This is a genomic window from Streptomyces sp. NPDC045967 (genome assembly GCF_056430495.1).
This window is the reverse complement of record NZ_JBWKLE010000002.1, coordinates 55,129-111,826: the sequence shown is the minus strand read 5'-3', so window position 1 is coordinate 111,826 and position 56,698 is coordinate 55,129. Positions and strand designations below refer to the sequence as shown.

48 protein-coding genes, 1 pseudogene and 1 riboswitch (1 of these 50 cut by a window edge) are annotated in these 56,698 nt (G+C 74.0%); of the genes and pseudogenes, 28 read left to right on the top strand and 21 right to left on the bottom strand.

Going from position 1 to position 56,698, the window contains the following annotated elements:
- Positions 1–2: 2 nt before the first annotated feature.
- The 5 genes from AC07FY_RS04380 to AC07FY_RS04360 all read left to right on the top strand — a co-directional run bounded on the left by AC07FY_RS04380 (position 3) and on the right by AC07FY_RS04360 (position 6,213).
- The gene (locus tag AC07FY_RS04380) at positions 3–1,277 is read left to right on the top strand and encodes an ABC transporter substrate-binding protein (protein WP_479000202.1); all 1,275 of its coding nucleotides are present in this window, start codon (positions 3–5) and stop codon (positions 1,275–1,277) included.
- An 8-nt stretch (positions 1,278–1,285) separates the two neighbouring features.
- On the top strand, positions 1,286–4,045 hold the full coding sequence (locus AC07FY_RS04375) for an ABC transporter permease subunit (protein WP_479000199.1): 2,760 nt from the start codon (positions 1,286–1,288) through the stop codon (positions 4,043–4,045).
- Positions 4,042–4,812 carry an ABC transporter ATP-binding protein gene (locus AC07FY_RS04370; protein WP_479000196.1) on the top strand — a complete coding sequence of 257 codons (771 nt, stop codon included), beginning with the start codon at positions 4,042–4,044 and terminating at the stop codon, positions 4,810–4,812. Before AC07FY_RS04375 ends, AC07FY_RS04370 begins: the two co-directional genes overlap by 4 nt.
- Before the next feature lie 88 nt (positions 4,813–4,900).
- Positions 4,901–5,749, top strand: a complete 849-nt coding sequence (locus tag AC07FY_RS04365) for an aldo/keto reductase (protein WP_479000193.1) — start codon at positions 4,901–4,903, stop codon at positions 5,747–5,749.
- Between the two features lie 11 nt (positions 5,750–5,760).
- A complete protein-coding gene (locus AC07FY_RS04360) occupies positions 5,761–6,213 on the top strand; it encodes an RICIN domain-containing protein (RefSeq protein WP_479000190.1) in 453 nt (150 codons plus the stop codon).
- Positions 6,214–6,365: 152 nt separating this feature from the next.
- Here AC07FY_RS04360 and AC07FY_RS04355 read toward each other — a convergent pair whose 3' ends face one another.
- The gene (locus AC07FY_RS04355; RefSeq protein WP_479000188.1) at positions 6,366–6,671 is read right to left on the bottom strand and encodes a 4a-hydroxytetrahydrobiopterin dehydratase; all 306 of its coding nucleotides are present in this window, start codon (positions 6,669–6,671) and stop codon (positions 6,366–6,368) included.
- Between the two features lie 184 nt (positions 6,672–6,855).
- Between AC07FY_RS04355 and AC07FY_RS04350 the strand changes: the two genes are divergently transcribed.
- Together AC07FY_RS04350 and AC07FY_RS04345 are read left to right on the top strand one after the other, a co-directional pair.
- Positions 6,856–8,670, top strand: coding sequence for a hydroxysqualene dehydroxylase (locus AC07FY_RS04350; protein ID WP_479000185.1), 1,815 nt, complete (start codon positions 6,856–6,858; stop codon positions 8,668–8,670).
- A gap of 37 nt (positions 8,671–8,707) precedes the next feature.
- Entirely contained in the window at positions 8,708–9,505 is a 798-nt protein-coding gene (locus AC07FY_RS04345; RefSeq protein WP_479000182.1) for a helix-turn-helix domain-containing protein, read from the top strand.
- Here AC07FY_RS04345 and AC07FY_RS04340 read toward each other — a convergent pair.
- On the bottom strand, positions 9,491–9,907 hold the full coding sequence (locus AC07FY_RS04340) for a hypothetical protein (protein WP_479000179.1): 417 nt from the start codon (positions 9,905–9,907) through the stop codon (positions 9,491–9,493). The two genes, AC07FY_RS04345 and AC07FY_RS04340, sit on opposite strands and share 15 nt — an antisense overlap.
- Positions 9,908–10,250: 343 nt before the next feature.
- On the opposite strand from AC07FY_RS04340, the gene AC07FY_RS04335 reads away from it, so the two are divergent.
- The 3 genes from AC07FY_RS04335 to AC07FY_RS04325 all read left to right on the top strand — a co-directional run bounded on the left by AC07FY_RS04335 (position 10,251) and on the right by AC07FY_RS04325 (position 13,211).
- Positions 10,251–11,249, top strand: coding sequence for a hypothetical protein (locus tag AC07FY_RS04335; RefSeq protein WP_479000176.1), 999 nt, complete (start codon positions 10,251–10,253; stop codon positions 11,247–11,249).
- Positions 11,246–11,662 (top strand): hypothetical protein, encoded by a 417-nt coding sequence (locus AC07FY_RS04330; protein ID WP_479000173.1) that lies wholly within the window; start codon positions 11,246–11,248, stop codon positions 11,660–11,662. Before AC07FY_RS04335 ends, AC07FY_RS04330 begins: the two co-directional genes overlap by 4 nt.
- Positions 11,663–11,732: 70 nt before the next feature.
- Positions 11,733–13,211, top strand: coding sequence for an NAD(P)/FAD-dependent oxidoreductase (locus AC07FY_RS04325; protein ID WP_479000170.1), 1,479 nt, complete (start codon positions 11,733–11,735; stop codon positions 13,209–13,211).
- A 90-nt stretch (positions 13,212–13,301) separates the two neighbouring features.
- Here AC07FY_RS04325 and AC07FY_RS04320 read toward each other — a convergent pair whose 3' ends face one another.
- Positions 13,302–14,147: a bifunctional 5,10-methylenetetrahydrofolate dehydrogenase/5,10-methenyltetrahydrofolate cyclohydrolase gene (locus tag AC07FY_RS04320; protein WP_479001534.1), complete on the bottom strand. Its 846-nt coding sequence runs from the start codon at positions 14,145–14,147 to the stop codon at positions 13,302–13,304.
- Positions 14,148–14,231: 84 nt separating this feature from the next.
- Positions 14,232–14,325, bottom strand: a riboswitch (ZMP/ZTP riboswitch).
- 28 nt (positions 14,326–14,353) lie between these two features.
- Between AC07FY_RS04320 and AC07FY_RS04315 the strand changes: the two are divergent.
- Both AC07FY_RS04315 and AC07FY_RS04310 read left to right on the top strand, forming a co-directional pair.
- A pseudogene (locus tag AC07FY_RS04315) lies at positions 14,354–14,976 on the top strand (SAM-dependent methyltransferase).
- Between the two features lie 217 nt (positions 14,977–15,193).
- Complete coding sequence (locus AC07FY_RS04310; protein WP_479000167.1) at positions 15,194–16,786, top strand: RNA polymerase sigma factor; 1,593 nt, start codon at positions 15,194–15,196, stop codon at positions 16,784–16,786.
- A 117-nt stretch (positions 16,787–16,903) separates the two neighbouring features.
- On the opposite strand, the gene AC07FY_RS04305 is transcribed toward AC07FY_RS04310, so the two are convergent.
- From AC07FY_RS04305 to AC07FY_RS04295, 3 genes are all read right to left on the bottom strand, one after another.
- Entirely contained in the window at positions 16,904–18,286 is a 1,383-nt protein-coding gene (locus AC07FY_RS04305) for an amino acid permease (RefSeq protein ID WP_479000164.1), read from the bottom strand.
- A gap of 75 nt (positions 18,287–18,361) precedes the next feature.
- Complete coding sequence (locus AC07FY_RS04300; RefSeq protein WP_479000162.1) at positions 18,362–20,491, bottom strand: phage holin family protein; 2,130 nt, start codon at positions 20,489–20,491, stop codon at positions 18,362–18,364.
- A gap of 208 nt (positions 20,492–20,699) precedes the next feature.
- Positions 20,700–21,104, bottom strand: coding sequence for a hypothetical protein (locus AC07FY_RS04295; protein ID WP_479000159.1), 405 nt, complete (start codon positions 21,102–21,104; stop codon positions 20,700–20,702).
- A gap of 120 nt (positions 21,105–21,224) precedes the next feature.
- Here AC07FY_RS04295 and AC07FY_RS04290 point away from each other — a divergent pair, with 120 nt between their 5' ends.
- On the top strand, positions 21,225–22,001 hold the full coding sequence (locus AC07FY_RS04290; RefSeq protein WP_479000156.1) for an MBL fold metallo-hydrolase: 777 nt from the start codon (positions 21,225–21,227) through the stop codon (positions 21,999–22,001).
- Positions 21,998–22,654, top strand: coding sequence for a DedA family protein (locus AC07FY_RS04285; protein WP_479000153.1), 657 nt, complete (start codon positions 21,998–22,000; stop codon positions 22,652–22,654). Before AC07FY_RS04290 ends, AC07FY_RS04285 begins: the two co-directional genes overlap by 4 nt.
- On the opposite strand, the gene AC07FY_RS04280 is transcribed toward AC07FY_RS04285, so the two are convergent.
- The 5 genes from AC07FY_RS04280 to AC07FY_RS04260 all read right to left on the bottom strand — a co-directional run bounded on the left by AC07FY_RS04280 (position 22,651) and on the right by AC07FY_RS04260 (position 28,175).
- Positions 22,651–23,787, bottom strand: a complete 1,137-nt coding sequence (locus AC07FY_RS04280) for an MBL fold metallo-hydrolase (RefSeq protein ID WP_479000150.1) — start codon at positions 23,785–23,787, stop codon at positions 22,651–22,653. The genes AC07FY_RS04285 and AC07FY_RS04280 overlap by 4 nt on opposite strands.
- Positions 23,788–23,815: 28 nt before the next feature.
- Entirely contained in the window at positions 23,816–25,054 is a 1,239-nt protein-coding gene (locus tag AC07FY_RS04275; RefSeq protein WP_479000147.1) for an aminotransferase class I/II-fold pyridoxal phosphate-dependent enzyme, read from the bottom strand.
- 191 nt (positions 25,055–25,245) lie between these two features.
- The gene (locus tag AC07FY_RS04270) at positions 25,246–25,614 is read right to left on the bottom strand and encodes a maleylpyruvate isomerase N-terminal domain-containing protein (protein WP_479000144.1); all 369 of its coding nucleotides are present in this window, start codon (positions 25,612–25,614) and stop codon (positions 25,246–25,248) included.
- Positions 25,548–27,515, bottom strand: coding sequence for a DUF5107 domain-containing protein (locus AC07FY_RS04265; protein WP_479000141.1), 1,968 nt, complete (start codon positions 27,513–27,515; stop codon positions 25,548–25,550). Before AC07FY_RS04265 ends, AC07FY_RS04270 begins: the two co-directional genes overlap by 67 nt.
- A 48-nt stretch (positions 27,516–27,563) precedes the next feature.
- Positions 27,564–28,175, bottom strand: a complete 612-nt coding sequence (locus tag AC07FY_RS04260) for a GNAT family N-acetyltransferase (protein WP_479000138.1) — start codon at positions 28,173–28,175, stop codon at positions 27,564–27,566.
- 34 nt (positions 28,176–28,209) lie between these two features.
- Here AC07FY_RS04260 and AC07FY_RS04255 point away from each other — a divergent pair, with 34 nt between their 5' ends.
- Positions 28,210–28,944 carry a hypothetical protein gene (locus tag AC07FY_RS04255; RefSeq protein ID WP_479000135.1) on the top strand — a complete coding sequence of 245 codons (735 nt, stop codon included), beginning with the start codon at positions 28,210–28,212 and terminating at the stop codon, positions 28,942–28,944.
- Here the strand turns inward: AC07FY_RS04255 and AC07FY_RS04250 are convergent.
- From AC07FY_RS04250 to AC07FY_RS04235, 4 genes are all read right to left on the bottom strand, one after another.
- A complete protein-coding gene (locus tag AC07FY_RS04250) occupies positions 28,941–30,959 on the bottom strand; it encodes a prolyl oligopeptidase family serine peptidase (protein WP_479001531.1) in 2,019 nt (672 codons plus the stop codon). The genes AC07FY_RS04255 and AC07FY_RS04250 overlap by 4 nt on opposite strands.
- Positions 30,960–31,002: 43 nt before the next feature.
- Positions 31,003–32,379 carry a M20/M25/M40 family metallo-hydrolase gene (locus AC07FY_RS04245; protein WP_479000132.1) on the bottom strand — a complete coding sequence of 459 codons (1,377 nt, stop codon included), beginning with the start codon at positions 32,377–32,379 and terminating at the stop codon, positions 31,003–31,005.
- 1 nt (position 32,380) lies between these two features.
- A complete protein-coding gene (locus AC07FY_RS04240; RefSeq protein WP_479000129.1) occupies positions 32,381–33,214 on the bottom strand; it encodes a M55 family metallopeptidase in 834 nt (277 codons plus the stop codon).
- 143 nt (positions 33,215–33,357) lie between these two features.
- On the bottom strand, positions 33,358–33,801 hold the full coding sequence (locus AC07FY_RS04235; protein ID WP_479000126.1) for an SRPBCC family protein: 444 nt from the start codon (positions 33,799–33,801) through the stop codon (positions 33,358–33,360).
- Positions 33,802–34,020: 219 nt separating this feature from the next.
- On the opposite strand from AC07FY_RS04235, the gene AC07FY_RS04230 reads away from it, so the two are divergent.
- Positions 34,021–35,043 carry an Rv2578c family radical SAM protein gene (locus AC07FY_RS04230; protein ID WP_479000123.1) on the top strand — a complete coding sequence of 341 codons (1,023 nt, stop codon included), beginning with the start codon at positions 34,021–34,023 and terminating at the stop codon, positions 35,041–35,043.
- Positions 35,044–35,155: 112 nt separating this feature from the next.
- Complete coding sequence (locus AC07FY_RS04225) at positions 35,156–36,736, top strand: alpha/beta hydrolase (protein ID WP_479000120.1); 1,581 nt, start codon at positions 35,156–35,158, stop codon at positions 36,734–36,736.
- A 40-nt stretch (positions 36,737–36,776) separates the two neighbouring features.
- On the opposite strand, the gene AC07FY_RS04220 is transcribed toward AC07FY_RS04225, so the two are convergent.
- Positions 36,777–37,337: a HEAT repeat domain-containing protein gene (locus AC07FY_RS04220; RefSeq protein ID WP_479000117.1), complete on the bottom strand. Its 561-nt coding sequence runs from the start codon at positions 37,335–37,337 to the stop codon at positions 36,777–36,779.
- A 460-nt stretch (positions 37,338–37,797) separates the two neighbouring features.
- Between AC07FY_RS04220 and AC07FY_RS04215 the strand changes: the two genes are divergently transcribed.
- The 9 genes from AC07FY_RS04215 (at position 37,798) to pssA (ending at position 48,797) form a co-directional block, all read left to right on the top strand.
- Entirely contained in the window at positions 37,798–39,594 is a 1,797-nt protein-coding gene (locus AC07FY_RS04215) for a 3-hydroxyacyl-CoA dehydrogenase family protein (RefSeq protein ID WP_479000114.1), read from the top strand.
- A gap of 178 nt (positions 39,595–39,772) precedes the next feature.
- The gene (locus tag AC07FY_RS04210; RefSeq protein WP_479000111.1) at positions 39,773–40,585 is read left to right on the top strand and encodes a TetR family transcriptional regulator; all 813 of its coding nucleotides are present in this window, start codon (positions 39,773–39,775) and stop codon (positions 40,583–40,585) included.
- Positions 40,586–40,980: 395 nt separating this feature from the next.
- Positions 40,981–42,318: a crotonyl-CoA carboxylase/reductase gene (ccrA, locus tag AC07FY_RS04205; protein ID WP_479000109.1), complete on the top strand. Its 1,338-nt coding sequence runs from the start codon at positions 40,981–40,983 to the stop codon at positions 42,316–42,318.
- A 22-nt stretch (positions 42,319–42,340) separates the two neighbouring features.
- Complete coding sequence (locus AC07FY_RS04200) at positions 42,341–44,410, top strand: protein meaA (RefSeq protein WP_479000107.1); 2,070 nt, start codon at positions 42,341–42,343, stop codon at positions 44,408–44,410.
- A complete protein-coding gene (locus AC07FY_RS04195) occupies positions 44,407–45,381 on the top strand; it encodes an HpcH/HpaI aldolase/citrate lyase family protein (protein ID WP_479000104.1) in 975 nt (324 codons plus the stop codon). The genes AC07FY_RS04200 and AC07FY_RS04195 overlap by 4 nt, the downstream gene beginning before the upstream one ends.
- Positions 45,382–45,386: 5 nt before the next feature.
- On the top strand, positions 45,387–45,899 hold the full coding sequence (locus tag AC07FY_RS04190) for a MaoC family dehydratase (protein ID WP_479000101.1): 513 nt from the start codon (positions 45,387–45,389) through the stop codon (positions 45,897–45,899).
- Between the two features lie 2 nt (positions 45,900–45,901).
- Complete coding sequence (locus AC07FY_RS04185) at positions 45,902–47,107, top strand: acyl-CoA dehydrogenase family protein (RefSeq protein WP_479000098.1); 1,206 nt, start codon at positions 45,902–45,904, stop codon at positions 47,105–47,107.
- Between the two features lie 186 nt (positions 47,108–47,293).
- Complete coding sequence (locus tag AC07FY_RS04180) at positions 47,294–47,950, top strand: phosphatidylserine decarboxylase (RefSeq protein ID WP_446590037.1); 657 nt, start codon at positions 47,294–47,296, stop codon at positions 47,948–47,950.
- Positions 47,937–48,797, top strand: coding sequence for a CDP-diacylglycerol--serine O-phosphatidyltransferase (gene pssA, locus AC07FY_RS04175; RefSeq protein WP_479000095.1), 861 nt, complete (start codon positions 47,937–47,939; stop codon positions 48,795–48,797). The genes AC07FY_RS04180 and pssA overlap by 14 nt, the downstream gene beginning before the upstream one ends.
- Positions 48,798–48,951: 154 nt before the next feature.
- Here the strand turns inward: pssA and AC07FY_RS04170 are convergent, their stop codons facing one another.
- Genes AC07FY_RS04170 through AC07FY_RS04150 form a run of 5 tightly spaced genes read right to left on the bottom strand, consistent with a single transcriptional unit; the run spans position 48,952 to position 53,788 of the window.
- Complete coding sequence (locus AC07FY_RS04170) at positions 48,952–50,232, bottom strand: ABC transporter substrate-binding protein (RefSeq protein WP_479000092.1); 1,281 nt, start codon at positions 50,230–50,232, stop codon at positions 48,952–48,954.
- Entirely contained in the window at positions 50,229–51,341 is a 1,113-nt protein-coding gene (locus AC07FY_RS04165) for a branched-chain amino acid ABC transporter permease (protein ID WP_479000089.1), read from the bottom strand. Before AC07FY_RS04165 ends, AC07FY_RS04170 begins: the two co-directional genes overlap by 4 nt.
- Positions 51,334–52,224 carry a branched-chain amino acid ABC transporter permease gene (locus tag AC07FY_RS04160; protein ID WP_479000086.1) on the bottom strand — a complete coding sequence of 297 codons (891 nt, stop codon included), beginning with the start codon at positions 52,222–52,224 and terminating at the stop codon, positions 51,334–51,336. The genes AC07FY_RS04165 and AC07FY_RS04160 overlap by 8 nt, the downstream gene beginning before the upstream one ends.
- Positions 52,221–53,003, bottom strand: a complete 783-nt coding sequence (locus AC07FY_RS04155) for an ABC transporter ATP-binding protein (RefSeq protein ID WP_479001529.1) — start codon at positions 53,001–53,003, stop codon at positions 52,221–52,223. The genes AC07FY_RS04160 and AC07FY_RS04155 overlap by 4 nt, the downstream gene beginning before the upstream one ends.
- Entirely contained in the window at positions 53,000–53,788 is a 789-nt protein-coding gene (locus AC07FY_RS04150; protein WP_479000084.1) for an ABC transporter ATP-binding protein, read from the bottom strand. The genes AC07FY_RS04155 and AC07FY_RS04150 overlap by 4 nt, the downstream gene beginning before the upstream one ends.
- A 196-nt stretch (positions 53,789–53,984) precedes the next feature.
- Here AC07FY_RS04150 and AC07FY_RS04145 point away from each other — a divergent pair, with 196 nt between their 5' ends.
- Positions 53,985–55,181 (top strand): PucR family transcriptional regulator, encoded by a 1,197-nt coding sequence (locus AC07FY_RS04145; RefSeq protein ID WP_479000081.1) that lies wholly within the window; start codon positions 53,985–53,987, stop codon positions 55,179–55,181.
- Between the two features lie 295 nt (positions 55,182–55,476).
- Positions 55,477–56,698 carry the 5' portion of an AlkA N-terminal domain-containing protein gene (locus AC07FY_RS04140; protein ID WP_479000078.1) on the top strand. Its footprint extends 254 nt past the window's final position, so 1,222 of the gene's 1,476 nt are visible here — the first part of the coding sequence; the start codon lies at positions 55,477–55,479; the stop codon falls past the right edge of the window.

Below are 56,698 nucleotides of genomic sequence, written 5' to 3'. Positions count from 1 at the left end.
TGATGCTGCGACCGATCCGCACGCTCGCCGCCGCGGCAGCGGCCCTCGCACTCGTCTCCGCCTGCAATGCGGCGTCCACGAACGGAGACGGCACCGGCACCGGAGGGCGCGGAGACCCGCCCGGGAACCGCCGCGGGGTGACCGCGCAGTCGGTCAAGGTCGGCGGCATCGTGTCGATGACGAGCGCGAGCGGCTACAGCAAGAAGGACACCGATCTCGGTGCCCGGGCCCGGTACATGAGGGCCAACGCCGAGGGGGGCGTCAACGGCCGGACGATCGACTACCTCGGTGCCGAGGACGACGGCCAGGACCCGGCGAAGAACATGGCGGCGGCGCGCAAACTGGTCCAGCAGGACCAGGTCTTCGCCGTCGCCCCCATGAGCTCGGTCACCTTCTCGGGCGCCGACTTCCTGGAACAGCAGAAGGTGCCCACCTTCGGCTGGGGGACCCTGCCCGCGTTCTGCGGCCCCCGGCACATCTACGGCTTCAACGGCTGCCTGGTCCCCACCCCCGGCGGCACCGTCAACCAGACCTGGCCCGAGGGCATCGGCCGGCTGCTCGGCGGGGCACGGGGCAGATCCGTCGCCCTCATCGCCAACGACAGCGACGCCGGCACCTTCGGCATCCGCACCTTCCGGCAGGGCTTCGCCGCCGCGGGGTTCACGGTCTCCTACGCCAAGGCGTCCGTGCCCGCCACCGCCGTGCCGAGCGACTGGTCGGCCTACGTGAAGGAGATCCTGGCGAGCAACGGCGGCAAGGCGCCCGACGCCGTAGTCTCCGTCATGCAGACGCCCCACAACATCGGCCTGTTCACCGCGCTCAAGCGCGGCGGCTACCGAGGGCTGCTCTCCGACCCCACCGACTACGATCCCGGTCTGCTCGCCAAGGACGCCACGCGGCAGGCGCTCGACGGGGTGCACGTCCTGCTGCAGTTCGAGCCCTTCGAGTCCGACAGCCCGAACATGGCGCGGTTCAAGGCCGACATCAAGGCGGCGGCGGGCGGGCAGGAGGTACCCCTCAGCATGCACATGCTCACCGGCTACATGTCAGCCGACCTGTTCCTGGCCATCGCGCACAAGGCCGGCAAGGACCTCACCGTCGAGTCCTTCCAGTCCGCCGCCCAGGGCTTCTCCGACACCGGCACGCTCGTCGGCGACCGGGCGGAGCCCGAGGGGCAGAAGGACAGCTTCGGCTGCGGGGCGCTCGTCCAGCTCAAGGACGGTGCGTACGAGGTCTCCGTGCCGTTCGAGTGCCACGAGCCCATCCCCTTCACGTAGGGCCGGCCATGGCGGATCTGCTCGTCTTCGTCCTGAGCGGTCTGGTCTCCGGCGCCCTGTACGCACTGCTCGCCACGGGGCTGGTGCTGTCGTACTCGGCGTCCGGACTGTTCAACTTCGCGCACGGGGCCACCGCCTACCTGTGCGCGCTCACCTTCTACGAACTGCACGCGGGTCTGGGCTGGCCCGCGGTCCCCGCCGCCCTGCTGGTGGTGTTCGTCCTCGCCCCCGGCCTCGGCTGGGGGCTGGACCGGCTGATGTTCCGGCGCCTCGCGCGGGTCGGCGAGACGGCGCAGATCGTGGCGACCATCGGACTGCTGGTGGCGCTGCCCGCGGCCGGGCTGTGGGCGGTGGAGCTGCTGGCGGACGCGGGCGCGCCCGTGAAACCCGCCGAGAACCAGTTCGGGCTGCCGGGGGTCGGGCCGAGCCCGGCCACCTCCTGGCAGCTCGCGCAGGGCGTCGGCGTCGACTCCGACCAGCTGATCACCTGGGTGGTGACGGCGGTGGCCGCGGTGGCCCTGTGGGTGCTGATGCGGCACACCCGGCTCGGGCTGCTGCTGCGGGCGGCCGTGGACGACCGGTCGCTGACCGAACTGCGCGGGATCAGCGCCGACCGGCTCTCCTCGGTGGCCTGGATGATCGCCTCGGTGCTGGCCGGGCTCGCGGGCGTGCTCGCCACTCCGCTGCTGGGGCTGTCCGCGCACGACTTCACCCTGTTCCTCTTCGTCTCGGCGACGGCGGCGGTGATCGGACGGTTCGCGTCCGTGCCGCTCGCCTTCGCGGGCGGGCTGGGGCTGGGTGTGCTGCAGAACCTGGTGGCCGGCTACGCCTCCTTCGCCGAGGGCGTCACCGGCTTCCGCACGGCGGTGCCGTTCCTGATCCTGTTCGCGGGCCTGCTCGTGCTGACGCGCAGGGCCCGGACGGCGGGGGTCGCGGCCGTGGACGTGCCGCCGGTCGACCATCTGGCCGGGGCTCCGTGGTCGCGGCGGTGGGGCGTGTGGGCAGCGGGCGCGGTGGCGCTGTGCGTCGCCTTCTACACCGTTACCTCGCCCTTCTGGAGCGGCCTGCTGGCGCAGGGGCTGGCCATCGGGCTGGTGTTCATGTCCTTCACGGTGGTGACCGGTCTGGGTGCGATGGTCTCGCTGGCCCAGGGCACCTTCGTGACGGGGGCCGCGCTGGTGGCCGGGCTGCTGATGAGCCGGGGCTGGCCGTTCGTGGCGGCGCTGGCCGTCGGGACGTGCGCGGCCGCCGTGCTGGGGGCGCTGGTCGCCCTGCCCGCGCTGCGGCTGGGCGGGCGGTCGCTGGCCCTGGCCACGCTGGCCCTGGCGTTCCTCGCCGACCAGGTGCTGTTCCAGCTGCGGTGGCTGCGCAACGGGGACTCCGGATGGCCCGTTCCGCGGCCGGTCTTCGGGCCGGTGGACCTGTCCGACGACCGGGCGCTGGGGGTGGCCCTGGTGGTCCTGGCCGGGGTGGTGGCCGCCGGGCTGACGGCGCTGCGCGGCTCGCCGTCGGGGCGGGCGATGCTGGCCGTACGGTCGGCGCCCGCGGCCGCCATGGCCTCGGGGGTGTCCGTCGTGCGGACGAAGCTGCTGCTGTTCTGCCTGTCGGCGGGGCTGGCCGGGTTCGGTGGTGTGCTGTACGCGTCGTTCAGCACGCGGATCACGGCCACGGACTTCACGGCGATGACCGGGCTGGTGTGGCTGGCGGTCGTGGTGGCGGCGGGTGTCCGGCGGCCGCAGTACGCGGTGGTCGCGGGGCTGGTGTTCGCCGTGGCGCCGCGGCTGCTGGCGGACTACGTGACGGCGTCGGCCCATCTGCCGGTGATCCTGTTCGGCCTCGCGGGATTGGCTTTGGCCAACGATCCGGACGGGTACTGCGCGGCCGTGCCGATGCGCTGGGCGAAGCGGCGGGCCGGGGCTTCGCCCCCGGCCACTCCCCCGGCTACCGCTCGGGATCCCCGCAGCGGCTCGGACGCCGGCGGGGCCGACCTTGCGCTCCGCGCAGGCCGGCCCGCCGGGCGGCACCGTCCGGCCTCGCCGGCGATGGAGGCGCGCGGTGCGGGGCCGGGCCCCGGTGGGCCCGCGCTCGAGCTGCGCGGCATCACGGCCGGATACGACGGGGGGCTCGTGCTGCACGGGGTCGATCTGGCCGTGCGGGAAGGGGAGATCCTCGCCGTGCTCGGTCCCAACGGCGCCGGCAAGAGCACCGCCTGCCGCGTCGCCGCCGGCGCCCTGCGCCCCACCGGCGGAGCGGTGTTCGTGAGCGGCCACGACGCGACCCGCGGGGGCCCCGTGCGCCGGGCCCGGTCCGGGGTGGTGCTCGCCCCCGAGGGCCGGGGGATCTTCCCCGCGCTCACCATCGAGGAGAACCTGGCCCTGTACCTGCGCGACCCCGCCGCCCGCTCCGCCGTCTACGACCGCTTCCCGCGGCTCGGCGAACGCCGCCGGGTGCCGGCCGGGTCCCTGTCCGGAGGGGAGCAGCAGATGCTGGCCCTGGCGCCGCTGCTGCAGCGCCCGCCCGGGGTGCTGATCGCCGACGAGCCCTCGCTCGGGCTCGCCCCGCGCGTGGTGGAGGAGGTGTACGCGCTGCTCACCGAGCTCCGCGACGCCGGGACCGCGCTGCTCCTGGTGGAGGAGAAGGCGGCGGAGGTCCTCGGGATCGCCGACACCGTGGCCTACCTCTCCCAGGGCCGGGTCTCCTGGTGCGGTCCGCGCGGCGCGGTGGAGCAGGACCGGCTCACCGAGGCATACCTGGGGATGGCGACATGAGCGGCTACGTGCTGGAGGCGCGGGGGGTCGGGGTCCGCTTCGGCGGGGTCAGGGCCCTGACCGGGGTGGACCTCGGCGTCCGTGCGGGCGAGGTGTGCGGGCTGATCGGGCCGAACGGCGCCGGTAAGACCACTCTGTTCGACGTCCTGTCCGGGATCCGGCGCCCCGACCGGGGACGGGTGCTGCTGGACGGGGCGGACATCAGCCGCCGCTCCCCCGTCTGGCGGGCCCGGCACGGGGTGCGCCGGACCTTCCAGCGCCAGCAGCTCTTCGGCCAGCTCAGCGTGGCCGAGAACCTGCTCGTCGCGCAGGAGTGGCGGGGCGGCGGGGGCGGACTCGCGGCCGATCTGGCCGGCCTCCCGGCCCGGCGCTCCCGGGAGCGGGCGCGCCGGGAGCGGTGCGGGCGGGTGCTGGCCGACTGCGGGATCGGCGCGCTGGGGGCTTCGTACGCCGCCGGGCTGCCGGTGGGGCAGGCCCGGATGGTCGAACTGGCCCGGGCGGTGGCCGATCCGCCGCGGGTGCTGCTGCTGGACGAACCGGCGTCGGGGATGTCGGCGCCCGAGCGCGGGCGGCTGGCGGCCGTCGTGCGGCGCCTCGCCCGGGAGGACGGCTGCGCGGTACTGCTGGTGGAGCACAACGTGGCCTTCGTGATGGAGGTGTGCGAACGGGTGGTCGTACTGGACCTCGGGGCGGTGCTGGCGGAGGGCGCGCCGGAGGCGGTGCGGCAGGACCCGCTGGTACGGGCGGCCTACCTCGGAACCGCGTGAGCCGGCGGACATGGCGGGAATACGTCGCAGGAGGGGCCGGTTGTCGCCCCTCGCACCCAACCGCCACCGACCGAGGGAACGACCAGACGTGAACCAGGCCCCCACCGTCAAGCTCAACAACGGCACGCTCATGCCCCAGCTCGGCTTCGGCGTCTGGCAGGTGCCGGACGCCGAGGCGGAGCGGGCCGTCGCCACCGCCCTGGAGGCGGGGTACCGCAGCATCGACACGGCGGCCGTCTACGGCAACGAGGCGGGCACCGGCAGGGGCCTGGCCGCCTCCGGGGTGCCGCGCGAGGAGCTGTTCGTCACCACCAAGCTGTGGAACGGGCCGCGGCGGACGTGGGACCGGGACGCCGTACTGCGCGCCTTCGACGATTCGCTCGGCAAGCTGGGCCTCGACCACGTCGACCTGTACCTGATCCACTGGCCGCGCCCGATGCGCGACGACTTCCCGGCCATCTGGCGCACCTTCGAGGAGATCGCGGCCGACGGCCGGGCCCGGGCGGTCGGCGTGTCGAACTTCCGCCCGGCGGACCTGGACCGGCTGGCCGCCGTGAGCGAGCTGGTTCCGGCGGTGAACCAGATCGAGCTGCACCCGCTGTTCCCGCAGGCCGAGCTGCGCGCGCTGCACGCCGAGCGGGGGATCACCACCGAGGCCTGGTCCCCGCTGGGCCAGGGCAAGGAGCTGCTGACGCTCCCCGAGGTCACCGCGATCGCCGCCAAGCACGGCCGCAGCGCCGCGCAGGTGGTGCTGCGCTGGCACCTGGGTCACGGCAACGTCGCGATCCCGAAGTCGGTGACCCCGGCCCGGATCCGGGAGAACCTCGACGTCTTCGGCTTCGAGCTGGACGCCTCCGACGTCGCCGCGCTGGACGCCCTGGGCGCGGGCGCCGCGGCCCGGCGGATCGGTCCCGACCCGGCCGTCTTCGACGCCTGAGCGGGGCTGCGGTGAATTCGGCCGCCGGGCCCTACCGGATCCGCAACGCGGGCAGCGGCCTCGTGCTCCAGCTGGAGGGCGCCTCCCGGGTGCGGGTGGGCCCGGACGGGCCGCCCGCGCCGGAGACCGCCCGCCGGTGGCGAATCTCGCCGGTGCACAGCGGCGGCGGGATCGTCCACGTCGTGAGCGAGGACAACGGGCGCCGCCTCGACGTCGCGAACGCCTCCACGGAGAGCGGCGCCCGCGTGCAGGTGTGGCGGCCCAACGCCTTCGGCGCGCAGGAGTGGATCGTGGAGGAGCACCTCGACGATCCGGGGGTGGTCTCCCTGATCGCGTGCATCAGCGGGCTCCCCCTGGAGACCGACGGCCAGGGCCGCGCCCGCCAGGGGGAGGACACCGACTCCCCGGGGCAGTGGTGGCGCCTGGAGGAGGTGGAGCCCGCTTCGGGCCCCGGCGCGCCGTAGGCCCGGACCCGGCACGCCATGCGTGGCCCGCGCCCCGTGCGTCGGCCCTGTGCCCCGTGCGTCGGGCCCGTGCCCGTGCGACGGGCCCCTGGCGCCGCCGTGGGACGGGCCCCGGCGCGCCAGGGGTCCGCCCGGCGCGCCTCAGCTCGGCCTCAGCGTGCCCCGTGCGCCGGGGCGAGGGACTCGACGCGCTCGGCGAGGGCGAAGTCCCTCGCCGTCACCGCGCCGCCCGCGTCGTGGCTGTGCACCGACAGCCGTACGGTGTCGTAGCCGAGCGTCAGGTCGGAGTGGTGGTTCAGCTCCTCCTGGACGGAGGCGATGTGGACGACCAGGGCGCTCGCCGCGACGTGGGTGCCCAGCCGGTAGGTGCGGATGATCCGGTCGTCCTCGAAGGCCCATCCGGGCAGTTCCCGCAACCGGTCCTCGATCTCCTTCTGCGACAGCGGTTCACTCGGCATCCACCGGCTCCTCTTCTGCGTGACGTGGAGTCAGGATTCCCACCGCGCGCGCCCGGGCAACCCTTTCGCGCCATAGTGCACCCGGGTTCCCCCCGTGCCTTCCCCACCCCGCCGCGCGCCCCTATGCTCCTGCGCCGGACGCGATCGTTACCAGCGGTAACAAGGGCGAAGGGGCGGCACCGCCATGGTGGCCACAGGAAGTTCCAGACGTACGTTCATCGCGGGGACCGCGGCCGCCACGGCCGGGGGCGCCCTGGCGGCGGGCCTGGCCGCCGCACCGGCCGCGGCCGTGCCGGGGGCGGGCATCGAGGCCGGGGCGGGTTCGGCGGCCGCACCGGACGGCCGGCGCGTGGCCGTACTCGGCGGCGGGGTGGCCGGGCTGACCGCGGCGCACGAACTGGCCGAGCGGGGCTACGCCGTGACCGTGTACGAACGCCGCGCGCTCGGCGGCAAGGCGCGCAGCATGGACGTGCCCGGCAGCGCCCGCGGCGGCCGCCGGCCGCTGCCCGCGGAGCACGGCTTCCGCTTCATCCCCGGCATCTACCACAACCTGCCCGACACGATGCGGCGCATCCCGTTCCCCGGCAACGCGAACGGGGTGTGGGACAACCTCGTCGCCCCGCGCGAGATGATGTTCGCCCGGGCGGGCGGCCGCGAGGACCTGCGCGCGCCCATCCCCTGGCCGGAGCACGCACCCGCCGAGCTGACCCCCGAAGAGTTCCGGCGCGCCCTCACCGGCATCCTGCAGTCACTGGTCCGGCTGCCGCCCCACGAGACGGCGTACTTCGTCAACCGCGCGCTGGTCTTCCTCACCAGCTGCGACGAGCGGCGCGACGCGGTCTGGGAGCACACGCCCTGGTGGGAATTCGTTCGCGCGGCGCGGATGTCGAGCGAGTACCAGCGGATCCTCGCCGTCGGCGTCACCCGCAACATCGTGGCGACCAAGGCGGAGGAGGCCTCCACCCGCACCGTCGGCACCCTCGGCGAGGCCTTCGTCTTCAACCTGCTGGGCCGGGGCGCCGACGGCCCGCCGGACCGGATCCTCAACCTGCCCACCAACGAGGCGTGGATCGACCCGTGGGAGGCGCACCTGCGCACCCTCGGGGTGGAGTTCCGGATCGGCTGGACCGTGCGGGAGGTGCGGTACGGCAGCGGCCGGGTGAGCGGGGTCGACGTCCTGGACCCGGCCGGCGCGCGGCAGACCGCCACCGCCGACCACTACGTCTCGGCCCTGCCCGTCGAGCACGCCCGGCATACCTGGAGCGCCGGGCTGCGGGCCGCCGATCCGATGCTGGGGCGCTGCGACCGGCTTCGGACCGACTGGATGACCGGCATCCAGTTCTATCTCGCCGAGCGGGCCCCGCTGGTGCACGGCCACCTCAACTGCATCGACTCGCCGTGGTCGTTGACGGCGATCCAGCAGGCCGAGCACTGGCCCGCCCGGGACTTCCCCGCCGACTACGGCGACGGCGGCGCGGTCGACTGCCTGTCGGTGGACATATCGGAGTGGGACAAGCCCGGGATCCTGTACGGGAAGACGGCCAAGCAGTGCACCCGCGAGGAGGTGGCGCGCGAGGTGTGGGCCCAGCTGAAGGCGTCCCTCAACGACACCGGGCGGACGGCGCTGAGCGACGCGGCGCTGCACTCGTGGTTCCTGGATCCGGGCGTGGACGGGCTCGGCACCCCGCACCCCACCAACGAGGACGAGCTGCTGATCCACCCCACCGGCACCTTCCACAACCGGCCGAGCGCGCACACCCGCATCCCGAACTTCTTCCTCAGCGGGGACTACGTGGCGGTCGACATCGACCTGGCGACGATGGAGGGGGCGAACGCCTCCGCCCGGGCCGCCGTCAACTCCCTCCTCGACCGCGACGGTTCACCGGCGGCCCGGTGCACGGTCCGGCCGCTGTACCGGGCCCCTGAAATCGAGTCCGCCAAACGGCACGACCTGTGGCGCTACCGCCTCGGTCTGCCCAACGCCTTCGACCTGGGCTGATCCGGGCGCGGCCGGGGCGCTCGGCTACCGTCGGGGCATGACCACCTCCTCGCCCGCGATCGGCGCCCTGCTCCGTACGTGGCGGGAGCGGCGCGGCATCAGCCAGCTGGAACTGGCGGGCCGCGCCGACTCCTCGTCCCGGCACATCAGCTTCATCGAGACCGGACGGTCCCGGCCGAGCGAGGAGATGGTGCTGCGGCTCGCGGACCGCCTGGAGGTGCCGGTGCGGGAGCGCAACGCCCTGCTGCTGGCCGCCGGCTACGCCCCGCGCTTCGCCCAGACCGCCCTGGACGACCCCTCCATGGAGCCGCTGCGCGAGGGCATCGAGCGGCTGCTGACGGGCTACGAGCCCTACCCGGCGCTGGTCGTCGACGCCACCTACCACGTGGTCGCCGCCAACCGGGGTGTCGCGATGCTGATGGACGGGCTGCCGGAGCACCTGCTGACCCCGCCGATGAACGCCATGCGGCTCACCCTGCACCCCGAGGGCCTGGCTCCCCGGATCCGCAACCTCCGGGCGTGGCGCGGGCACCTGCTGGAGCAGATGGAGCGGCAGATCGCCCTGGCCCGGTCCGAGCCGCTGCGCGCCCTGTACGAGGAGGTCTCCGGCTACCCGGTCGCCGACCGCCCGGGCGGCGGCGGTGTACCGGACGGGCCCGTCGCGCACATCGCGCTCCCGCTGGTCCTCGAACACGACGGCCACGTGCTGTCCTTCGTGTCCTCGATCGCGACCTTCAACACCCCCATGGACGTGACCGTGGCCGAACTGGCCATCGAAACCCTGCTCCCGGCCGACCCGGCGACGGCGAAGTACCTGCGCTCACTCGACGGCTGAGCGCAGGGCGAGCTGCTGGAGCAGCGCGAAGCCGGCGACGACGAGCCCCTGCGCCGGGATCCACACGGCGCCCGCGGTGGTCGGGGCGAGCCAGAGCGCGAGCGAGAGCAGACTCAGGGCCGCCCATGCGTAGTTGGTCTCGACGACGAGCTTGACCGGCAGCGCGGGCGGCCGCCTGCGCGAGGCCAGGAGGCCGACGCCGGCGCCGTACGCGACGAGCAGGATCCCGAGCCCCAGCAGCAATCCCTGCCCGACCCCGAGCAGTCGGCCCAGCGGCGCCGAGAAGGCGGCGTACGCCAGCCCGTTGCCAGTGGTGACCAGGGAGTCGAGGGCGAGGAAGCGGCGCAGGGCCGTCCGCGGCTCGGCGGTGCGGGCGATGCTGCCGATCAGGGTTGCGGACATGGGGAATCCGCCTCCGTCGACGTCGCGTCCGAAGATGGGGACACGGGCCCCGGAGCCGAGTGCGCGGCCCCGGCGGGGTCGATTACCCGGGAGGTAAGGCACGGTCCCGGGCGGTTCGGGAAGCCCGCGAAGGACCTGCCGACCAGTGGCTCCGAGTGCGTCGGGCGCACCTCGGCCCAACCGGCGCCTTTCGCCCCGACCGCAACTCCACAGCCGTACCAACCTCTTTTGAGCCGTAGGGCAGGGAATGTTGTGTTACCGCTGGTTCGGCGTCAGGTGGACGGCTAGGCTTCACGCAGCCCCGCCACCTCGAACGTCTTGTCGACTTACGGAGAAGCAGCCGGTGCGAGCCGCCGCCCGACCTGATCTGACCGCGCTCTGGCGGCGCGTGGAGGAACTGTCGGAGCGCGGCGAGCAGGACCCGGCCCACGTCCTGGCCCTCCCGCGGCTGAGCCACCTCTCCGGGGTCGAACCGGACCGGATCGCGGCCGTCGTCGCGGGCCGGGCCGCCGAGCTCCCGCTGGAGCAGCGGGTCCACCTGCGCTTCCTGCGGCTGCGCGCCACCCGCCGTGACAAGCACGGCCGGGAGTGGCCGCTCGCCGCCATCGCCGGGGACTTCGGCGCTCCCGGGGCCTCGCTCGGCCCGCTCAACTCGGGCACGGGCCTGCCCCGGCTCGGTCACGCGGCCGGTGTGCAGCGGTTCTTCGGGGTGTACGCCGGCTTCCTGCTGGCCGACGGCAAGAGCGCGGTGGAGCGGGCCCTGGCCCTCACCCCTGAGGGCGAGGGCGATCCGGAGCACCTCTCGCACCTCACCGGCCTCACCCCGCAGGCCATCCGGCTGACCCTCGACGGCAGACCTCCCCGCCCCCCGTTAAAGGCGCAGGTGCGCGAGCGGTTCGCCCACCTGCGCCGGACCAGGCTCCGGGAGGACGGGCAGCCCCACTCGCTGGCGGCCATCGCCCAGTCCTTCGACGCGTCGGGCCAGTCGCTGACCCGCCTCGCCCAGGGCGAGGGCCTGCCGAACCTCGCCGCGGCCGCCGGGATCCAGCGGTTCTTCGGCGTGGAGGCCGGCTTCCTGCTGGCCGACGACGCCGAGGCGCTCGGCACCGCACTCGGCTCCCTCGCGCGGGAACTGGAGTACGCGCAGCGGCAGCGGGAGAACCCGATGCTGGCCGTGCTGCGCGCGCACGACGTACGGAGCATCGTCACCCGGGCCGGCCGGCTCTCCCCCCGGGGCTGGAAGTCCCTCGCCGACCACCTGGACGACCTGCTCGCCCGGGAGGGTCAGCTCGGCCGTCCGGCGGCCGGTGAGGGCCCGGCCGCGGAGGGGGGAACGCGATGAGGACCACGCGTGGACGGCGCGACCCCGCCGGGAATCCGCCGGCAAACCTCCGGCTGTCGCCGCCGTGCGGCGCCGTCGAGCTCATCGCGGGGCCGGTCGACCAGGGCATCTGCGGGAGCCACGGGCCGGGCACGGCGGTGGCCGCGCGCCCGGCGGGCCGCCGCGGTGACCTCCCGGGACTGCACTGCGGCGCCGCAGTGCCCTGCGGCGCCGCACCGACCGAGGTGATCCGGCGGGCGGCCGCCCGCGCCGGCCACGGGGATCCGGCGCGGATGCGCGCCGAGACCTTCGGCCGGCACCTCGGCACACGCATCAGGCCCTGCCTGCCGGCGCCCCGGGAAGAGCGGTTCCCCGAGGCGATCGAGCGCATCAAGACCTCGCTCGGCGGGGGAAGCCCCGTGTCACGACGGTGACCGGCCCGCACCCAGCCCGCACCCCTCGCGCCGATGCCCGCAGCACGGCCCCGACAGAGAGCACGACACGATGACCCCGTCTTCCCCGCCCCGCCACGCCGTCGTGATCGGCGGCAGCCTGGCCGGCCTGCTCGCGGCCGCCGTCCTCGCCGACCACGCGACGGTCACCGTCGTGGACGCGGACCCGCTGCCCGAGGGCCCGGCGCCGCGGCGCGGACTCCCGCAGGCCCGGCACACCCACCTCCTGTGGTCCGGCGGCGCCCGCGCCATCGAGGACATCCTGCCGGGCATCACCGACGACTGGACGGCCGCCGGCGCCCTGCGCCGCAGCCTGCCCACCGACCTCGTCTCCAAGACCGCTCAGGGCTGGATCCCGCGCTGCGGGGAGAAGCAGTTCAACATCTCCTGCAGCCGCGACCTCCTCGACGCGGTGGTCCGCGCCCGCGTGAGCGGCCTGAAGGGGGTCGCCACCCTCCAGCGGACCCGGGTCCGGGCGCTGGAGGGCACGGCGGCCCGGGTCACCGGTGTCCGGGTCGACACCCCCGAAGAGCGGGGCCTGCTGCTCTCCGCCGACCTGGTGGTCGACGCGAGCGGACGGGGCTCCCGCGCCCGGACCTGGCTCCAGGCCCTCGGCGTCACCGGAATACGGCAGGCCGAGGTCGACTCCGGACTCGTCTACGCGACGAGGATCTTCGAAGCGCCGGAGGGGGCCCACGCGATGGGCTTCCCCATCGTCAACGTGCAGTCGGACCCCCGGGTGCCCGTCCCCGGGCAGACGGCCACCATCGTGCCCATCGAGAACGGGCGGTGGCAGGCCACGCTCTCCGGGACCCGCGGCGGCCAGCCGACCGGCGACCCGGACCGGTTCATCCCCTTCGCCAAGGGCGTCCGCGACCCTGTCGTCGGCGAGCTCCTCGAAGGCAGGAAGCCGTTGACGGACGTCGCCGTCACCCAGGGCACCGCCAACCGCCGGATCCATTTCGAGAAGGCCGAACTGCCCGACGGGTTCTTCGCCGTCGGCGACTCCGTCGCCACCTTCAACCCCCTCTACGGACAGGGCATGACGGTCGCCGCCCAGGGGCTGCTGGCCGTGCGCGCCCTGCTGCGGCAGAAGGGGCTCGGCCACCCCGGCTTCGGGCGCGAGGCGCAGCGTGCGATCGCCCCGTTGGTCAGCACCGCCTGGGAGCTCGCCACCTCGCAGGACATCCTGTATCCGGGGGCGACGGGGATGAAGCCGCGGGCGGGGACCGGCCTGCTCAACGCCTACGTCAACCGGCTGATGACGGGGGCGACCACCCACGAGGCGCTCACCGCCGCGCTCCTGCGGGTGCTGACCATGAGCAGCGGGCCCGGGCACTGGCTGCACCCGTCGGTGGTCTGGCACGTCCTGCGCGCGTCGCAGCGGGGTGCGCTCAAGGCGCCGCCGCTGACCGCCGCCGAACGGGCCGTCGCCGGGCTCGGCCCGGTCCCCGGGACACCCGGCCCGGCGGGCCCGGTGGACCCGGTCGGTCCGGTCGGTCCGGTCGACCCCGTCGGACAGGCCCGGTGAGCGGATCTCCGTCTTCCTGATCCGCGAGGTGCTCGCGCCCCGGGCCGCGGGGCCCGGGGCGTTCGCCGTGCGGAAGGGGGTACGGCGCGGTCAGAGGTCGGTGAGGGCCAAGCCGGCCTGCGCGGCGGCGGCCCGGACGGTCTGCTCGAGGAGCACGGCGATGGTCATGGGGCCGACCCCGCCCGGCACCGGTGTGATCAGCGAGGCGCGGGCGGCGGCGGACTCGAAGTGCACGTCGCCGACGTTGCCCTCGTTGTAGCCGGCGTCCAGGACCACGGCGCCCGGCTTGATGTCCTCGCCGCGGATGAACTCGGCCTTGCCCACGGCGGCGACCAGCACGTCGGCCTGGCGCACGATCGAGGGGAGGTCCTGGGTGCGGGAGTGGCAGTAGGTGACGGTGGCGTTCTGCTCGAGCAGCAGCATGCCGGCCGGCTTGCCGAGGATCGCGCTGCGGCCGACGACCACGGCGTGCTTGCCGGTGAGGTCCACGTCGTACTCGGCGAGCAGGCGCATGATGCCGCCGGGGGTGCAGGACACGAAGCCGGGCAGCCCGAAGCCCATGGCCGCGAAGGAGTGCATGGTGACCCCGTCGACGTCCTTGCCCGGCGCGATGGCCTCGAAGGCGGCGCGCTCGTCGATGTGGTGCGGGACGGGGTGCTGGAGCAGGATGCCGCTGATCTCCGGGTCCTCGGAGAGCGCGGTGAGCGCGGCGACGAGCTCCTCGGTGGTGGTGGACGCCGGCAGCTCCACGTGGCGCGAGGTGATCCCGGCCTTGGCGCAGCGGTTCTGCTTCATGCGCACGTAGGTGACGGAGGCGGGGTCCTCGCCGACCAGGACGGTCGCCAGGCAGGGCGCGGTGCCGGTGCGTTCGGTGATCTTCGCCGCGTGGCCGGCGGTCCGCTCCGCGATGCGGCGGGCGAGGGCGGTGCCGTCCATCAGCCGGGCCGCGGGCGTCCCGGCGGCGGACTCACGGGCAGTCTGGGCAGTCGTCACGGGGTCTCCTGAACGTCGCTGCGGATCGCGGTTCGCCCAGGCGCGCGGCAGTCTGCGTACGGAACGTACGCGGGCCGCTCCCCGGTGGTGATCCACCCGAACGCCAGTCACGGCCCGCCGACCACTGTAGTCGACCGCCGGGCAATCCGGTGGTCGGCCCGCTCCCGAGCTGGGACGATCCGGGAAGGACGCGTACTTTCGACCACCTCGTCGCCGAGGCCGAATCGGTCTGCGTGGACGGCTGGGACTTCTCGTGGCTCGACGGCCGGGCCACCGAGCAGCGTCCGTCCTGGGGCTACCAGCGGCTGCTCGCGGAGCGACTGGGCCACGTCCGCTCCGAGCTGGACATCCAGACCGGCGGCGGTGAGGTGCGGGTGACGGTGTGGTGGGACGAGATCGCACGGGTCCTGCGGCCCGGCGGCACCTCCCTGTCCCAGCAGGTCGGTCCGGCGAGCGTCTTCGAGCTGGTCGAGTACTTCCTCGGCCCGCAGCCCGAGGCGGTCCGCCGCCTCCGGCACCCCGACGACGCGGCGGCGGAGACCGCACGGGCGGGCCTGGACGTCGTCGGCCTGCGCCCGGAACGGCTGCGCACGGAGTTCCACGACATCGGAGCCGTGATCTACTTTCTCCGTAAGGTGATCTGGATGGTGCCTGGCTTCACGGTCGGGCGGTACCGGGACCGGTTGCGCGCGCTGCACGAACGGATCGAGCGCGAGGGCCCGTTCGTCGCGCACACCGCCCGCTTCTGATCGAAGCCCGCAAAACGGGCTGACGATCGGGGGCGGACGGATCCGCTCCCGAAAGGTTGCACGGCCACAGCGTGGCGCAGGTCACTCAATTCAGCGCGTAACGAATCGACTCGGGCATGCGATGAACCGACAGGTGTCCTCGCGCGGCCGCCGGAATACGGACCCCCCTCGGGGCTGTTTCCCCAATTCGCGCGATGATGTCCCGCCCGCCCTTTATCTGCTCGCAACGAGAGGCTCCTTGTGTCGCTCAGCCCGTCCCGTACGTTCCCTCCGGAGATCGCCGAATCGGAGGCCCTCGTCGCGCTCGTCGAGCGCGGCCGCGAGCAGGGTCACATCAACGGTGACGATGTGCGCCAGGCCTTCGAGGCCGGCCGCATCCCGGTGGACCAGTGGAAGCGGGTCCTGCGCAGCCTGAACCAGGTCCTGGACGAGGAGGGTGTCGCCCTCCACGTCAGCGCCGCTCCCGCCACGAAGGCCGCTGCCAAGAAGCCCCGCAAGGCAGCCGCCGCCCCGGCCCGCACCGCGGCCAAGAAGGCGACCGCGGCGCCCCGCCCCATCGGCGCGCGCAAGACCTCGGCCGCCGCGCCCCCGGCCGCCGCCGCGGCGATATCCGCTCCGTCGGCCCCCGCCACCGAGGACGAGGCGACGGCCGAGGCCGCCGCCGAGCCGAAGAAGCGGGCGGTCAAGAAGACCGCGACCGCCGCGAAGAAGACCGCCACGAAGAAGACCGCGGCGGCGAAGAAGGCCGGCGCCAAGGACGCCGACGAGGGCGAGACCCCCGCGGTGGAGGGCGAGGACTGGGCGGCCGAGGACCTCGCCGACGAGGCCGAGGAGGAGACCCCGAAGGCCGGGGGCACCCAGGGGTTCGTCCTGTCCGACGACGACGAGGACGACGCCCCGGCGCAGACGGTCATGGTGGCCGGCGCCACCGCCGACCCCGTCAAGGACTACCTCAAGCTCATCGGCAAGGTGCCGCTCCTCAACGCCGAGCAGGAGGTGGAGCTCGCCAAGCGCATCGAGGCGGGCCTGTTCTCCGAGTACAAGCTCGAAGAGGAGGAGGACCACAAGCCCGCGTTCAAGCGCGAGCTGGAGATCCTCGTCGAGGACGGCCGACGGGCCAAGAACCACCTGCTGGAGGCCAACCTCCGCCTGGTGGTCTCCCTCGCCAAGCGCTACACCGGCCGCGGCATGCTCTTCCTGGACCTGATCCAGGAGGGCAACGTCGGCCTGATCCGCGCCGTGGAGAAGTTCGACTACACCAAGGGCTTCAAGTTCTCCACGTACGCGACCTGGTGGATCCGCCAGGCGATCACGCGCGCCATGGCCGACCAGTCGCGCACCATCCGCATCCCCGTGCACATGGTCGAGATCATCAACAAGCTCGCCCGCGTGCAGCGCCAGATGCTCCAGGACCTGGGCCGCGAGCCCACCCCGGAGGAGCTGGGCAAGGAACTCGACATGACCCCCGAGAAGGTCATCGAGGTCCAGAAGTACGGCCGGGAGCCGATCTCCCTGCACACCCCGCTGGGTGAGGAGGGCGACAGCGAGTTCGGCGACCTCATCGAGGACTCCGAGGCGGTCGTGCCCGCGGACGCGGTCTCCTTCACCTTCCTGCAGGAGCAGCTCCAGTCGATCCTGGGCACGCTCTCCGAGCGCGAGGCGGGCGTGGTCTCCATGCGCTACGGCCTCAACGACGGCCAGCCCAAGACCCTGGACGAGATCGGGCGGGTGTACGGGGTGACCCGTGAGCGCATTCGCCAGATCGAGTCCAAGACCATGTCGAAGCTGCGCCACCCGTCGCGCTCGCAGGTGCTGCGCGACTACCTCGACTGAGCCGTCGGGCGGGACACGGCAGGGAGGCACCCTGCGCAGCCGGAGCGGGCACGCCCGCTCCGGCTGCGCGGGGTGCCTTTCGCCCGTTCCGGTCACCGCACGCGGGGGTCCCCGCGGCTACGCCGCGGCCGCTTCGGCGGCATGCCGCCTGCGGGCCGCCATCACGGCGTAGACCGCCACGCCCGCGAAGAGGAAGAGCACTCCCTGGTAGACGGCGGCGTAGCCCGACCCGGCCACCAGCCACAGGGAGAAGGCGAACGCCAGCCCGGCCAGGACACCGTCGCGGACCAGGCGCCCCCGGTGGACCCGCTCGGCCCGGCCCGACAGCAGGAAGTAGAGCTGCGCCGCGGTGGAGAGCAGGTAGGGGACGGTGGCGGTGAACGTGGTGACGAGCACCAGGACTTCGAACACGCCCGCCGGGCCGGCCGTGTAGTTGTAGACGGTCAGGGCGGAGGCGAGGACGACCGTGACGACCACGCCGACCACCGGGACACCGCGCTTCCTGGTCTCGAAGACCTTCGGGAAGAGGCCGTCCCGGGCCGCCGCGTACGGGGTCTGCGCGCTGAGCAGGGTCCATCCGTTGAGCGCGCCGACCATCGATACCACGGCCGCGCAGGCGACGACCGTGCCGCCCCAGCTGCCGCCGAACATGGCGTTGACGGCGTCCGTGAAGGGGGCCCGGGAGGAGACGAGCGTGTCGTGGGGGACCAGGCCGAAGACGGCAAGGGTGCCCAGCAGGTAGACGGCGGCCGCGCCCGCCGTGCCGAGGATGGTGGCCCGGCCGACGTTGCGGGCGGGGTCGCGGACCTCGCCCGCGCTGACGGCGGCCGACTCCACGCCCAGGTAGCTGAAGAGCAGGATCGCGGCGGAGGCGGAGACGGCGCCGACCGCGCTCTGGTCGGTGGCCCGGAAGGGACCGAGGTTGGCCGGGTCGAAGAACAGCAGGCCGCCCACGGCGACCAGCAGCAGCGGGGCGAACTTCAGTACGGTGGCCACCAGTTGGACGGCTCCGACGTACCGGGTTCCGGCCAGGTTGGCGAGCGCCGGCAGCCACTGCACGGTAAGGGCGGCCAGGCACATGGTCCACTGGTGCGCGCCGACGGCGGGGAAGAGCACGCCGAGGTAGCCGACGGCCGCCACCGCGAGGGCCGCGTTGGAGACCCAGGTGGTGATCCAGTAGCTCCAGGCGGCGAGGAATCCGGCGAAGTCGCCGAACGCGGCCCGGGCGTACACGTACGGGCCGCCGGTCCTCGGGTGTCGCCGGGCGAGGCGGCCGAAGACCAGGGCGAGGGCGACCGCGCCGAGGGTGAGCACGCCGAAGGCGACCAGGCTGATGGTGCCGAAGGGGGCCACCGACGCGGGCAGGAGGAAAATCCCGCCGCCGATGATGTTGCCCATGACCAGGCAGGTGGCGATCGGCAGACCGAACCGCCGTTCTCCTCGCGGTCGCGCCGACGCGGGCCTGGATGCCGGGGTGGGCGGGGTTGCGGTGCTGGTCATCGGTGGTGCGCCTCGGGATGTCTCACATGGTGGGCAGGTCTCCCCATGGTTGACGACGGCCGGAGCGGTACCAAATCACCGGGTTTCGTCCGGCACGGGGTGCCCTGCGGAAGGAAACGTTCCGCCTGGGGCGTGCGACGGCCGGGGATCCTCCTCCGCCTCCCGCGCGCGCCGGAGCGGGTGACCCAGGGGGACCTGCGGGCCATCCGCCTCCCGCAGCCAGCGCCGCAGTACGCCGTGCACCGCCTCCGCGCCCACCAGCTCGCCGTCCGGGTCCGACAGTTCGGCCGGCCACATCAGGAACGCGTGCCCCTGCTCTCCACCCAGGCCCCCGTGCGAGCCGATCTGCTCCTCGAAGGCGTGCACCTCGCCCGTGCGCGGGTCGTAGGCCGAGTTCACCATCACGTCGGCGACGTGCGGGAAGCCGTCGGTCCGGCGCACGGCGGCGGCCGCTCCGGGGCCGAACGGGGCCAGCAGTTCCTCCGCCTCCCCGGGGACGTCGAGCCGCGCCTCCCTCCCGCCGGCGGCCAGCACCACCCCGTCCGCCAGGACGAAGCCGACGCCCGGATGGTTCGCCAGGGTCGCCAGGAGGGCGGGGTGCCGGCGCTCGATGTCGGCGCGCGAGGCCCGGCCGGGCAGGTCCGGGAAGGAGATCAGCCCGAGGTTGCCGGAGGCGAGCACCACCGGGCCCGGCCCCCGCGGGGGGCGGGCCTCCTCGCCGTCCTCCTCCACCGGCCGGTGCAGGGCCGCCCGGACCGCCGCCCGGGCCTCCGCTCCGCTGCGGGTGCGGCCGGCCCGGCGCGGGACGGGCAGCCCGCAGCCCGCCCTCACCAGGTCCTCGAGGGTGAGCCCGTACCGGCTGAGGAAGGTCTCCCCCGGGCTCTGGCCGTGGTCGGAGAGCAGCACGATCCGGTAGGCGCGCGGCGCGTGTTCGGCGACCCGGGCGATCAGGGCGAGGCTGCGGTCGAGGCGTGCCAGCACCTGGCCGGCGTCCCGGCCGTACGGGCCGGAGTGGTAGGCGACCTCGTCGTAGGCGACCAGATCGGCGTAGACCGCGGCGCGCCCGGCCAGCAGGTCGCCGATCACGGCGGCCACGACCACGTCCCGTTCGACGACGGTCGCGAAGGCCCGGATCAGCGGGTACAGCCCGCCGCGCGCCACGCGCGGCCGGTCCCCGCGGATCCGCGCCCGCAGCGACTGGCCGATCTCCCGGGCCACCTCGGCCACGAACGACAGGGCGGTCCGGACGGCGTTGGCCGGATCGGAGAAGTACGTGAAGTAGCCGGCGCGGGACCGGTTGGCCCGGCCCCGGCGGGCGGACACCGACAGCACCAGCGCCAGCTGGTCCGCACCGCCGCTGAACAGGTTTCCGCGGCTGGCCCCGTCGAGGGTGAGCAGGCCGCCGTCGGCGGTGCGTGCGACGGCGCGCCGCTGGAGTTCGGCCGCGCTGGTGGGCCGGTTGCAGACGACCACCTCGCCGGTGTCCTTCTCGTACCAGCGGAACGCGGGCACGTCGAAGGTGGAGCCGTGCAGGATGCCGAGCTGGCTGGCGCCCGTCTGGCTCGACCAGTCGGTGCGCCAGGGGGCGAGGCGGTGGCCGCCGGCCAGCCGGGCGGCGACGGTCGGCATCAGGCCCTCGCGCGCGGCCCGGCGCAGCGTCTCGTACCCGACGCCGTCGAGCTGGAGGAAGAGCAGCCCGGGCGCGGACTCGTCGGCCCCGGGCGCGCCGGCCCGCTGCTGCCGGCGGCGGCGCCGGTCGGCGAGGCGGTAGAGGCGCCGCCGGTAGGCCTCGTCGTCGCGCACGGCCAGCGCCGTCGAGGTCGCGGATGCCACGGCCGACATCACGGCGGCGACCACCACGGCCGTGTCGGGGGGCGCCGCGCCGCCCCCCGCCGGGATCGGGCTGAGGGCTATCAGCAGCAGGGAGCCGTTGAGGAAGAAGACGAGCAGTCCGAGCACCAGGGCGGGCACCAGCAGCAGCGCCCGTACGAGCACCGGCCAGACCAGTGCGCTCAGCACGCCGAAGGCGCCGGCGCCCCACGCGGCCGTCAGTGCGATCCGGGTGATGCTGTCGTCCTCATCGGACCGGAGCCGGAAGTCCGGCAGGAGGCCGGCCAGCGCGAGCATCGTCAGGGTGGACACCGCCCACACGACGGCGACCCGCACCAGCGCGCCGCCGGCCGTCCGCCACCGTCCTCGCCCCACGCCGCACCCTCCCCCGGACCCGCTCACGCCTCCAGGCTCGCACAACGCGGCTCACCCGGCCGGGTGACACGGACGGCGCACCGGGGTGCGGGGCGGCGCCGGTTCACCGGGGGCGCCGCGCTGCGGTCGGCGCGGCGCCGCGGTCGGCGCGGCGCTGCGGTCGGCGCGGCGCTGCGGTCGGTGCGGCGCTGCGGTCAGGCCCCGTGCGTCAGGTGCCGTCGTAGCCCGCGGTCGGCATCGACAGCCGGCGGTGCACCTCGGCCTTCATCGCGGAGGTGTAGGCGGGTTCCCGGTGCCCGGCGGTCTCCAGCCGCACCCCGCGCCGCGCGCACTCGGCGCTGAACTCCTCCACGGAGCCCAGGGCGCGGGCCAGCACCCGCTGGTTGGCGGCGACGAAGAGGTCGACCTGCCCGGTGTCGACGTCGGACCAGAGTCCGCAGTGGTCGGCCCGCAGCCCGTAGACGAGCAGGTGCCGCGTGACGACGTACCCCCGGTCTGCGGCCCAGCGCGCACACACGGTGTGCTGGCTGCGGGTGTCCACGGCGAAGGGGTCGGCGTCGAGTTCCTCGAGCGGGGCCAGGCTGGCGATAGCGGCCACGCGCAGCTCTTCCATGGCGCCAGACCCTACTCCGATCCACCGCCGGGGAGGAGGGGGCGGCGGCCGCCGGTTCCGGGCCGCTCGGCGGGGCAGCCTCTAGGGTCGAGGGAGCGCTGCGGTGCGGGAGGGAGGGCGGTGCGGGTGGAGGTCACCTGGTGGGGCCATGCCACGTGCACGGTCGAGGACTCCGGGGTGCGGATCCTGACGGATCCGCTGTTCGCGCGGCGGCTGGCCCATCTGCGGCGGCGCCGCGGCGCGGTGCCGCCCCCCGAGGTGGCGCGGGCGGACGTGGTGCTGGTCTCGCACCTGCACCCCGACCACCTGCACCTGCCCTCGCTGCGGCTGCTGGCGCCCGGCACCCGGCTGCTGGCGCCGCGCGGTGCGCGCCGGGCGGTGCCGGGGCTGGCCCGGACGGCCGGGCTGCGCGGGCTGGCGGTGACGGAGGTGGCGCCGGGCGAGGAGGTCGCGGTGGGCGGCGGCGTACGGGTACGGGCGGTCAGCGCCCTGCACGACGGACGGCGGCTGCCGTTCGGGCCGCAGCGGGTGCCGGCCCTGGGGTACGTCGTCCAGGGCGCGGCCCGGACCTATTTCGCCGGGGACACCGGGCTGTTCGCGACGATGGCCGAGGAGGTCGGCCCGGTGGACGTGGCGCTGCTGCCGGTGGGCGGCTGGGGTCCCCACCTGGGCCCGGGGCACCTGGACGCGGGGCGGGCGGCGCTGGCGCTGGCCGAGTTGGCCCCGGCGGCGGCGGTCCCGGTGCACTACGGGACGTACTGGCCGATCGGGATGGACGCGGTGCGCCCGCACGAGTTCCACGCGCCGGGCGAGGAGTTCGCGCTCCGGGCGGCGCGGCTCGCGCCGAAGGTGACCGTACGGGTGCCCGCGCACGGCGAGCGGGTGCGGTTGCCGTGACCTGGCGCGAGATCGCGGTGGCGGCCGGGCAGGTGCCGCCGGAGACCGCCCGGCAGGTGGTGGGCTACCCGGCGCTGTTCGTGCTGGTGGCGCTCGGCGCGCTGGTGCCGGTGATCCCGACGGGGGCGCTGGTGAGCGCGGCCGCGGTGGTGGCGGTCCACCAGGAGCCGCTGCCCGCCGGGTTGGCGCTGGTGTTCGGGGTCTCGGCGCTGGCCGCGTTCACGGGGGACGTCGCGCTGTACTGGCTCGGGCGGCGCGGAGTGCGGTCGAAGGGCGGCTCGCGCTGGCTCGAGGCGCTGCGCAGGCGGGCCACGCCCGAGCGGCTGGAGCAGGCGCGGGCGGGGCTGGAGGAGCACGGGGTGCTGGTCCTGGTGGTCTCCCGGCTCCTGCCGGCGGGCCGCATCCCGGTGATGCTGGCCTGCCTGCTGGCGGAGGTGCCCCTGCGCCGCTTCGCGCGCGGTGACGGTCCGGCCTGTCTCGCGTGGGCGGCGACGTACGGCCTGATCGGCATTCTGGGAGGCTCGCTCTTCGCGGAGCCCTGGCAGGGCGTGGCGCTGGTGGTGGCACTGACGCTGCTGGTCAGCGCGGCCCCGACGCTCTGGCGGCGGGCCCGGTCGGGTATGGGCCGGCCTGATCCGAAAGGCACGGCCTAGCCGGGGGCCAGGGTGCGGGAGGCGCCGATGGGCAGGTCCCAGAGGTGTTCGCGGGGCAGGGACGCGCGGGACCAGGCCGCCCGGACGCGGTGCAGGGGTTCCATGACGGGTTCGGCCGACAGGACGAAGGCGCCCCAGTGCATGGGGGCCATCCGCCGGGCGCCGAGGTCGAGGAAGGCCCGGACCGCCTCCTCGGGGTCGGTGTGGACGTCGCCGAGCCACCAGCGCGGCGCGTAGGCGCCGATGGGCAGCAGGGCGAGGTCGATGCCGGGGTGGCGGCGGGCGATCTCCCCGAACCAGTGGCCGTAACCGGTGTCGCCCGCGAAGTAGAGCGTGCGGGGGGCGGGGCTGCGGGTGTCGGTGAGGATCCAGCCGCCCCACAGGGACCGGCAGGTGTCGACCAGCGAGCGCTTGGACCAGTGGTGGGCCGGGACGAACTCGAAGCGCACCCCGTCCAGTTCGGCCGACTCCCACCAGTCGAGCTCGGTGACGCGGGTGAAGCCCCGGCGGCGGAACCAGCGGGCCAGGCCGGCGGGGACGAAGAGCGCGGTGTGCCGGGGCAGCCGCCGGAGGGTGGGCGCGTCGAGGTGGTCGTAGTGGTTGTGGCTGATGACCACCGCGTCCACCGGCGGCAGGTCCTCCCAGCGCACCCCGACCGGCGTCATCCGGGACGGGGTGCCGAGGATCCGGCGGGACCAGACGGGGTCGGTCAGTACGGTCAGTCCGCCCGTCCGCAGCACCCAGCTGGCGTGCCCGGCCCAGGTGACGCAGACGGAGCCGGCGCCCACGGGGGGCAGCGGGGCGGGCTCGTACGGCAGGTCGGGGATCCCGCGCAGCCCTTCCGGCCCGGGCCGGAAGGCACCCTCCCGCGCGAGCCGCGCGAAGCCCCGGACACCGGGGAGCGGGGTGGTCAGCCGATCCGCGAAGGAGCGCGGCCACCGCCGGAACTCGCCCAGCGGCCGGAGCGCAGACACGGGGGCGGGAGCGGGAGCAACGCCGGCCGGGGCGGGAGCGGTGGCGGCGGCGGGGACCGGGTGCGCCGGCGGGGCGGCAGCGGGGGTGGGGGCCGCAGCCGGGTCGGCGAGCTGCGGGGGCGCGGCCTCGGGGGTCTGGGTGGGCGGACGGTTGGGCATGGGGCGGGCTCCCTTCACCGGGCGGGCATCAGGTCAGTTCGGCCAGGACTGATCCGAGGAGGTCCAGGGAGCGCCGTACGGGGGGCAGCGCGAGCGGGTCGCGGGCGGTGAGGGCGTCCAGCCGTTCCTCGGGGGTGGCACCCAGCAGCGGTCCGGTGGACAGCCGGACGCGCAGCGCGACCGGTTCGTCCGCGAACCGCTGTCCGCCCGGGGTGGGCGCGCCGAGCCGGGTGCCGAGCCAGTCCTCCAGCTCCATGGCGTCCCCGACCCCGTGCCGGGCGAGGCCCTCCCGCAGCGGGGTCAGGTCCGCGTAGAGGTGCCGGCCTGCCTGCGGGGGCCGGACCAGCGCCCCGGCGGCGAGGAGTTCGCGGTGGGCGGCGGCGGCGACCGCGCCGTGCAGGGCGGCCGCCGCGCGGGCCCGTCCGGCGACGGCGCCGGGTTCGTCGAGGGCGTGGGCGGCGGCTCCCGCGACCGGACCGGCGACCAGCGCGCCGGTCGCGGTCAGGACGTCGAGGGTGCCGGCGCGCAGCCACGTCCCGCGCGGGGTGTCGGGGAAGCGGACGACGGCGGCGGGCCAGCCGGGGGGCAGCAGCGACCCCGACAGGTCGAGGAGGACGGCCACCCGGTCGGGGAGCATCTCGGCCGGACTGAGGACGAGGGTGTCGTGCGGCCGGTGGACGGTGTCGCGCCAGCTCTCGTCGCTGACCACGAAGAGCCCGGCGGACTCGGCGGCCTCGCACGCCTCCCGCAGCATCTCGGGCGGCGGCACGGTCGCGGTCGGGTCGTCGGCGACGGACAGGAGCAGCACGCGGGGGTCGCCGCCCTCGGCGCGCACCCGCCGCACGGTCTCCAGCAGGGCGTACGGGTCCGGGACGCCGCCGCACTCGGCGGGCGTCGACACGTGATAGGCCCGCCGTCCCAGCAGCCGGACCTGCGGGGTCCACCAGGCGGGGCACGGGCGGGGCAGCAGGACGTCGCCCCCGTACGCGCCGAGCAGCGCGAGCAGCAGCGCCGGGGCTCCCGGCCCCGCCGCCACGTCCTGCGGGTCGGTCACCAGCCCCCGGCGAGCCCAGTACCGGCAGGCGGCCTGCCGGACGGGGTGGCCGCCGCCGGGGGGTTCGGGGGCGGCGCGCACGGCGGCGGCCTCGGCGAGCACGCCGACGAGTTCGGGCAGCGCGGGCAGGCCGGGCTCGGGCGGTGGGCCGTACCGGACGGGGCCGCGGCCCTCCGGGACCGGGCCCCGGCCCTCCGCCGTGGTGCGCTGCATCCCCTCCACCGTCGCCCGCCTCCCGCGCTCGTGCGCTCCGCTCCTCCAGCCCTGACCTTTATACGATTATTCACGGGGATATGCCCGCTATCGAGGTGAAGGGCCTACCGGGCCGGAGCGTCCCGTCCTCAGCCCCGCCTCCCCACCAGAGATCGCCCGGGACCGGTCCCAGGCGTGCACGACCCAGTACCTCACCGGCAGAACGCGTCGCCCAGCTCCGCGACCGGGCGGCCCCCGGGGACCAGCGGCGGGATCCCCAGCCGCTCCCCGGTGACGTGGTCGACCAGGTCCCGCCCCGTCCACCGGGTGCACGGGGCGGGCGCGCCCCACTGGTCGTGCGCGACGGCGCGCAGCCGCCGCCGAAGAGGCCGAGCGCCTCGGCGTGCCGCTCCGGCAGCGATTGCGGCACGGCTCTCGCCGTCCTGGTGGGGACCGGTCCCCCCGCGCCCCCTCTCCTCGCCCGGTCGGGAACCTGACGGCCGGGCCGCGGCCGTCAGCCCGAGGGGCGCATGCGGAAGTCGTAACGGGCCGGGAGCGGGCGGTCGGTCAGCTCCGACCATGCCTCGCCGAGGCTCTCCTCGCCCTCCCGCAGGTCCGGAATCTCCAAGCCCTCCTCGAAGACCCGCCGGGCCGCCGCCGCGTGGCCCTCCGCCGCCAGCAGCCGGGCGGCGAGGAGCCGGAAGCGGCCCCGCTCGCGCAGGGCGGGCCGCAACCGGTCCCAGACCCGGCGGGCCCCGGGCAGGCGGCCGGCGGCCAGCAGGGCCGCCATCGCCTCCTGTCCGAGCGCCGACTCCGCGGCCGTCCACGCCTCGCCGCCGCGGCTCTCCGCGGCGAGGTCGTCGAAGGCCGCCGCGTACCCGTCGGCCGCCCTCGCCACGTCACCGGCGAGTGCGTCCGCGAGGGCCAGGCAGCGCAGCAGCGGCCACCGCGAGGGGGCGAGGGCCAGGCCGCGCTCCCAGCTGCGGACGGCCTGGGCCACGTCCCCCGCGTGCCACTGGGCCACGCCCAGGTGGTACTCGGTCAGCGGTTCCGCCGGGGCCGTCTCCAGCATGTCCCGCCAGTGCGCGGCGACCAGGCTCGGTCCCGGCGGGGCCACCCGGCGCGCGGGCGGGAAGACCCCCGTGCGCCACAGCTCCAGCCACGGCTGCTGGTCCTCCCCGAGCGCGGACTCCTCGAAGGGGGTGCCCGGCAGCTTGTGGCCGCCGCACATCACCTCCAGCGCCCCCCAGCCCGATCCCGCGGCCAACCGCTCCCCCGGCTCGGCGTCGGCGCGCTCCCGCCACGCCTCGTAGGCCGCGTCCACGCGCTCCCGGGGCAGTACGGCGTCCAGCGCGTCCAGCGCGGCGCCCCGGGCCGCCGCCCAGTCGGCTCCGTGCACGGCCGGGACCGGTGCGGACAGCGGACCGTACGCCTCCAGCCAGCTGAACTCCGCCCCCGCCTCGAGGCGTACGTGCTCCAGCTGGGTGCGGGCCAGCCCCGCCTGGATCTCGGCGTAGCCACCCGTGCCCGGCTCGGTCAGCCACTCCTGCCAGCGCCGGCCGCCGGCGCCCGCGCCCCAGACGAAGAGCTTGCGCCCACGCAGCCGGGCGGTGGAGGTCTGCACCAGCCCCCGCCCGTCGGCGCCGAGGGAGGCGATCCAGGGCCGGGCCCCGGCCGGCACCTCGTAGAAGAAGTCGGCCGGGTACTCGCTGCGGAGCGGGTAGGTGCGGTCCGCTCCCTGCCACTCGGGCACCGGGATGCGGCGCAGCGCGCGCTCGTAGCCGAAGTGCCACGCCTCGTCCGCGGGGGCGAGAACGCGGGTGCCCGGGTCCTCCGGTACGGCGGTGTTGGACCACCAGTAGACGGGTGCGGGCCGCTCGTGCGGGTTGCGCACGCGGACGCCGACGTAGAGGAACTCCGAGTCCCCGGGCAGCCACAGGTCCACCTGGAAGGGCAGGTCGCGCAGCCGTTCCCACTCCCACAGCCGGACCATCTCGCCGCCGTCCGGGGCGGGGACGAGCGCGGCGTGCAGCGGAGCGCAGGAGAGGGTGGTGTGGCCGGTGGCGCCGATGTTCCACTCGATGCCGCCGGAGAACCAGGCGCCGTTGAGGGCGAAGTCGGCGGGCTGCAACACCGGGTTGCGGTAGAGCAGTTCGCGGCCGGTGGGCAGGTGCACGAGGGAGTGGACGCGCCCGCCGAGCCCCGGCAGCACGGTGACCCGCAGGTGCTCGTTCTCGATGACGATCGACTCGAACTCCCGCTCCGTCCGCTCCCGTCCGTAGCCGTCGCGGATCCGGACCGGCAGCAGCGAGCGCAGCGGCTCGTAGCCCATCTGCCGCGCCATGTCGCGCGGCAGGCCGTCGCGCGCGCGCTCGTCCAGCCGGTGCACCTCACGGGGAGCGCGCAGGGCGGGCAGCGGATTCTCGGGCCCCAACGGGGCTGCGGGGAGGGTCAGTACGGCGCGGCGGACGGTGGTGGCCATGGGGAAATGGAACACGCAGCGGCGGCCGCTGCACAGGGGTCCCGCGGATCAGCGCCGGTCAGGATTGGGCAAAGGCCCCGGGCGGGGTGCGGACGCGGGCCCGGGCGCGGCGGGCGCTCCGGCGGTGACGGCCCAGCGTTCGTGGTCGCGCCAGGCGCCGTCGACGAGGAGGAAGTCGGGCGAGAACCCTTCCAGCCGGAAGCCGGCACCGCGGACCAGCGCGATCGAAGCGGTGTTGCCCGGCTGGATGTTGGCCTCCAGGCGGTGCAGGCCGAGGCCGCCCGCGCCGGCCGGGGCGAAGGCGTGGGCGAGGATGAGGCGCAGTGCCTCGCGGAGCAGTCCCCGCCCGGCGGCGTGCGCGAAGGCGCCGTAGCCGAGGGCTCCGCACTGGAAGGCGCCCCGGACGATGTTGTTGACGTTGACGAAGCCCGCGAGGGCCCCGGTGGCGCGTTCGCACACGAGGAAGCCGGCACGGCCGTCGCCTTCGGTCAGCCGCGTGGCGTACGGCTCGTACTCCTCGAGCGTCGCGGGCGGGAACAGCCAGGGGTGGTGCAGGTCGCGGCTCTCCCGCACGCGGGCGGTGAACTCGGGTCCGTCGGCGAGCCGGAAGGGCCGCAGGCCCACGCGCGCGCCCTGTGTCACATACGCGGAAAACGTCATTCGCCCAGGTTAGGGCGTGTGACAGGATCACGCCGTGATCATTTCCCCCGGCCCGGACGGGCTCCTGCGGGCGGCGGCGCGCGACAACGCCGAGTGGTGCGACGCGGTCGTGCGCGGCCACGGGCCGGCCGGCGCGTTCGGCCCCGACTGCTGGACCAGCGCGCGCCGGACCCCGCCGCTGTACCCCGACGCCGTCACCCTCGCGCCGGGTGCCTCGGGGCCCGCGCTGCTGGCCGCGGTCGACACCGCCGGTCCCGGCTGCTCGGTCAAGGACAGCTTCGCCGACCTGGACCTGACCGGGGACGGCTTCGCGGTGCTGTTCGAGGCGCGGTGGATCCACCGCCCCGCCGCGACGCCCGCCCCGGCGGGCGGCGCGCACCTGGAGTGGTCGGCGGTGACCGGCGGCGCCGGGCTCGCCGAGTGGGAGGCCGCCTGGGCCGGCGAGGAGGGCACCGGCCTGTTCCACCCGGGCCTGCCGGGCCGGGGCGCCTTGTTCCTCGCGGGCCGCGCGGGGGGCCGGATCGTCGCGGGGGCCGTCGCGCACCGCGGCAGCGGCGGTGTGGTCGGCCTGTCCAACGTGTTCGCCCACGACGACGCCGACGCCGGCGCCGCCTGGGCGGGGGCGCTCACCGAGGTCGCCGCCCGCCGGCCGGGCCTGCCGGTCGTCGGCTACGAGTCGGGGGACGACCTCGACGCCGCGGTGGAGGCCGGCTTCACCCCGATCGGCCCGCTCCGTGTCTGGCTGCAGGACACGTCCGACAGGGCCTAGAGCTCCAGTCTCAGCTCCAAGCGGGGCACGTCGGTGCGTTCGATGCCGAACACCTGGGTGTAGAGGGAGAGTTCGGCCTCCAGGGCGCGGACCATCGTCTCCGCCCTGCGGAAGCCGTGCCCCTCTCCGGGGAAGGCCAGGTAGGCATGGGGTACCGGCCGGCCCCGCAGGGCCGCGAGGAGGCGCTCCGCCTGGGCGGGCGGGCACACCGGGTCGTCGAGCCCCTGGAGCAGGACGAACGGGGCGGTGATCCGGTCCGCGCGGGCCACCGGCGAGCGTTCGCGGGAGCGGACGGCGAGGACCCGCGGAGGTCCGGCGAGGCCCTCGACGTAGCGGGACTCCAGGTCGTGGGTCTCCTCGGCGAAGCCGAGCAGGTCCAGCACCGGGTAGATGACGGCCGCGCAGACGTACAGGTCCGTGGCGGCCAGCGAGGCCGCCGCGGTCCAGCCGCCCGCGCTGGCCCCGCGGATGGCGAGCCGGGCCGGGTCGGCCGTGCCCTCTGCGGCCAGCGCCCGGGCCACCGCCGCGCAGTCCTCCACGTCCACGACGCCCCACTGCTCGCGCAGCCGCTCCCGGTAGGCGCGGCCGTAGCCGGTGGAGCCCCCGTAGTTCACCTCGACGACGCCGATGCCGCGGGAGGTGAAGTAGGCGATGTGCAGGTCGAGTACGGGCGGTACGTGGTCGGTCGGGCCGCCGTGCGCCCAGACCACGTACGGGGGCAGTTCGTCGGCGGGGGCCCGGCAGCCCGGGTGGTGCGGGGGGTAGACGTGCGCGTGGACCTCCCGGTTGTCGGGGCCGATGAAGGTGCGGGTCTGCGGCTCCGGGTAGAAGGCGGGATCCACCGGATCCACCCCGGGCGCCCCGACCACCCGGGCGTGACCGGTGGCGGTGTCGAGTTCCACCACCTCGTACGCGCTGCGCGGGCTGGCCGCGACCCCGTACACGCGGGTGCCGCTCACGGCCAGCGTCGGCTGCCAGGCGGTCCACGGGCCGGCGGCGTCGACCAGGTCCCCGCTGTCGGGGTCGAGGACGCCGAGGACGCAGGCGCCGCGTCCGTGCAGGACGGCGACGGGGCCTTCCGGCAGCGGCGCCATCCAGCGCAGCCCGGGCTTCCACAGCGGGCCGCCGAACTCCTCTTCCCTGGGGCACGCGTTGACCGCGTCCCCCGTCTCCGGGTCCACCCGGTACGGGTTCCACCAGCCGCTGCGGTCACTCACCGCGAGGAGGGTCCCGCCCGCCGTCCACTCGGCCTGGGCGACGGCCTCGGCGGGGCCGCCCAGTACCGTACGGGCCCGCCCGAGCCGGCCGTCCGGCGTGACCTCGGCCAGGCGCAGTTCGGTCCCGTCCCAGGGCATCCGCGGGTGGTCCCACACCAGCCAGGCCGCGTGGCGCCCGTCCGGCGAGAGCCGCGGGCCGGTGCTGAACCGGTGCTGGTCGTCGCCGAGTTCCCGTACGGCGGCCCGGTCCTCGGCCGCCGACCCGTCCAACGGCACCGCGACGGGCAGCCGGCGGACGTCGGTCGGGGCGGGACCGGTGAACTCCTCCATCAGGCACCAGACTTCGGCGCCGCGCAGCAGCGGGTCGGCCCAGCGCAGTCCGCCGCCGACGGCCGAGACGGGGGTCAGGGGCCGCGGCAGCGCGGCGTCCCCCGGGGCGTCGGGCTCGTAGGCGTAGAGCCGCTGGTCGGCGAAGTGGACGAAGACCACCAGCGGCCCCGCCGCGGCCCGTTCCGCCCCCGCCCAGGGCAGCCCGCCGTATTCGGTGAACCGGCTGCGCACGTCCCAGGGCGCGGGCAGCTCGGTGACGCCCTGCCCACCGGGGCCGCCGTCGGCGGGGCGGCGCACCAGGGCCCTGCGGCCGCCCTCCCGCGGCCTGGGTTCGGTCCACCACACCTCGGCGCCGACCGTTCCCACGTACTCGGGGCGCCCGTCGAGCGAGGCGGCGAGTTCGGCGGTGAGGGGCGAGGGCCAACTCCCGTAGGGCAGGGTGCCGTACGGCAGGGCGCCGTACGGCACGCCTCCGGGGGGCGGGGTCGGCGACGCCGTCACGCGCTCCTCCTCACAGCGTCCGCAGCGCGCGGTCGAGGACGCGGACGCCGAAGTGCAGCGCGTCCACGGGGACCCGCTCGTCCACGCCGTGGAACAGGGACCAGTAGTCGAAGCCGGGCGGCAGCTTCAGGGGGGAGAAACCGTAGCCGGTGATGCCGAGCCGGGAGAACTGCTTGGCGTCGGTGCCGCCCGCCATGCAGAAGGGCACCACGTGCCCCTCGGGGTCGAACCGTTCGACGGACTCGCGCAGGATCGCGTAGGTCCGCCCGTCCACGGGGGCTTCGAGCGCGACCTCGCGGTGGTGGAACTCCCACGTCACGTCGGGGCCGGTGAGCGCGTCCAGGGTGGCGGTGAACTCGGCCTCGCCGCCCGGCAGCGTCCGGCCGTCGACGTAGGCGGTGGCCTGGCCGGGGATCACGTTGAGCTTGTAGCCGGCGCTGACCATGGTGGGGTTGGCGCTGTTGCGGACGGTCGCCTCGACCAGGGCGGCGGCCGGCCCGAGGCTGCCGAGCACCCCGTCGAGGTCGAAGCCGGGGGCCCTGGGGTCCACCGGCGTGCCCTGGAGGGCGGCGAGTTCGGTGATGCAGGCGACGACGGTGTCGGTCAGGCGCACCGGCCACTCGTACGCGCCGATCCGGGCGACGGCGGCGGCGAGCCGGGTCACGGCGTTGGCCCGGTTGGGCTTGGAGCCGTGTCCGGCGGTGCCGTGCGCGGTGAGCTTGAGCCAGGCGGTGCCGCGTTCCCCGGCGGCGATCGGGTAGAGGGCCCGGCCGTCGCCGGGGTGCACGGTGAAGGCGCCGGACTCGCCGATCCCCTCGGTGCAGCCCTCGAAGAGGTGCGGGTGGTGGTCGGCGAGGAAGCCGGAGCCGTCGACCGCGCTGTCCTCCTCGTCGGCGGTGAAGGCGATCACGATGTCCCGGCGGGGCCGCACGCCGGCCCGCGCCCAGGCCCGTACGACGGCCAGCACCATCGCGTCGGTGTTCTTCATGTCGACGGCGCCGCGACCCCAGACCACGCCGTCCCGGACCTCCCCCGAGAAGGGGTGCACGCTCCAGTCGGTGGCCTCGGCCGGCACCACGTCGAGGTGGCCGTGGACGAGGAGGGCCTCCGCGGACGGGTCCGACCCGGCGACCCGGGCCACCACGTTGGTGCGGCCCGCGGTGCGCTCCAGCAGGACCGGCTCGAGCCCGGCGGCGGCGAGGCGCTCGGCGCAGTACTCGGCGGCGGGCCGCTCGCGGCAGTCGCCGCCGCCCCGGTTGGTGGTGTCGATCCGGATGAGGCCGGAGGTGAACTCGACCGCCTCGTCGAGGGCCGCCCGGTCCACGGCGCCGGCCGGGGCGCGGTCGTGCGCCGGGGCCGGGACCTCCGCGGCGGCGACTACGGGCATGTCAGCCATACTGCTCCTCCACGGCCGTGGAGACGACCGTCGTGACGGCCTTGAAGGTGCGGATCCCCTCGTACATCGTCTCGCTGCGGTAGGCGACCCGGCGTTCGCCGCTGCGCTCGACACCGGGGACCAGCGTGGCGGTCATCGCCAGGTGCTCGGCGTCGAACTCGACCTCGACGGTGTGGGGGCCCACGGACACGGGTTCGCGCCGGACGGCCAGGGCGGTGGCCTCCTTGGCCGCCGCCCGGATGTCGGCGGCGGTGCGGGCGGGGGTCCGGCACACGGCGGCGTAGCGCGAGACGTGGTCCTTCACCGCGACGGTCACCGCGTCCGGCGCGTATCCGGCGGCGTCGGCGCAGGTCAGGTCGTCGCCGGTGACCAGGACGACCGGCACCCCGTACTCGGCGACGACGTGCGCGTTGAGCAGGCCCTCGCCGGCCCGGATCCCGTTGAGCCAGACGCCGGTGATGGAGTTGGCGAGGTAGGTGTGGGCGAGGACTCCTTCGGCGCCGGCACCCGTGTGGTAGCCGACGAAGGCGATCCCGTCGACGTCCCCGTGCTGGACGCCTTCGACCATGGAGAGCGCCTTGTGCCGCCCGGTGAGCATCTCGGCGCGGGCGTCGAGCTTCTCCAGGTACAGGTTGCGCATGGTCGCGTGGGCCTCGTTGATGAGGACCTGCTCGGCGCCGCCGTCGTAGAAACCGAGCACGGCCGCGTTGACGTCCGAGGTGAACAGGGACCGGCAGCGCTCCCACGCGGCCGTTCCGGGCAGCACGTCCTCGGGCCAGGTGACGCCGGTGGCGCCCTCCATGTCGGCGGAGATGAGGATCTTCATCGAACCCCCGGTCGGTTGCGGAGAGCCAGCCTAGCTCGCGCGGCTCCGCCGGGCCCGGGGCCACGCCCGGGTCGCGGGGGCTCACCGGGGGCGCGCGTTCCACCCGATCCGGTGAGCCGCCCGGCGGCGCGGTGCGCCCGGGATCAGGCCTCGACCTCGGCGGCCAGGTTGGCCAGCAGGGAGTCGTAGATCCGCCCGAGGCCCTTGGGGGCGAAGGTGCGCTCGAAGAAGCCGCCGATGCCGCCGGCACCGTCCCAGACGGTGGTGACCACGGCCCGGGACTTGCCCTCGCCGGCCGGGGTGACCACCCAGGTGGTCACCATGGAGGAGTTGCGGTCCTTCTCCACCAGCTGGCCGTCGTTGGGCTCGGTGACCTCCAGCAGGCAGTCGCGCACGCGCTTGCTGGTGGCCTGGAGCTTCCAGTGGACCAGGGTCCCCTCGCCGTCGCCGCCCTCGCGCACCTCGTACTCGCTGAAGTGCTCGGGCAGCAGCTTCCCGCGGGTTCCGGTGTAGTCCGCCAGCGCGTCGAACACCGTCTCCGCGTCGGCCGCGATGATCCGCTCCGTGGTGGCCTCGACCTGCGCCATGGCTGTTCCTCCAGCAGTTGTGATCGCTCGTCACGGCGAAGCCAACCACCTCCGGGGCGGTCGCCCAAATCCGCCGCCGGGAAGGGCCGCGCCTCCTCCCTCCGGAACGCCTGGCGCCGCCCCGGCGCCTCCGGCACGTGCCCGGCGCCGCACCGATGCCTCCGCACGATCATGGGAACGTTTGTTCTATTCTCGGAAATCCGACACCGAGGAGGCACCATGCGCTGGGAGAATCTGACCGGGGGCCCGGGCGGCCCCGCCGCGCTCTTCGGGGCCGACGCCGTCGTGACGCGCACCGTCGACACCCCCGAGTTCCGCGGGATCACCTTCCACGAGGTCCGGGCCCGCTCGATCGTCAACCGGGTGCCGGGGGCCTCGCGCATGCCGTTCGAATGGACGGTCAACCCCTACCGCGGGTGCAGTCACGCCTGCGTGTACTGCTTCGCCCGCAACACCCACAGCTACCTGGACCTCGACACCGGCCTCGGCTTCGACTCGCAGATCGTCGTCAAGACCAACGCGCCCGAGCTGCTGCGCCGCGAGCTCGGTGCGCGCCGGTGGACCGGCGCGCACATCGCCATGGGGACCAACGTCGACTGCTACCAGCGCGCCGAGGGCCGCTACCGGCTGATGCCCGGGATCATCGAGGCGCTGCGGGACCGCGCGAACCCGTTCTCCATCCTCACCAAGGGCACGCTGATCCTGCGCGACCTGCCGCTCCTGCGGGAGGCCGCCGAGGTCACCGACGTCGGGATCTCCGTCTCCGTCGGCTTCACGGACGCCGCACTGTGGCGGACCGTGGAGCCCGGGACGCCCTCCCCCGCCGCCCGGCTGCACGCGGTGCGGACCCTGACCGACGCCGGGATCGAGTGCGGGGTGCTGATGGCTCCGGTCATCCCCTTCCTGGGGGACGCGCCGGAGCAGCTGCGGGACACCGTCCGCGCCGTCGCCGAGTCGGGGGCCACCTCGGTGACACCCCTGGTACTCCATCTGCGGCCCGGTGCGCGCGAGTGGTTCACGGCCTGGCTGGGCGAGCACCACCCGCACCTGGTGGCGCGCTACGAGCGGATGTACGCGGGCGGTGCGTACGCGCCCACCTGGTACCAGCGCCGGATCACCCGCCAAGTGCACGAGCTGGCGACGGAATTCGGCATCGGCCCGAACGGGCGCGGAAGGGCCCGCCGGACCGTCGTCCCCGAGCGGCCGGCGCCGGCCGGACCCGCCCAGCTCACCCTCCTGTGAGGCCCCCGCACCCCTGAAAGGTCATCACATCGGGCCAATGGGGCGCCCAATCCCGCCTTCCGGGCGTGGTTTCCGGGACGATTCCGCCCAGAACCCTCGGCTGGGAGGCCCCATGCTGCACCCCTTGAAGAAGCGCGCCGCTGTCCTGCTGTCGATCTCGACCGTCGCCGCCGTCGCCTCCGTTCTCGCGAGCCCGGTCCCGGTCACCGCGGCGGCGCCGGCCGCCGCCGCGCCGCAGCAGGCCGCGCTGCGCTGGACGGGCTGCGCGACCCCGCGCTACCCGACGCTCCAGTGCGCCTCCCTCGAGGTCCCCCTCGACCACGACCGGCCCGCCGGCCGCCGGATCTCCCTCGCCGTGACCCGGGTCCCGCACACCGCTGCCACCTCCGCCGGCCCGCTGCTGGTCAACCCCGGCGGCCCGGGCGGCAGCGGGCGCGCCCTGGCCGGGTTCGTCGCCTCGGCCCTCCCCAAGGACGTGGCCGCCCGGTTCGACGTGATCGGCTTCGACCCGCGGGGCGTCGGCAGGAGCGAGCCGGCGCTCGACTGCGGGCCGGGCCACTTCAAGGCGGTCCGGCCGGACTCCGTACCGCTCGACGCGGCGACCGAGCGGGCCAACCTGGAACGGGTGCGCTCCTTCGCCGAGTCCTGCGGGGCCCGGCACGCGGACGTGCTGCCGCACATCGACACGGTCTCCGCCGCCCGCGACATCGACCTGCTGCGCGCCGCCCTCGGCGCCGAGCGCATCAGCTACTTCGGCTACTCGTACGGCACCTACCTGGGCGCGGTCTACGCCAAGCTCCACCCGCGGCGGGTGCACCGCCTCGTCCTGGACTCCGTGGTCGACCCGAACGGGGTCTGGTACGAGGACAACCTGGCGCAGGACCGGGCCTTCGACGCCCGCCACAAGGACTTCCTCGGCTGGGTGGCGAAGCACCACGCCGTGTACGGGCTCGGCACCGACCCGGCCGGCGTCGAGCGGCGCTGGTACGCGGTGCGCGAGGAGCTGCGCCGGACGCCCGCGGGCGGCACGGTGGGCCCGTCCGAGCTGGAGGACACCTACATGCCGGGCGGCTACTTCAACGGCTACTGGCCCGCTCTGGCCGACGCGTTCGCCGCGTACGCCGTGAAGAAGGACCCCAAGCCGCTGGTGGCCGCCTACGAGCGGTTCGGCGCGGTGGACCCGGCCGCGGGCAACGGCTACAGCGTCTACACCGCCGTGCAGTGCCGCGACTCCGCCTGGCCCCGGAACTGGAACCAGTGGCGCGCGGACATGTGGCGCACGCACGCCGAGGCGCCCTTCATGACCTGGAACAACGCCTGGTACAACGCCCCGTGCGCGTTCTGGCCCACCGAGCCGCTGCGGGCCCCCGACGTGGCCAACGCGGACCTGCCGCCCGCCCTGCTGCTGCAGGCGACGCAGGACGCGGCGACCCCGTTCCGCGGGGCGCTGAGCATGCGGGACAAGCTCAAGGGCGCGGCCCTGGTCGTCGAGGAGGGCGGCGGCAACCACGGCATCTCGCTGAGCGGCAACACGTGCCTGGACGAGAAGGTCGCGGCCTATCTGACGACGGGCCGCGCCGCGGACGCCACCTGTCCCGCCCCGGCGGAACCGAAGCCAACCACGGCGACCCGTGCGGTCCCGCCCTCGGCGGGCGGCGCGGCCCTGCACGGGCTGCTGGGCTTCCGGGGCTGAGGACCGGCCCGCCGGTCGGGGCGACGCCGGCCGGGTCGGGTCAGCCGAGCGCCCGCAGGGCCTGCGTGGCCGCCACGGCGAGGCGGGGGTGGGCCTGGGCTCGGGTGAGCACCTCGCGGGCGCGGGCGTCGCCGAGGGCGCCGAGGCCCTCCACGCACGCCAGCGCGACCCGCCAGTACGGGTCGTGCGGGGAGAGCAGCCGGGACAGGGTCGTGATCAGGGCCGGGGCGGACTCCGGGGCGCGCAGGGCGGTGAGCAGCCGGACGGGCTGCAGCGCGTAGGCCGTGCGCAGGCCGTTGGTGGCGAGGGCGGCCGCGGCCCTCGCCGTGCGCGGGTCGCCGAGCACGGCCAGCGCCTCGGCGGCCGCCGCGCAGCGCGGCGGGTCCCGGTGGTTGAGCAGCAGGACGAGGCTCTCGAAGGCGCGGCGGTCCCCCGCCAGCCCCAGCCGGTACGCGGCCAGTTCGCGCGCCCACAGGGGCAGCCCGGCCGAGGTCAGGGAAGCCGCCAGTTCGTCCGGCCCGGCGGCGCACAGGGTCTCGTAGCGCGCATCGCCGGGGGAACCGGCGGCTTCCGCCCGCAGGCGATCCAGCACGTCGTTCACCCCGTCACCCTAGGGGCCCGCGGCGGCCGCCAGGGCCTGTTCGCCGCGATTGATGATCGATGATCGATGATCGGTACATTTGGGCGGTACAGGTCACATCTCCGCGCTCTGGCGCGCGAGTTACCAACGGGTTACTGTCGATCCACACGTACGAGGCGGCCTGGTGACGCAGCCGCCCGTGCCGGTCGGTTCAGCACGACAACACGGCGTGGCCCCGGGACAGGGCGCCGCCGCTCCCGCCCTCGGGGCTCCCGCTCGCCGGGGTGCCCGTGTCGGGGCTCCCGCTCCGCGGGTCTCCGCTCCCGGGCTTCCCGGTCCGCCGGGCGCCCGTCCGGGCTCTCCCCACGCCCTTGCCCACCGTTCTCCCCGCGGCCCCCCGCGCGCTGGGACACGGCAGCCGCGCGCGCTGTGCGGCGCGCGCCCCCCTTCAGTCGTCACCCTCTTCCACTGGAGTCCCTCGATGGACCGTCAGTCCAGTCACCCCACCCTCCAGACCATCGCCGTCGTCGGTCTCGGCACCATGGGCACCGGCATCGCCGAGGTCCTCGCCCGGGCCGGCCGCGAGGTCATCGGCATCGACGTCAGCGAGGCCGCCGCGGGGCGGGCCGCGGCCGCCCTCGCGGTGGCCACTGCCCGCTCCGTCACCCGGGAGCGCCTGACCGAGCAGGAGCGGGCGGACGTCCTCGCCCGCTTCCGCACCTTCACCGAGCTGAGCGCCGCCGCCGAGGCCGATCTCGTCATCGAGGTCGTGCCGGAGTCCTACGAGCTCAAGCAGCAGGTGTTCCGCGAGCTGGACGCGGTGGTCCGGCCCGGCACGATCCTCGCCACCGGCACCAACGCGCTGTCGGTGACCCGCCTCGCCGCCGAGTCCCGGCACCCCGAGCGGGTGCTGGGCCTGCACTTCTTCAACCCGGCCCCGGCGATGAAGCTGGTCGAGGTCGTCTCCAGCGTGCTGACGGCCCCGCCGGCCGTCGAGGCGGTCACCGCGCTGGCCCGCGAGCTCGGCAAGGAGCCGGTCGCAATCGGCGACCGCCCCGGCTTCGTCGCCGACGGCCTGCTCTTCGGCTACCTCAACCAGGCGGCGGCCATGTTCGAGGCCAAGTACGCCTCCCGCGAGGACATCGACGCGGCGATGCGGCTCGGCTGCGGCCTGCCCATGGGCCCGCTCGCCCTGCTCGACCTGGTCGGCGTGGACACCGCGCGCACCGTCCTGGAGGCCATGTACGCCTCCTCCGGCGACCGCCTGCACGCTCCGGCCCCGATCCTCGGCCACCTCGCGGAGGCCGGCCTGACCGGGCGGAAGGCCGGGCGGGGCTTCTACACGTACGAGGCTCCGGGCAGCTCCGTGGTGGTCCGCGACCAGCAGACCCCGCCGGAGGAGTCCGGGCCCGGCGCGGGCCGGCCGGTCACCTCGGTCGGCGTGGCCGGCTCGGGCACGATGGCGAGCGGGATCGCGCAGGTCTTCGCGCAGTCCGGGTTCGACGTGGTGCTGGCCGCCCGCAGCCAGGAGAAGGCGGACGCGGCCAAGGCCGCGATCGGCACGTCCTTGGGCCGTGCGGTGTCCAAGGGCAGGCTGACGCAGGAGGCCGCCGCGCAGACCCTGGCCCGGATCACCCCGGCCGGATCGCTGGACGCCTTCGCCGGGGTGGATCTGGCCGTGGAGGCCGTGGCCGAGGACCTCGGGGTCAAGCAGGAGCTGTTCGCGGCCCTGGACAAGGTCTGCAAGCCGGGCGCCGTGCTGGCGACGACGACCTCCTCGCTGCCGGTGATCGCGGTGGCCCGGGTGACCTCCCGGCCGCAGGACGTCATCGGCATGCACTTCTTCAACCCGGCTCCGGCGATGAAGCTGGTCGAGGTGGTCCGCACGGTCCTGACGGCCGACGATGTGCACGCGACGGTCCGCGAGATCTGCCTCAAGGTGCGCAAGCACCCGGTGGACTGCGGGGACCGGGCCGGGTTCATCGTGAACGCCCTGCTGTTCCCGTACCTCAACAACGCGGTCAAGATGGTCGAGCAGCACTATGCGAGCCTCGACCAGATCGACGCGGCGATGAAGCTGGGCGGCGGGTACCCGATGGGGCCCTTCGAGCTCCTCGACGTGGTCGGCCTCGACGTGTCGCTGGCCATCGAGAAGGTCCTCCACAAGGAGTTCCGCGACCCGGGCCTGGCCCCGTCCCCGCTGCTCGAGCACCTGGTGGCGGCGGGCTGCCTGGGCCGGAAGACCGGCCGCGGATTCCGTGAGTACGCCCGCCGGTAACCCCCGGCCGGGCCACGAGCCGGATGCGTGGGGAGGGCTCCTCGGGCCCCCCGGACCCTCACGGTGGGCGAACCCTCCCGACGAGCACTGTGTGCCCAGTGCCGGCCCTCCCCCGCATCCACCTCCCTCCCACCCCCCTCGGGCGCGCTCCGGCGTGCGGATGAAGTACGTTCGCTCTATGTCCCAGCCCGCCAAGACCTCGTCCCGCGCCGCCGCGGCCTCCGACCCGCAGGAGAGCTCCGCGGGCACGAAGGCGGCCGCCCAGCGGCTCAAGATGCGCCGCGAGCTCGCCACGGCCGCGATGGAGCTGTTCGCGACCAAGGGGTACGAGGCGACGACGGTCGACGAGATCGCCGCGACCGCGGGAGTGGCGCGCCGGACCTTCTTCCGGCACTTCCGGTCCAAGGAGGAGGCGATCTTCCCGGACCACGACGACACCCTGACCCGCGCCGAGGCCGTCCTCGACGCGGCCCCGGCGCACGAGCACCCGCTCGACACGGTGTGCCGCGGGATCAAGGAGGTCATGAAGATGTACGCCGCCTCGCCCGCGGTGTCGGTGGAGCGCTACCGGCTGACGCGCGAGGTGCCGGCGCTGCGGGAGCGGGAGATCGCCTCGGTGGCCCGCTACGAGCGGCTGTTCACGCGCTACCTGCTCGCCCACTTCGACGAGCAGGACCACCACGACGGCAACGACGACCCGCTGCTGGCCGAGGTGGCCGCCTCGGCGGTGGTGACGGCCCACAACCACGTCCTGCGGCGCTGGCTGCGCGCGGGGGGTCAGGGGGACGTGGAGACGCAGCTGGACCACGCCTTCGCGATCGTGCGCAAGACCTTCGGCACCGGGATCGGCGCCGGCCGCACCCTGGCCAGTGCGCCGCCCGCGCCGGCCGCGGTGCGCACCCAGGGCGAGGTGCTGGTGGCGGTGGCCCGGACCGACGCCCCGCTGGACGAGGTCATGCGGACGATCGAAGAGGCGCTGCGCACCGCCTAGCACCGCAGAACACCACGAGCGATCCTCGTCACACAGGGCCGCCCCCGCTTGGGGCGGCCCTCGGTGTTTGTCCGGCTTGCCCCTACTCGCGGGTAACTCTGATCGATCATCGCTCATCGGTGCAGGTCAATCCGCAGATGAGAGAAAGTTTTGGCACGCGGTGCCTTGCCGGGTGACACGGCGTGCCATACGTTGAATGTGTCCGGATGTCCCCGCGGCCCACGCCCACTCGGCACGGAACGCGCCCCGGATGCCTGCGTCACCAGGCCCCGCACGCCCCACCACAGGCGTCGCCCGCAGCACAGCACCAGCCGGACCGACGGCACACCCGCTCCCGCACCACGCACCCCGATTACCTCAGCGCACCCTCATCAGCGCTAGCCGGAGGCTCTACCGTGAAGGACATCCTGGACGCGATCCAGTCGCAGGCCGCCACGCCCGCCGACTTCGCAGCCCTGCCGCTCCCCGACTCCTACCGCGCGGTCACCGTGCACAAGGACGAGGCGGAGATGTTCTCCGGGCTCACCACCCGCGAGAAGGACCCGCGCAAGTCCCTGCACCTGGACCAGGTCCCGGTGCCGGAACTGGGCCCGGGCGAGGCCCTGGTGGCCGTCATGGCCTCCTCGGTCAACTACAACTCGGTGTGGACCTCGATCTTCGAGCCGGTGTCCACCTTCAGCTTCCTGGAGCGCTACGGGCGCCTGTCGGAGCTGACCAAGCGGCACGACCTCCCCTACCACGTCATCGGATCCGACCTCGCGGGCGTCGTGCTGCGCACCGGCCCGGGCGTCAACGCCTGGAACCCGGGCGACGAGGTCGTCGCGCACTGCCTCTCGGTCGAGCTGGAGTCCTCCGACGGCCACAACGACACGATGCTCGACCCCGAGCAGCGCATCTGGGGCTTCGAGACGAACTTCGGCGGCCTGGCCGAGATCGCCCTGGTCAAGTCCAACCAGCTGATGCCCAAGCCCGCCCACCTCAGCTGGGAGGAGGCCGCCTCCCCGGGCCTGGTCAACTCCACCGCCTACCGCCAGCTGGTCTCCCGCAACGGCGCCGGCATGAAGCAGGGCGACAACGTCCTGATCTGGGGCGCCAGCGGCGGCCTCGGCTCCTACGCCACCCAGTTCGCGCTGGCCGGCGGCGCCAACCCGATCTGTGTCGTCTCCTCCCCCGAGAAGGCCGACATCTGCCGGGCCATGGGCGCGAGCGCCGTCATCGACCGCAACGCCGAGGGCTACCGGTTCTGGAAGGACGAGCACACCCAGGACCCGAAGGAGTGGAAGCGCTTCGGCAAGCGCATCCGCGAGCTGACCGGCGGCGAGGACATCGACATCGTCTTCGAGCACCCCGGCCGCGAGACCTTCGGCGCCAGCGTCTACGTCACCCGCAAGGGCGGCACCATCACCACCTGCGCCTCGACCTCCGGCTACATGCACGAGTACGACAACCGCTACCTGTGGATGTCGCTGAAGCGGATCATCGGCTCGCACTTCGCGAACTACCGCGAGGCGTGGGAGGCCAACCGCCTCATCGCCAAGGGCAAGATCCACCCCACCCTGTCGAAGGTCTACTCCCTGGAGGAGACCGGCCAGGCCGCCTACGACGTCCACCGCAACCTGCACCAGGGCAAGGTCGGCGTCCTGGCCCTCGCCCCCGAGGAGGGCCTCGGCATCCGCGACCACGAACTGCGCGCCCAGCACATCGACGCCATCAACCGGTTCCGCAACATCTGAAGTCCGCAGAGGATCGCCTGAGATGACAGAGCGCCAGAAGGACAGGCCGTGGCTCATGCGGACGTATGCCGGCCACTCCACGGCCGAGGCGTCCAACGAGCTGTACCGCCGCAACCTCGCCAAGGGCCAGACCGGCCTGTCGGTCGCCTTCGACCTGCCGACGCAGACGGGCTACGACCCGGACCACGTCCTCGCCCGCGGCGAGGTGGGCCGGGTCGGGGTCCCCGTCTCCCATCTGGGCGACATGCGGCGGCTGTTCCAGGACATCCCCCTGGAGCAGATGAACACCTCGATGACGATCAACGCCACCGCCATGTGGCTGCTGGCGCTCTACCAGGTGGCCGCCGAGGAGCAGGGGGCCGACGTCTCCAAGCTCCAGGGCACCACCCAGAACGACATCGTCAAGGAGTACCTCTCGCGCGGGACGCACGTCTTCCCGCCGGGACCCTCGCTCCGCCTGACGACGGACATGATCGCGTACACGGTCAACCACATCCCGAAGTGGAACCCGATCAACATCTGCAGCTACCACCTGCAGGAGGCGGGGGCCACCCCGGTCCAGGAGATCTCCTACGCGATGTCCACCGCGATCGCGGTCCTGGACTCCGTCCGCGATTCGGGCCAGGTGCCCGAGGAGCGCTTCGGCGAGGTGGTCGCCCGTATCTCCTTCTTCGTGAACGCGGGCGTCCGCTTCATCGAGGAGATGTGCAAGATGCGCGCCTTCGGCCGGATCTGGGACCAGATCACCCGTGAGCGCTACGGCATCGAGGACGAGAAGCAGCGCCGCTTCCGCTACGGGGTGCAGGTCAACTCACTGGGGCTGACCGAGGCGCAGCCGGAGAACAACGTCCAGCGCATCGTGCTGGAGATGCTGGCCGTCACCCTCTCCAAGGACGCCCGCGCCCGCGCGGTGCAGCTGCCCGCCTGGAACGAGGCGCTGGGCCTGCCCCGGCCCTGGGACCAGCAGTGGTCGCTGCGCATCCAGCAGGTCCTCGCCCACGAGAGCGACCTGCTGGAGTACGAGGACATCTTCGAGGGATCCCGCGTCATCGAGGCCAAAGTCGACTCCCTGGTCGCCGACTGCATGGCCGAGATCGAGCGGATCCAGGAGATGGGCGGCGCGATGGCCGCCGTCGAGTCCGGGTACCTGAAGTCGCAGCTGGTCTCCTCGCACGCCGAGCGGCGGGCGCGGATCGAGGCCGGCGAGGACAAGATCGTCGGTGTCAACTGCTTCCAGCAGACCGAGGAGAACCCGCTCACCGCCGACCTGGACGGCGCCATCATGACCGTGGACGGGGCCGTGGAGGCGCTCACCGTCGAGCGCATCGTCCGCTGGCGCGCCGAGCGGGAGGAGTCCTCCGAGCGGCAGGGCAACGGCGACCCGTTCGTCTTCCCCACCACCCGGCAGGCCCTGGACCGGCTCAAGGAGGCGGCTGCGGGCACGGAGAACCTGATGGAGGCCACCCTGGAGTGCGCCAGGGCGGGTGTCACCACCGGCGAGTGGGCGAGCGCCCTGCGCGAGGTGTTCGGCGAGTTCCGCGCCCCGACCGGGGTCTCCTCGGCCCCGGTGGCGGTCACCGCGGAGCCCGGCACGCCGATGCACGAGGTCCGCGAGAAGGTGGCCCGCACCGCCGAGGAGCTCGGCACGGGCCGGCTGCGCCTGCTGGTCGGCAAGCCGGGCCTGGACGGGCACTCCAACGGCGCCGAGCAGATCGCCGTGCGGGCCCGCGACGCCGGGTTCGAGGTGGTCTACCAGGGCATCCGGCTGACGCCCGAGGAGATCTCCTCCGCGGCGCTGGCCGAGGACGTGCACTGCGTGGGACTGTCCATCCTGTCCGGTTCCCACAGCGCGCTGGTCCCGGACGTCCTGGAGCGGCTGCGCACGGCGGGGGCGGGCGACATCCCCGTCATCGTCGGAGGCATCATTCCGAACGCGGATGCCGTGACGCTCAAGGCGGCCGGCGTGGCCGCCGTGTTCACGCCGAAGGACTTCGGCATCACGGAGATCATCGGACGTATCGTCGACGAGATCCGCAAAGCCAACAAACTCGCCCCTCTAGAGATCCTTGCCAGCACGGAGGTCCCCGCATGACCACGCCCGCCCACCCTGTGAACCGTCTCCGGCCGCGTCGCTCCTGCCTCGCGGTGCCGGGTTCGAACCCGCGCTTCCTGGAGAAGGCCCAGGGCCTGCCGGCCGACCAGGTCTTCCTGGACCTGGAGGACGCCTGCGCGCCGCTCGCCAAGGAGGGCGCCCGCCACACCATCGTGGACGCGCTGAACAACGGTGACTGGACGGGCAAGACCCGGGTCGTGCGCGTCAACGACTGGACCACCCACTGGACCTACCGCGACGTCGTCACGGTGGTCGAGGGCGCCGGCCAGAACCTCGACTGCATCATGCTGCCGAAGGTCCAGGACGCCCAGCAGGTGGTGGCGCTCGACCTGCTGCTGACGCAGATCGAGAAGACCATGGGCTTCGAGGTCGGCAAGATCGGCATCGAGGCGCAGATCGAGAACGCCAAGGGCCTGGTGAACGTCGACGACATCGCCGCCGCCTCCCCCCGACTCGAGACGATCATCTTCGGCCCGGCCGACTTCATGGCCTCCATCAACATGAAGACCCTGGTCGTCGGCATGCAGCCGCCCGGCTACGGCGCGGACGCCTACCACTACATCCTGATGCGGATCCTGATGGCGGCCCGGACGCACGACCTCCAGGCCATCGACGGCCCCTTCCTCCAGATCCGCGACGTGGACGCCTACCGCGAGGTGGCCGGCCGGGCGGCGGCGCTGGGCTTCGACGGCAAGTGGGTGCTGCACCCCGGCCAGGTCGACGCGGCCAACGAGGTCTTCTCCCCCTCCCAGGAGGACTACGACCACGCCGAGCTGATCCTCGACGCGTACGACTGGTGCACCTCGGAGGCCGGCGGCAAGAAGGGCTCCGCGATGCTCGGCGACGAGATGATCGACGAGGCGAGCCGCAAGATGGCCCTCGTCATCGCCGGCAAGGGGCGCGCCGCGGGCATGCAGCGCACCAGCAAGTTCGAGATCCCGGAGGCCTGATCCCGATGCAGTTCGGACGTACGTACGAGGAGTTCGAGGTCGGGGCGGTCTACAAGCACTGGCCCGGGAAGACGGTCACGGAGTACGACGACCACCTCTTCTGTCTGCTGACCATGAACCACCACCCGCTCCACATGGACAGCAATTACGCGGAGAACACGACCGACTTCGGCAAGAACGTGGTGGTGGGCAACTACATCTACTCGCTGCTGCTCGGCATGTCGGTGCCGGACGTCTCGGGGAAGGCCATCGCCAACCTGGAGATCGAGTCGCTGCGGCACGTGGCGCCGACCTTCCACGGCGACACGATCTACGGCGAGACCACCGTCCTCGGCAAGACCCCGTCGAAGTCGAAGAACGACCGGGGCATCGTCCACGTCGAGACCAAGGGCTACAAGCAGGACGGCACCCTGGTCTGCGTCTTCCGGCGCAAGGTGATGGTCCCGACCGAGACGTACATCAAGGAGCGCGGCGGCGAGCAGCCCGGCCGCCCGCAGCTGAAGGAACAGGGGAAGTAGCCATGGCCCGACTCGCCCAGACCGCCGGGCTCAACGACGTCCAGCGGGAGATCCTGAAGACCGTCCGGGACTTCGTCGACAAGGAGATCATCCCGGTCGCGACGGAGCTCGAGCACCGCGACGAGTACCCGCAGCAGATCGTCGACGGCCTGAAGGAGCTCGGCCTCTTCGGCCTGATGATCCCGGAGGAGTACGGCGGCCTGGGTGAGTCGCTGCTCACCTACGCGCTGTGCGTCGAGGAGATAGCGCGCGGATGGATGTCCGTCTCGGGCATCATCAACACGCACTTCATCGTGGCGTACATGCTCAAGCAGCACGGCACGCAGGAGCAGAAGGACCACTTCCTGCCGCGCATGGCGCTGGGCGAGGTGCGCGGCGCGTTCTCGATGTCCGAGCCGGCGCTGGGCTCCGACGTGTCGGCCATCACGTCCAAGGCGGTGAAGGACGGCGACGAGTACGTCCTGAACGGCCAGAAGATGTGGCTCACGAACGGTGGCACCTCGACGCTGGTCGCGGTCCTCGTGCGAAGTGACGAAGGACACCCCGAGGGCACCGCGCCCCACAAGTCGATGACGACCTTCCTCGTGGAGAAGGAGCCGGGCTTCGGTGAGGTCCGTCCGGGCCTGACCATCCCCGGCAAGATCGACAAGATGGGCTACAAGGGCGTCGACACGACCGAGCTCATCATGGACGGACTGCGCATTCCGGCCAATCGGGTGCTTGGCGGACAGACAGGCCGAGGGTTTTACCAAATGATGGACGGGGTCGAGGTCGGCCGCGTCAACGTGGCGGCGCGTGGCTGCGGCGTCGCTCAGCGTGCCTTCGAACTGGGTGTCTCGTATGCCCAGCAACGTCACACTTTCGGCAAGGCGATCGCGGAGCACCAGGCCATCCAGTTCAAGCTGGCCGAAATGGCTACCAAGGTCGAAGCCGCCCATGCGATGATGGTGAATGCAGCACGCAAAAAGGACTCCGGGGAACGAAACGACCTCGAAGCAGGGATGGCGAAGTACCTCGCCTCCGAGTACTGCAAAGAGGTGGTGGAGGACGCGTTCCGCATCCACGGCGGTTACGGGTTCTCCAAGGAGTACGAGATCGAGCGCCTCTACCGCGAGGCCCCGATGCTGCTCATCGGTGAAGGTACCGCCGAGATCCAGAAAATGATCATCGGGCGACGCCTGCTCGAGGAGTACCGACTGCAGGGCTGAAAGTACCTTTTGCGGCGGATCGTCCAGCGATTCGCCGCAGAAGAGTCACTAGCTGTCACTGGCTGACGGACATCGACTCGGCTTCTGGCTTGCCCAGTTGTTGCGCGCAACCGATAGCATTCCAGTAAAGCCGCCGTCCCGTCCCCCCGTTTGCGGCGCGGCAATCACCCGCTACGAAGGTCATCCATGCCCCACAGCCAAACCTCTGCACCTCGCGACAGCCTCCTTGGCGTACGCCTCGCGCGCGGAGCATCGCCGTGGCTTCTGCCGACCCTCGCCACCGCGGCGCTCAGCCTGACCCGGGCTCGCAAGTCCGGGCGCTGGGCCGCGGCGGCCGTGCCCACCACCGCGCTCGCGGCGGGCATGCTGTGGTTCTTCCGCGACCCGGAGCGCGAGATCGCCCAGGGCCGTGTCATCTCGCCCGCCGACGGTGTGGTGCAGAGCATCATGCCGTGGAAGGACGGGCGGACCCGGGTCGCGATCTTCATGAGCCCGCTGAACGTCCACGTCAACCGCGCGCCCCTCGCGGGCACGGTGACGTCCGTGGAGCACATCCCCGGCGGATTCGTCCCGGCGTTCAACAAGGAGAGCGAGAACAACGAGCGCGTTGTCTGGCACTTCGACACCGAGCTCGGTGACATCGAGATGGTGCAGATCGCCGGCGCGGTAGCCCGGCGCATCGTTCCCTACCTGCCCGCCGGCACCAAGGTCGAGCAGGGTGAACGCATCGGTCTGATCCGCTTCGGCTCCCGCGTCGACATCTACCTCCCCGAGGGCGTCGAGGTCGCGGTCGAGGTCGGGCAGGCCACCACCGCGGGGGTGACACGAATTGACCGTGACTGACCCTGAGACTCCGGCAGCCGGCTGGGTGCCCGAGCCCGCCGAGGAGGGGTCCGCCGAGGACGACATGCCGCTCTCGCTGCGGCTGTCGATAGCGGACACCCTGACCCTCGGCAACGCGACGTGCGGATTCATGGCGGTGTACTTCACCACCACCGGCATCCTCATCCCGCACCTCACCGGCAGCGGCGAGTCGGGCATGGCCCGCAACAGCGCGGCGACGGCGGTGATACTGATGCTGCTCGCCGCGGTCTTCGACCTCTTCGACGGCATCGTGGCCCGCAAGCTGCGCAGCTCGCCGATGGGCGCCGAACTGGACAACCTGTCGGACCTGATCAGCTTCGGCCTGGCTCCCGCGTACTTCGTGCTCGTCTACGGCATGGTCGCCGACGACGCGGTGCAGAAGATGTCGGCGCTGGCCGCGATCGTGGTGCTGCTGGCCGTGGTGCTCAGACTCGCGCGCTTCAGCTGCGTGACGATGAAGGACGGCATGTTCCAGGGCATGCCGAGCCCCTTCGGCGCGCTGACGGTCGTCTCGATCGTCCTGCTGGAGCTGCCCTTCGTCCCGACGCTGCTCGCCATCATCGGCGTGGCCTGGCTGATGGTGAGCCGGGTGGAGTACCCCAAGCCGCGGGGCGTGCTCGCGGTGGCGATGCTCTGCTGGATCATCGGCGCGATGGGGCTGCTCGCGGCCTGGGCGTTCGACGCCCCGGGCGGTCAGCTGCTGCTCCAGACCGGCTGCGCCCTGCAGATCGCGATGGCGGCGACGATCCCGCTGTTCGCGACGACCCGCCGGGCGAACACCTTCCGGCACAACCGCCGCGAGGCCCGCGCCACGACGCTGCGCTGAGCCCGACGTGTGAGAGGGCCCCCGGATGCCACTGGCATCCGGGGGCCCTCTCGTTCGTGTGCGGCGCCGCGGCGCAAGCGGCCCCGGGCCGGCGCCCGGGCTTCCGGGGCGGAGCCCCGGACCCCGCGCCCCAAACGCCGGCGAGGCTGAAGCCTCAGCCCGTCGGGGTGTAGTTGCGGGCCGCGTCGGCCACGGCGGCTTCCTTGACCACCTTCAGGCCGCCCGGGACCTGCGCGTCCGGTTTCATGATCACGCTGTGCCGGGTCGAGGGGGCCGCCGGGTCGGAGAAGTCGTGGGTGACGCCGAAGCCGCTGTCGTACGCCTTCAGGGTCAGCAGCGCCTTGCCGACGCCCTCCCGGGTGAGGTCCTTGTCGGCGCAGGCCTTCTTCAGGGCCTCGCCGTAGACCGCCGCGGCCGTGTAGCCGGCCACCACCCCGTTGTCGAGCCCCGCATCCGGATACGCCGCCTTGTAGGCCGAGGCCAGGGCCGCCGGACCCGCTTCGGAGGAGCCGATGGGGAGACTGGACGCCGCGACGTAGTAGTCCTTCTGCAGGGCCGATCCCGCCGGGGTGGCCAGCAGCTGGGGGGAGAAGGCCGAGTTGTTGCCGACCACGGGCACGTTCCAGCCGCCCGCCGCCGCCACCCCGACCAGGGAAGCCGCCTGCCGGGGTCCGGCGCTGACCACCACCGCCTTGACGCCCGCCTGCTTGAGGGCCGCCACCTGGGCGGACATGTCGTTGTCGGTGGGTTTGATCTTCTGCTCCACCACGGTCAGCCCGGCCTCCTTCGCCGCGTGCTTGGCCCCGGCCAGCGCGTTCTCGCCGTAGTCCCCCTCGAAGTACACGTGCCCGATGCTGTCGCCGGAGGCGATGCGCTTGTGCTCCAGGAGGTAGCCGACGGCGTTGACGGTCTCGATGTCGTAGGTGGCCCCGATCGTGCGGATGACGGGGCTGCCCAGCAGCGAGGCGGACCATGCCTGGGGGATGACCAGGCCCTTGTCCTGCCCGTCGATGCGGTCCTTGGCGGCGGCCACGAAGGGGGAGCCGATGAACTGGGCGAAGCCGAGCACCTCGGGCTGCAGCTCGGTGTAGCCCGCAAGGGCCTTCTGCGGGTCGTAGCCGTGGTCGCGGACCGTCAGCTCCAGCTGCCGGCCGCAGATGCCGCCCGCCGCGTTGGTCTGCTTGACCCACAGCTGCTGGGCCTGGGTGACGCTCTTGCCGAGCGAGGCGTAGACGCCGGTCATGTCGGTGAGGGCGCCGAGCCGGATGGTGGTGGCGCTGACGCCCTTGCCGGTCCTGACCCCGCCCTCGCCCTGCTTGTCCTCGCTGCCGCCGCCCGCCTTGCCGCTGCATCCGGCGGCGCCGGTCAGCAGGAGCGCGGCCGCGAGGGCCGCCGTACCGAGTCGCGCTCGCTTGTCCGTGCCGGGTCTGGTCACGCTGGCTCCTTGGGAGGTCGGATCCGGGCGAGACCGCCCGGGAGGAACAGGACGACGGCGACGACGGCCGCGCCGTACAGGTAGCGCGACGCCTCTCCCGGGGAGACACCGCCGGCGCCGGGGGCGGCGACGAGCGGGAGGGCGTCGCTGTAGCGGGTGAGCAGCTGGGGCAGCAGGGAGACGAAGGCGGCGCCGATGACGGCGCCCGCGACCGAGCCGAGCCCGCCGATCACGATGATGGCGAGGTATTCGAGGGACAGCACCATGCCGAAGTAGTCGGGCACGGTGCGCTGGAAGACCAGGGCGAGCAGGACGCCCGCCAGGCCCGCGTACATGGAGGACAGGACGAAGACGGCGGCGCGGTAGCGGGCCACCGGGACGCCCATGACGCCGGCGGCGATGGTGTGGTCGCGGATGGCGTTCATGGCGCGGCCCGGGCGACCGCGCAGGACGCCGCGGGCGAAGAGGGCGCAGACCAGGAGGGCGGCCAGGGCCACGTACCAGAGCTTCTCGGCGGACTGGAAGGGGACGGCGGCGATCACCGTCTCGGTGTCGTCGAAGGTGACCCCGAGGAGGGAGAGCGGTTCGACGGCGCGGCCGTTGAAGCCGCCGGTGAGGGGGGTGGCGTTGAACAGGACGTGCTGGCCGATGAAGATCAGCGCGAGGGTGGCGATGCCGAGGTAGGCGCCGCGCAGCCGGCCGGCGATGGGGCTGAAGAGCCCGCCCGCGGCGCCGGCGAGGGCCACGGCGAGGACGGCCGCCAGCCACGTGGGCAGCCCGAGGCCGACGAGCTCGTGGCCGCCGGAGCGTCCGCCGTCCCCGGCCAGCGCGCAGTAGCCGTACGCGCCGACTGCGAGGAAGAAGGCGTGTCCCATGGACAGCTGCCCGGTGGCGCCGGTGAGCAGGTTGAGGCCGATGGCGCCGATGCCGGCGGCGATGGCGAACAGTCCGGCCTGGAGCCAGAACCGATCCAGGTAGAAGGGCAGCGCGAGGAGGAGAGCGGCCCCCGCGGTGCCCAGGAGCAGGCGGTGCGGAACTGCGCGCTTCGCGCTCGCCCGTACGGCGCCCGGGACGCTCGCGGTGCTCGCGGTGCTCGGCGTGTCAGACACGGGCGGGCTCCTTCGTGCCGAACAGGCCCGCCGGGCGCAGCAGCAGGACCACGATCATGACCAGGTAGGGGGCGAGGTCGCCGATGCCGCGGCCGAGGGGGGCGAGCTGGCCCTGGTACCCGGTGGCCATGGCCTCGGTGACGCCGACGATCAGGCCGCCCGCGAGGGCGCCGGTGGTGGAGTCGAGGCCGCCGAGGATGGCCGCCGGGAAGGCCTTGAGGGCGGCCAGCGAGGTCGCCCGTTCCAGGCCGGGGGTGGGGAAGACGGTGAGGAACAGCGCGGCGACGGCGGCCAGGGCCCCCGCGACCGCCCAGGCGGCCAGGGAGACCCGGCCCAGCCGGACGCCCATCAGCGCGGCGGTCTCCGGCTTCTCGGCGGCCGCCCGCATGGCCACGCCCCAGGCGGTGTACCGGAAGAGCAGCAGGAACGCACCGATGAGCAGGGCGGCCGAGACGAAGGCCGCGATCCGGGTCTGCGGGAGGGTGACCGGTCCGAGCCGGACCACGGCGTCGCCCCACGGGTCGCCGAGGGCGAGGACGTCCGTACCGATGCGGCGGGTCAGGTCGGTGGTGATGAGGATGTCCACGCCGATGGTGACGATGGCAAGGACGCTCTGGTCCTGGCCGCGGTAGCGGCGCATGACGAGGAACTCCACCCCGGCGCCGACCGCTGCCGCGGCGGCGACGCCGGCGGCCAGCGCGGGCCAGAACCCGATGTCGTCGTGGAGGACCGCGGTGACCCAGCCGCCGGCCAGGAGGAGTGAGGCGTGGGCGAAGTTGACGACTTCGGTGGCTTTGAAGATCACCACGAAGCCGAGGGCGATCAAGGCGTACACGGAGCCCATGGACAGGCCGCCGAGCAGCAGTTCGAGGAACGTGGTCACGCGGCCGGGTCCTCCTCGCCGAGATAGGCGCGCACGACCGCCGGGTCGTTCTGCACCTGGGCGGGCGTCCCGCCGCCGATCCGTCGTCCGAAGTCGAGTACGGTCACCGCGTCCGCGAGCCGCATCACCACCCCCATGTCGTGTTCGACGAGCACGATCGATATGCCGAGGCCGCTTCGCACACTGGCGATGACGGCGGCGGTGCGCCGGCGTTCGTCGGCGGTCATGCCGGCGACGGGTTCGTCGAGGAGGAGCAGCCGGGGCTCCATGCACAGGGCCCGGGCCAGTTCGACGAGTTTCTGCTTCCCGTAGGGCAAGGAGCCCGCGGGCGCGGCCAGGTCGCCCTCCAGGCCGACGAACGAGGCGATCTCGCGGACCCGTTCGCGGTGCCGGCGGTCCTCGCGGACGGCGGCCGGCAGCCGGAGCCCGGCCGCGAGGAAGCCGGAGCGCATCAGCCGGTGGCGCCCGAGCAGCAGGCTGTCGGCGACCGTGGTGTGCGGCGGCAGGGCCAGGTTCTGGAAGGTGCGGGCGATGCCGAGCGCGGCGACGGCGTGCGCCGGCAGGCCGGTCAGCTCGGCGTCCCCGAACCGGACGCTGCCGGCCGAGGCGCGGTAGACCCCGGAGAGCACGTTGAAGCAGGTGGACTTGCCGGCGCCGTTGGGTCCGATGACGGCGTGCAGACTGCCGGGCTCGACGGTGAAGGAGACGGAGTCGAGGGCCGTGAGGCCGGCGAAGCGGACGGTGACGTCGGTGACGGTGAGCGCGGGCGGCGGCGTCATGCGGACCACCGGCGCAGGGTCGGGGCCGCGGGTGCGGCCGGGGCGTCGGCGTCGGTGATGCCGAGGTAGCGGCGGCGGACCTCGTCCGAGGCGGCCAGGTCGGCGGCCGGGCCGGACAGGGTGACCTCGCCGACCTCCAGGACGTAGGCGTGGGAGGCCAGCCGCAGCGCCAGGGCCGCGTTCTGCTCGACCAGCAGCACCGAGGTGCCCGACGCGTTGATCTCGGTGATGGTCGCGGCGATCGTCGCGGCCATCTTGGGCGCGAGACCCAGCGAGGGCTCGTCCAGGAGCAGCAGCCGGGGGCGGGCCATCAGCGCGCGGCCGAGGGCCAGCATCTGCTGCTCGCCGCCGGAGAGCAGGCCGGCCCGCTGCCGGGAGCGGGCGGCGAGGACCGGGAAGAGCTCGTGGACGCGGGCCAGCGAGCGGGCGGTGTCGGCCCGGGATCCGGCCCGGGCCCCGAGGGTGCCCGCCCGCAGGTTGTCCGCGACGCTCATCCGGGCGAACACCTGCCGGCCCTCCGGTACTTGCACCACCCCGGCGGCCACCGCCCGGGCCGGCGCGAGACCGTCCAGCGACACGCCGTCGAAGCGCACGCCGCCCCCGGTGACGGCGCCGCGGTGGAAGGCGAGCGTGCGGGACACCGCCCGCAGCAACGTCGTCTTCCCCGCGCCGTTCCCGCCGAGCACCACGACCACGGCGCCTTCCGGTACGTCGAGCGACACGGCGCGCAGCGCCCGGACCGGCCCGTAGCCGACGGACAGCTCACGCACTTGGAGCGAGCCCACTTCCCCTCCCCCTGCCAGGCCCTGTGCGGGCGTTGTGCTGGCGCACAGACCAGCACCGGGGCGGTACGCCCGTCCACGGTCCGCGGCGGAATCGCTGCCGATGACCAGCCGGGGGCGGGGTCCCGTTGTGCTGCGGCACAGACCTGCGTGCGGGGCCCCTTACGCCGGTGGGCCGCGGATGACATCCTCAGCGGCCATGGGCGGACGCAGGGCGCGTACGGAAGCGGAGTGGTCGGTGCTGCTGACGGCGGCCGAGGTGCTGCTGGCACGCGTCCCGGAGCTGACCGAGCGGCTGATCGGCGATCTGGCGCAGCACTCGCCGCTGTACGACCTCGCGGTGCCGCGGGACGAGCACTGGCAGCAGATCAGCGAGGCCATGCGGTACGGCATCGAGGCCTTCGCCTCGCGCCGCTCGGACGCGCGCAAGGACCTGGCCTACGCGGAGGAGCTGGGGCTGCGCCGGGCCGAACAGGGGCTGCCGCTGGACCTGCTGCTGTACGCCTACCGCCGCGCCGGGCGGCTGACCTGGGACGAGCTGCTGGACATCGTCACCGAGGAGGACCCGGACGCCCTGCCGGTGCTGGCACGGACCGCCGGGGCGATGTGGGCGGGGATCGAGCAGCAGGCGGCGACCACGGCGGAGGCCTACCGGGCGGGCGAGCGGGAGATGCGACGGCGCAGCGACGAACGCGTTCAGGCCCTGCTCGACGCGCTGCTGCAAGGGGACGCGGCGCCGGGCCTGGCGGCGCGGGCCGCGGCGGGCCTGGACCTGCCGGAACAGGGGCGGTACGCGGTGGTCGTACTCCCCGTGGACCGGCGGGACTCCGTGCACCGGGTGTCGGCGGTGGGCGGGATGCGGCTGTTCTGGCGGATGCGGGCGGAGCAGGAGCTGGCGGTGGTGGCCCTGGGGTCGTGCTCCACGGAGGACCTGGCGGCGGAGCTGGCCGACCGCTGCCCGGGGCCCGGCGGGATCAGCCCGGTGGTGGACGGGCTGCTGGAGCTCGGCCGGGCCCGGCGGCTGGCGGAGACGGCGCTGGCCACCTGCGCGGCGGAGGAGCGGTCGCTGGTGCGGCTGTCCCAGCGGCTGCCGACGGCCCTGGTGGTGCGGCAGCCCGAGTTGGCGGGTGAGCTGGTGCAGGCGGTCCTGGGACCCCTGCTGGAGCTGGACCCCGCGGACCGCGCGGTGCTGCTGGAGACGCTCGACGCGTGGCTGGCCGCGGAGGGGTCCGCCGGGCGGGCGGCGACCCGGCTGTACTGCCACCGCAACACGGTGTTCAACCGGCTGCGGCGGCTCGAGCACCTGACCTCCCGCTCGCTGTCCCGCCCCCGCGACCTGGTGGCCCTCACGCTGGCCCGGGACGCCCACCGGCTCTCGGTCCCGCCGGGGCCCTGACCTCGGGCGGCGCGGGCCGGGGCGTACGGGCCAGGGGGGGACGACCGGGCGGCGCGGGCGGCTGCCGCGGGCCGGGCTCCGCCCGGTTCTGGCGTTCCGCCCGGGCCCCGCGCCTCACACGCCGGCGGGGCTGACTTTCCCCGGGCCCGCCCGCGCCGGAGGCGGGGCCGGCCCTGCGCGAGCCCGCGCCGAAAACGAAACGGGCTTTCCCGGAAACCGCGCCGGAGGCGGTCGGCGTACGCTTGGTGTCGGAAATCCGCCAGCCCGGGGGGCGGCCGACCCGGATCCTGGAGTCATGCACACCGACACCGAGCGCTGCGTAAGGGCCGTGCAGTCGAAGGACGCCCGATTCGACGGCTGGTTCTTCACCGCCGTCCTGACCACCCGGATCTACTGCCGGCCCAGCTGCCCCGCCGTGCCGCCGAAGGTCGCGAACATGACCTTCCTGCCCAGCGCCGCCGCCTGTCAGCAGGCCGGGTTCCGGGCCTGCAAGCGCTGCCGGCCGGACACCAGCCCCGGCTCCCCCGAGTGGAACGCCCGCGCGGACGCCGTCGCCCGCGCCATGCGCCTGATCCAGGACGGCGTGGTGGACCGGGAGGGAGTGCCGGGACTCGCCACCCGGCTCGGCTACTCCACCCGGCAGGTCGAGCGGCAGCTGAGCGCCGAGCTCGGGGCCGGCCCCCTGGCCCTCGCCCGCGCCCAGCGCGCCCAGACCGCCCGGCTGCTCATCGAGACCTCCGGACTTCCGATGGGGGACGTCGCCTTCGCCGCCGGCTTCTCCTCCATCCGCACCTTCAACGACACCGTCCGCGAGGTCTTCGCCCTCTCCCCCAGCGAGCTGCGCCGGAGGGCCGGCAAGGCCGACCGCCATCAGCCGCGGATCCCGGGCACGATCAGCCTCCGCTTGCCGTTCCGGGCCCCGCTCAACCCCGACAACCTCTTCGGTCACCTGGCGGCGACCGCCGTCCCCGGCGTCGAGGAGTGGCGCGACGGCGCCTACCGCCGCACCCTGCGCCTGCCGTACGGCACCGGGGTCGTCGCGCTGACCCCGCAGCCCGACCACATCGGCTGCCGGCTGGCCCTGACCGACCTGCGCGACCTGACCATCGCCATCAGCCGCTGCCGCTGGATGCTCGACCTGGACGCGGATCCCGAGGCCGTCGACGGGCAGTTGCGCGCCGATCCGCTGCTGGCCCCGCTCGTGGACAAGGCCCCGGGGCGCCGGGTCCCCCGTACGGTCGACGCGGCGGAGTTCGCCGTACGGGCGGTCCTCGGCCAGCAGGTGTCCACCGCGGCGGCGCGCACCCACGCCGCCCGGCTGGTGGCCGCGCACGGTGAGGCGGTGCAGGACCCGCTGGGCGGGCTCACCCACCTGTTCCCGTCCCCGCGGGCCCTCGCCGAGGTGGACCCGGAGTCGCTGGCCATGCCCCGGGCCCGCCGCACCACCTTCACCACCCTGGTCTCGGCGCTGGCCGACGGTTCGCTGCCGCTCGGCATCGACAGCGACTGGGATGCGG

What these genes read in the sequence shown, in the direction of transcription:
- AC07FY_RS04215 (WP_479000114.1), top strand. Translation starts at nt 37,798, where the DNA reads ATGGACCGTCAGTCCAGTCACCCCACCCTCCAGACCATCGCCGTCGTC.
- AC07FY_RS04235 (WP_479000126.1), bottom strand. Translation starts at nt 33,801, where the DNA reads ATGGCGCAGGTCGAGGCCACCACGGAGCGGATCATCGCGGCCGACGCG.
- AC07FY_RS04265 (WP_479000141.1), bottom strand. Translation starts at nt 27,515, where the DNA reads ATGGCCACCACCGTCCGCCGCGCCGTACTGACCCTCCCCGCAGCCCCG.
- AC07FY_RS04210 (WP_479000111.1), top strand. Translation starts at nt 39,773, where the DNA reads ATGTCCCAGCCCGCCAAGACCTCGTCCCGCGCCGCCGCGGCCTCCGAC.
- AC07FY_RS04275 (WP_479000147.1), bottom strand. Translation starts at nt 25,054, where the DNA reads ATGCAGCGCACCACGGCGGAGGGCCGGGGCCCGGTCCCGGAGGGCCGC.
- AC07FY_RS04355 (WP_479000188.1), bottom strand. Translation starts at nt 6,671, where the DNA reads ATGCCGAGTGAACCGCTGTCGCAGAAGGAGATCGAGGACCGGTTGCGG.
- AC07FY_RS04180 (WP_446590037.1), top strand. Translation starts at nt 47,294, where the DNA reads ATGCCCCACAGCCAAACCTCTGCACCTCGCGACAGCCTCCTTGGCGTA.
- AC07FY_RS04245 (WP_479000132.1), bottom strand. Translation starts at nt 32,379, where the DNA reads ATGCCCGTAGTCGCCGCCGCGGAGGTCCCGGCCCCGGCGCACGACCGC.
- AC07FY_RS04195 (WP_479000104.1), top strand. Translation starts at nt 44,407, where the DNA reads ATGACCACGCCCGCCCACCCTGTGAACCGTCTCCGGCCGCGTCGCTCC.
- AC07FY_RS04190 (WP_479000101.1), top strand. Translation starts at nt 45,387, where the DNA reads ATGCAGTTCGGACGTACGTACGAGGAGTTCGAGGTCGGGGCGGTCTAC.
- AC07FY_RS04240 (WP_479000129.1), bottom strand. Translation starts at nt 33,214, where the DNA reads ATGAAGATCCTCATCTCCGCCGACATGGAGGGCGCCACCGGCGTCACC.
- AC07FY_RS04350 (WP_479000185.1), top strand. Translation starts at nt 6,856, where the DNA reads ATGGTGGCCACAGGAAGTTCCAGACGTACGTTCATCGCGGGGACCGCG.
- AC07FY_RS04295 (WP_479000159.1), bottom strand. Translation starts at nt 21,104, where the DNA reads ATGGAAGAGCTGCGCGTGGCCGCTATCGCCAGCCTGGCCCCGCTCGAG.
- AC07FY_RS04345 (WP_479000182.1), top strand. Translation starts at nt 8,708, where the DNA reads ATGACCACCTCCTCGCCCGCGATCGGCGCCCTGCTCCGTACGTGGCGG.
- AC07FY_RS04325 (WP_479000170.1), top strand. Translation starts at nt 11,733, where the DNA reads ATGACCCCGTCTTCCCCGCCCCGCCACGCCGTCGTGATCGGCGGCAGC.
- AC07FY_RS04225 (WP_479000120.1), top strand. Translation starts at nt 35,156, where the DNA reads ATGCTGCACCCCTTGAAGAAGCGCGCCGCTGTCCTGCTGTCGATCTCG.
- AC07FY_RS04260 (WP_479000138.1), bottom strand. Translation starts at nt 28,175, where the DNA reads ATGACGTTTTCCGCGTATGTGACACAGGGCGCGCGCGTGGGCCTGCGG.
- AC07FY_RS04280 (WP_479000150.1), bottom strand. Translation starts at nt 23,787, where the DNA reads ATGCCCAACCGTCCGCCCACCCAGACCCCCGAGGCCGCGCCCCCGCAG.
- AC07FY_RS04320 (WP_479001534.1), bottom strand. Translation starts at nt 14,147, where the DNA reads ATGGACGGCACCGCCCTCGCCCGCCGCATCGCGGAGCGGACCGCCGGC.
- AC07FY_RS04270 (WP_479000144.1), bottom strand. Translation starts at nt 25,614, where the DNA reads ATGGTCGGAGCTGACCGACCGCCCGCTCCCGGCCCGTTACGACTTCCG.
- AC07FY_RS04200 (WP_479000107.1), top strand. Translation starts at nt 42,341, where the DNA reads ATGACAGAGCGCCAGAAGGACAGGCCGTGGCTCATGCGGACGTATGCC.
- AC07FY_RS04230 (WP_479000123.1), top strand. Translation starts at nt 34,021, where the DNA reads ATGCGCTGGGAGAATCTGACCGGGGGCCCGGGCGGCCCCGCCGCGCTC.
- AC07FY_RS04380 (WP_479000202.1), top strand. Translation starts at nt 3, where the DNA reads ATGCTGCGACCGATCCGCACGCTCGCCGCCGCGGCAGCGGCCCTCGCA.
- AC07FY_RS04340 (WP_479000179.1), bottom strand. Translation starts at nt 9,907, where the DNA reads ATGTCCGCAACCCTGATCGGCAGCATCGCCCGCACCGCCGAGCCGCGG.
- AC07FY_RS04375 (WP_479000199.1), top strand. Translation starts at nt 1,286, where the DNA reads ATGGCGGATCTGCTCGTCTTCGTCCTGAGCGGTCTGGTCTCCGGCGCC.
- AC07FY_RS04185 (WP_479000098.1), top strand. Translation starts at nt 45,902, where the DNA reads ATGGCCCGACTCGCCCAGACCGCCGGGCTCAACGACGTCCAGCGGGAG.
- AC07FY_RS04330 (WP_479000173.1), top strand. Translation starts at nt 11,246, where the DNA reads ATGAGGACCACGCGTGGACGGCGCGACCCCGCCGGGAATCCGCCGGCA.
- AC07FY_RS04305 (WP_479000164.1), bottom strand. Translation starts at nt 18,286, where the DNA reads ATGACCAGCACCGCAACCCCGCCCACCCCGGCATCCAGGCCCGCGTCG.
- AC07FY_RS04155 (WP_479001529.1), bottom strand. Translation starts at nt 53,003, where the DNA reads ATGACGCCGCCGCCCGCGCTCACCGTCACCGACGTCACCGTCCGCTTC.
- AC07FY_RS04145 (WP_479000081.1), top strand. Translation starts at nt 53,985, where the DNA reads ATGGGCGGACGCAGGGCGCGTACGGAAGCGGAGTGGTCGGTGCTGCTG.
- AC07FY_RS04370 (WP_479000196.1), top strand. Translation starts at nt 4,042, where the DNA reads ATGAGCGGCTACGTGCTGGAGGCGCGGGGGGTCGGGGTCCGCTTCGGC.